Origin of the sequence: Clostridium sp. UBA7339 (assembly GCF_002470865.1) — a bacterium.
Classification (GTDB): Bacteria; Bacillota; Clostridia; order Clostridiales; family Clostridiaceae; genus Clostridium_J; species Clostridium_J sulfidigenes.
The window spans coordinates 1-57,671 of record NZ_DKPI01000003.1 but is presented as its reverse complement, the minus strand read 5'-3'; the positions used below and the strand labels follow the sequence as shown (position 1 = coordinate 57,671).

63 protein-coding genes, 1 pseudogene and 1 riboswitch (1 of these 65 running past the window's edge) are annotated in these 57,671 nt (G+C 29.2%); of the genes and pseudogenes, 11 read left to right on the top strand and 53 right to left on the bottom strand.

All coding sequences use genetic code 11. The annotated features are described in order from the left end of the window. Positions 1-203, top strand: partial view of a hypothetical protein gene (locus B2S02_RS00565; RefSeq protein ID WP_346920129.1) — the 3' portion only. Its footprint begins 103 nt before the window's first position; 203 of the gene's 306 nt are visible here — the last part of the coding sequence; its start codon lies beyond the left edge, outside the window; its stop codon occupies positions 201-203. Positions 204-280: 77 nt separating this feature from the next. Here the strand turns inward: B2S02_RS00565 and B2S02_RS00560 are convergent, their stop codons facing one another. Both B2S02_RS00560 and B2S02_RS00555 read right to left on the bottom strand, forming a co-directional pair. Beyond that, complete coding sequence (locus tag B2S02_RS00560) at positions 281-1,762, bottom strand: nicotinate phosphoribosyltransferase (RefSeq protein ID WP_346920128.1); 1,482 nt, start codon at positions 1,760-1,762, stop codon at positions 281-283. Positions 1,763-1,921: 159 nt separating this feature from the next. Next, positions 1,922-2,377: a hypothetical protein gene (locus B2S02_RS00555; RefSeq protein WP_346920127.1), complete on the bottom strand. Its 456-nt coding sequence runs from the start codon at positions 2,375-2,377 to the stop codon at positions 1,922-1,924. A gap of 354 nt (positions 2,378-2,731) precedes the next feature. On the opposite strand from B2S02_RS00555, the gene B2S02_RS00550 reads away from it, so the two are divergent. Continuing rightward, positions 2,732-3,625, top strand: coding sequence for a D-alanine--D-alanine ligase (locus tag B2S02_RS00550; RefSeq protein WP_346920126.1), 894 nt, complete (start codon positions 2,732-2,734; stop codon positions 3,623-3,625). Positions 3,626-3,684: 59 nt separating this feature from the next. On the opposite strand, the gene B2S02_RS00545 is transcribed toward B2S02_RS00550, so the two are convergent. The 4 genes from B2S02_RS00545 to B2S02_RS00530 all read right to left on the bottom strand — a co-directional run bounded on the left by B2S02_RS00545 (position 3,685) and on the right by B2S02_RS00530 (position 6,794). Beyond that, positions 3,685-4,374, bottom strand: coding sequence for a radical SAM protein (locus B2S02_RS00545; RefSeq protein ID WP_346920125.1), 690 nt, complete (start codon positions 4,372-4,374; stop codon positions 3,685-3,687). 1 nt (position 4,375) lies between these two features. Beyond that, positions 4,376-4,936, bottom strand: a complete 561-nt coding sequence (locus B2S02_RS00540; RefSeq protein WP_346920124.1) for an ECF transporter S component — start codon at positions 4,934-4,936, stop codon at positions 4,376-4,378. Between the two features lie 19 nt (positions 4,937-4,955). Continuing rightward, positions 4,956-5,936: a nucleoside hydrolase gene (locus B2S02_RS00535; protein ID WP_346920123.1), complete on the bottom strand. Its 981-nt coding sequence runs from the start codon at positions 5,934-5,936 to the stop codon at positions 4,956-4,958. 117 nt (positions 5,937-6,053) lie between these two features. Next, positions 6,054-6,098: riboswitch (PreQ1 riboswitch) on the bottom strand. 90 nt (positions 6,099-6,188) lie between these two features. Beyond that, entirely contained in the window at positions 6,189-6,794 is a 606-nt protein-coding gene (locus B2S02_RS00530; protein WP_346920122.1) for a DUF445 domain-containing protein, read from the bottom strand. Between the two features lie 218 nt (positions 6,795-7,012). Between B2S02_RS00530 and B2S02_RS00525 the strand changes: the two genes are divergently transcribed. Then, positions 7,013-8,476: a PLP-dependent aminotransferase family protein gene (locus B2S02_RS00525; RefSeq protein ID WP_346920121.1), complete on the top strand. Its 1,464-nt coding sequence runs from the start codon at positions 7,013-7,015 to the stop codon at positions 8,474-8,476. A 150-nt stretch (positions 8,477-8,626) separates the two neighbouring features. Further along, entirely contained in the window at positions 8,627-9,787 is a 1,161-nt protein-coding gene (gene alr, locus B2S02_RS00520; protein ID WP_346920120.1) for an alanine racemase, read from the top strand. Between the two features lie 93 nt (positions 9,788-9,880). Here alr and B2S02_RS00515 read toward each other — a convergent pair whose 3' ends face one another. After that, positions 9,881-10,474, bottom strand: a complete 594-nt coding sequence (locus tag B2S02_RS00515) for a GNAT family N-acetyltransferase (protein WP_346891746.1) — start codon at positions 10,472-10,474, stop codon at positions 9,881-9,883. Positions 10,475-11,161: 687 nt separating this feature from the next. Between B2S02_RS00515 and B2S02_RS00510 the strand changes: the two genes are divergently transcribed. After that, on the top strand, positions 11,162-12,709 hold the full coding sequence (locus tag B2S02_RS00510) for an ABC-F family ATP-binding cassette domain-containing protein (RefSeq protein WP_346878775.1): 1,548 nt from the start codon (positions 11,162-11,164) through the stop codon (positions 12,707-12,709). A gap of 49 nt (positions 12,710-12,758) precedes the next feature. Here the strand turns inward: B2S02_RS00510 and B2S02_RS00505 are convergent, their stop codons facing one another. The 19 genes from B2S02_RS00505 to B2S02_RS00415 all read right to left on the bottom strand — a co-directional run bounded on the left by B2S02_RS00505 (position 12,759) and on the right by B2S02_RS00415 (position 29,774). After that, on the bottom strand, positions 12,759-13,652 hold the full coding sequence (locus B2S02_RS00505; RefSeq protein ID WP_346848017.1) for an AraC family transcriptional regulator: 894 nt from the start codon (positions 13,650-13,652) through the stop codon (positions 12,759-12,761). Between the two features lie 258 nt (positions 13,653-13,910). Further along, positions 13,911-15,560, bottom strand: a complete 1,650-nt coding sequence (gene hcp / locus B2S02_RS00500) for a hydroxylamine reductase (protein WP_346878773.1) — start codon at positions 15,558-15,560, stop codon at positions 13,911-13,913. Between the two features lie 201 nt (positions 15,561-15,761). Further along, on the bottom strand, positions 15,762-16,451 hold the full coding sequence (locus B2S02_RS00495; protein WP_346848015.1) for a Crp/Fnr family transcriptional regulator: 690 nt from the start codon (positions 16,449-16,451) through the stop codon (positions 15,762-15,764). Positions 16,452-16,595: 144 nt separating this feature from the next. Then, the gene (locus B2S02_RS00490; protein WP_346920119.1) at positions 16,596-17,267 is read right to left on the bottom strand and encodes an NUDIX hydrolase; all 672 of its coding nucleotides are present in this window, start codon (positions 17,265-17,267) and stop codon (positions 16,596-16,598) included. A 15-nt stretch (positions 17,268-17,282) separates the two neighbouring features. Beyond that, positions 17,283-17,414 (bottom strand): hypothetical protein, encoded by a 132-nt coding sequence (locus B2S02_RS00485; protein WP_346848013.1) that lies wholly within the window; start codon positions 17,412-17,414, stop codon positions 17,283-17,285. A 181-nt stretch (positions 17,415-17,595) separates the two neighbouring features. Next, positions 17,596-17,784, bottom strand: a complete 189-nt coding sequence (locus B2S02_RS00480; RefSeq protein ID WP_346848012.1) for a hypothetical protein — start codon at positions 17,782-17,784, stop codon at positions 17,596-17,598. A gap of 24 nt (positions 17,785-17,808) precedes the next feature. Next, the gene (locus B2S02_RS00475; protein ID WP_346878771.1) at positions 17,809-18,108 is read right to left on the bottom strand and encodes a hypothetical protein; all 300 of its coding nucleotides are present in this window, start codon (positions 18,106-18,108) and stop codon (positions 17,809-17,811) included. A 21-nt stretch (positions 18,109-18,129) separates the two neighbouring features. Next, a complete protein-coding gene (locus tag B2S02_RS00470) occupies positions 18,130-18,345 on the bottom strand; it encodes a hypothetical protein (protein WP_346920118.1) in 216 nt (71 codons plus the stop codon). A 231-nt stretch (positions 18,346-18,576) separates the two neighbouring features. Then, positions 18,577-19,029 carry a peptide deformylase gene (gene def, locus B2S02_RS00465; protein ID WP_346848010.1) on the bottom strand — a complete coding sequence of 151 codons (453 nt, stop codon included), beginning with the start codon at positions 19,027-19,029 and terminating at the stop codon, positions 18,577-18,579. Positions 19,030-19,034: 5 nt separating this feature from the next. Continuing rightward, a complete protein-coding gene (locus B2S02_RS00460; protein ID WP_346920117.1) occupies positions 19,035-19,811 on the bottom strand; it encodes a GNAT family N-acetyltransferase in 777 nt (258 codons plus the stop codon). Between the two features lie 41 nt (positions 19,812-19,852). After that, positions 19,853-20,773, bottom strand: a complete 921-nt coding sequence (locus B2S02_RS00455; RefSeq protein ID WP_346878768.1) for an alpha/beta hydrolase — start codon at positions 20,771-20,773, stop codon at positions 19,853-19,855. Between the two features lie 10 nt (positions 20,774-20,783). Continuing rightward, a complete protein-coding gene (locus B2S02_RS00450) occupies positions 20,784-21,455 on the bottom strand; it encodes a DUF6320 domain-containing protein (RefSeq protein ID WP_035129438.1) in 672 nt (223 codons plus the stop codon). Then, entirely contained in the window at positions 21,442-22,728 is a 1,287-nt protein-coding gene (locus B2S02_RS00445) for a hypothetical protein (RefSeq protein ID WP_346878767.1), read from the bottom strand. Before B2S02_RS00445 ends, B2S02_RS00450 begins: the two co-directional genes overlap by 14 nt. 238 nt (positions 22,729-22,966) lie before the next feature. After that, entirely contained in the window at positions 22,967-23,449 is a 483-nt protein-coding gene (locus tag B2S02_RS00440) for a DUF6241 domain-containing protein (protein ID WP_346848006.1), read from the bottom strand. Between the two features lie 122 nt (positions 23,450-23,571). Continuing rightward, entirely contained in the window at positions 23,572-24,228 is a 657-nt protein-coding gene (locus tag B2S02_RS00435) for an SIMPL domain-containing protein (protein ID WP_346920116.1), read from the bottom strand. A gap of 139 nt (positions 24,229-24,367) precedes the next feature. Then, complete coding sequence (locus B2S02_RS00430) at positions 24,368-26,032, bottom strand: ribonuclease J (protein WP_346878766.1); 1,665 nt, start codon at positions 26,030-26,032, stop codon at positions 24,368-24,370. Between the two features lie 475 nt (positions 26,033-26,507). Next, positions 26,508-27,335: a CAP domain-containing protein gene (locus B2S02_RS00425; protein WP_346878765.1), complete on the bottom strand. Its 828-nt coding sequence runs from the start codon at positions 27,333-27,335 to the stop codon at positions 26,508-26,510. A gap of 381 nt (positions 27,336-27,716) precedes the next feature. Beyond that, positions 27,717-28,382, bottom strand: a complete 666-nt coding sequence (locus B2S02_RS00420) for a CpXC domain-containing protein (protein WP_346878764.1) — start codon at positions 28,380-28,382, stop codon at positions 27,717-27,719. A 210-nt stretch (positions 28,383-28,592) separates the two neighbouring features. Next, on the bottom strand, positions 28,593-29,774 hold the full coding sequence (locus tag B2S02_RS00415) for a site-2 protease family protein (RefSeq protein WP_346878763.1): 1,182 nt from the start codon (positions 29,772-29,774) through the stop codon (positions 28,593-28,595). Between the two features lie 249 nt (positions 29,775-30,023). On the opposite strand from B2S02_RS00415, the gene B2S02_RS00410 reads away from it, so the two are divergent. Next, the gene (locus B2S02_RS00410; protein WP_346848000.1) at positions 30,024-30,425 is read left to right on the top strand and encodes a hypothetical protein; all 402 of its coding nucleotides are present in this window, start codon (positions 30,024-30,026) and stop codon (positions 30,423-30,425) included. A gap of 114 nt (positions 30,426-30,539) precedes the next feature. Here B2S02_RS00410 and B2S02_RS00405 read toward each other — a convergent pair whose 3' ends face one another. Continuing rightward, on the bottom strand, positions 30,540-31,256 hold the full coding sequence (locus tag B2S02_RS00405; protein WP_346847999.1) for an EcsC family protein: 717 nt from the start codon (positions 31,254-31,256) through the stop codon (positions 30,540-30,542). A gap of 88 nt (positions 31,257-31,344) precedes the next feature. Continuing rightward, positions 31,345-31,728 (bottom strand): hypothetical protein, encoded by a 384-nt coding sequence (locus B2S02_RS00400; protein ID WP_346847998.1) that lies wholly within the window; start codon positions 31,726-31,728, stop codon positions 31,345-31,347. A gap of 161 nt (positions 31,729-31,889) precedes the next feature. On the opposite strand from B2S02_RS00400, the gene B2S02_RS00395 reads away from it, so the two are divergent. Continuing rightward, positions 31,890-33,287 (top strand): putative DNA modification/repair radical SAM protein, encoded by a 1,398-nt coding sequence (locus tag B2S02_RS00395; RefSeq protein WP_346847997.1) that lies wholly within the window; start codon positions 31,890-31,892, stop codon positions 33,285-33,287. Between the two features lie 30 nt (positions 33,288-33,317). Further along, entirely contained in the window at positions 33,318-34,058 is a 741-nt protein-coding gene (locus B2S02_RS00390) for a TIGR03915 family putative DNA repair protein (RefSeq protein ID WP_346847996.1), read from the top strand. A 66-nt stretch (positions 34,059-34,124) separates the two neighbouring features. On the opposite strand, the gene B2S02_RS00385 is transcribed toward B2S02_RS00390, so the two are convergent. The 14 genes from B2S02_RS00385 to B2S02_RS00320 all read right to left on the bottom strand — a co-directional run bounded on the left by B2S02_RS00385 (position 34,125) and on the right by B2S02_RS00320 (position 45,176). Further along, positions 34,125-34,337 (bottom strand): hypothetical protein, encoded by a 213-nt coding sequence (locus tag B2S02_RS00385; RefSeq protein ID WP_150843745.1) that lies wholly within the window; start codon positions 34,335-34,337, stop codon positions 34,125-34,127. Positions 34,338-34,513: 176 nt separating this feature from the next. After that, on the bottom strand, positions 34,514-35,245 hold the full coding sequence (locus B2S02_RS00380) for a DUF2087 domain-containing protein (RefSeq protein WP_346920276.1): 732 nt from the start codon (positions 35,243-35,245) through the stop codon (positions 34,514-34,516). A gap of 112 nt (positions 35,246-35,357) precedes the next feature. Then, positions 35,358-35,621, bottom strand: a complete 264-nt coding sequence (locus tag B2S02_RS00375) for a DUF2087 domain-containing protein (protein WP_242844065.1) — start codon at positions 35,619-35,621, stop codon at positions 35,358-35,360. 250 nt (positions 35,622-35,871) lie between these two features. Next, positions 35,872-36,405: a putative ABC transporter permease gene (locus B2S02_RS00370; RefSeq protein ID WP_346847995.1), complete on the bottom strand. Its 534-nt coding sequence runs from the start codon at positions 36,403-36,405 to the stop codon at positions 35,872-35,874. Positions 36,406-36,604: 199 nt separating this feature from the next. Then, entirely contained in the window at positions 36,605-38,569 is a 1,965-nt protein-coding gene (locus B2S02_RS00365; protein WP_346920115.1) for a hypothetical protein, read from the bottom strand. Between the two features lie 2 nt (positions 38,570-38,571). Beyond that, positions 38,572-40,650 (bottom strand): efflux RND transporter permease subunit, encoded by a 2,079-nt coding sequence (locus tag B2S02_RS00360; protein ID WP_346847993.1) that lies wholly within the window; start codon positions 40,648-40,650, stop codon positions 38,572-38,574. Positions 40,651-41,109: 459 nt separating this feature from the next. Further along, positions 41,110-41,577: a hypothetical protein gene (locus tag B2S02_RS00355; protein ID WP_346920114.1), complete on the bottom strand. Its 468-nt coding sequence runs from the start codon at positions 41,575-41,577 to the stop codon at positions 41,110-41,112. A gap of 80 nt (positions 41,578-41,657) precedes the next feature. Then, positions 41,658-41,789, bottom strand: a complete 132-nt coding sequence (locus tag B2S02_RS00350) for a GNAT family N-acetyltransferase (protein WP_198028539.1) — start codon at positions 41,787-41,789, stop codon at positions 41,658-41,660. A gap of 277 nt (positions 41,790-42,066) precedes the next feature. Further along, positions 42,067-42,462: a hypothetical protein gene (locus B2S02_RS00345; RefSeq protein ID WP_346847991.1), complete on the bottom strand. Its 396-nt coding sequence runs from the start codon at positions 42,460-42,462 to the stop codon at positions 42,067-42,069. A gap of 321 nt (positions 42,463-42,783) precedes the next feature. Further along, a complete protein-coding gene (locus B2S02_RS00340; RefSeq protein WP_346847990.1) occupies positions 42,784-43,002 on the bottom strand; it encodes a LexA family protein in 219 nt (72 codons plus the stop codon). 104 nt (positions 43,003-43,106) lie between these two features. Further along, entirely contained in the window at positions 43,107-44,015 is a 909-nt protein-coding gene (locus B2S02_RS00335) for a glycoside hydrolase family 25 protein (RefSeq protein WP_346920113.1), read from the bottom strand. A 51-nt stretch (positions 44,016-44,066) separates the two neighbouring features. Next, complete coding sequence (locus B2S02_RS00330; RefSeq protein ID WP_346920112.1) at positions 44,067-44,312, bottom strand: phage holin family protein; 246 nt, start codon at positions 44,310-44,312, stop codon at positions 44,067-44,069. A 15-nt stretch (positions 44,313-44,327) separates the two neighbouring features. Continuing rightward, positions 44,328-44,561 carry a hemolysin XhlA family protein gene (locus B2S02_RS00325; protein ID WP_346920111.1) on the bottom strand — a complete coding sequence of 78 codons (234 nt, stop codon included), beginning with the start codon at positions 44,559-44,561 and terminating at the stop codon, positions 44,328-44,330. A gap of 402 nt (positions 44,562-44,963) precedes the next feature. Further along, positions 44,964-45,176: a hypothetical protein gene (locus B2S02_RS00320; RefSeq protein ID WP_346920110.1), complete on the bottom strand. Its 213-nt coding sequence runs from the start codon at positions 45,174-45,176 to the stop codon at positions 44,964-44,966. 427 nt (positions 45,177-45,603) lie between these two features. Here B2S02_RS00320 and B2S02_RS18275 point away from each other — a divergent pair. Next, a pseudogene (locus B2S02_RS18275) lies at positions 45,604-46,904 on the top strand (IS110 family transposase). 104 nt (positions 46,905-47,008) lie between these two features. Here B2S02_RS18275 and B2S02_RS00300 read toward each other — a convergent pair. The 10 genes from B2S02_RS00300 to B2S02_RS00255 form a co-directional block, all read right to left on the bottom strand. Continuing rightward, entirely contained in the window at positions 47,009-48,091 is a 1,083-nt protein-coding gene (locus tag B2S02_RS00300) for a hypothetical protein (RefSeq protein WP_346920106.1), read from the bottom strand. Position 48,092: 1 nt separating this feature from the next. Continuing rightward, positions 48,093-49,145: a siphovirus ReqiPepy6 Gp37-like family protein gene (locus tag B2S02_RS00295; RefSeq protein ID WP_346920105.1), complete on the bottom strand. Its 1,053-nt coding sequence runs from the start codon at positions 49,143-49,145 to the stop codon at positions 48,093-48,095. A gap of 3 nt (positions 49,146-49,148) precedes the next feature. Beyond that, a complete protein-coding gene (locus tag B2S02_RS00290; protein WP_346920104.1) occupies positions 49,149-50,003 on the bottom strand; it encodes a phage distal tail protein in 855 nt (284 codons plus the stop codon). Continuing rightward, complete coding sequence (locus B2S02_RS00285) at positions 49,996-52,035, bottom strand: hypothetical protein (protein ID WP_346920103.1); 2,040 nt, start codon at positions 52,033-52,035, stop codon at positions 49,996-49,998. The genes B2S02_RS00290 and B2S02_RS00285 overlap by 8 nt, the downstream gene beginning before the upstream one ends. A gap of 42 nt (positions 52,036-52,077) precedes the next feature. Then, complete coding sequence (locus B2S02_RS00280; protein WP_346920102.1) at positions 52,078-52,224, bottom strand: Com family DNA-binding transcriptional regulator; 147 nt, start codon at positions 52,222-52,224, stop codon at positions 52,078-52,080. Between the two features lie 72 nt (positions 52,225-52,296). Next, entirely contained in the window at positions 52,297-52,893 is a 597-nt protein-coding gene (locus tag B2S02_RS00275; RefSeq protein ID WP_346847979.1) for a bacteriophage Gp15 family protein, read from the bottom strand. After that, positions 52,893-53,234 carry a DUF6673 family protein gene (locus B2S02_RS00270; RefSeq protein WP_346847978.1) on the bottom strand — a complete coding sequence of 114 codons (342 nt, stop codon included), beginning with the start codon at positions 53,232-53,234 and terminating at the stop codon, positions 52,893-52,895. The genes B2S02_RS00275 and B2S02_RS00270 overlap by 1 nt, the downstream gene beginning before the upstream one ends. A gap of 15 nt (positions 53,235-53,249) precedes the next feature. After that, positions 53,250-53,744, bottom strand: coding sequence for a hypothetical protein (locus B2S02_RS00265; protein WP_346847977.1), 495 nt, complete (start codon positions 53,742-53,744; stop codon positions 53,250-53,252). After that, positions 53,737-54,177 carry a chloramphenicol resistance protein gene (locus B2S02_RS00260; protein ID WP_346920101.1) on the bottom strand — a complete coding sequence of 147 codons (441 nt, stop codon included), beginning with the start codon at positions 54,175-54,177 and terminating at the stop codon, positions 53,737-53,739. Before B2S02_RS00260 ends, B2S02_RS00265 begins: the two co-directional genes overlap by 8 nt. A 466-nt stretch (positions 54,178-54,643) precedes the next feature. Further along, entirely contained in the window at positions 54,644-55,078 is a 435-nt protein-coding gene (locus B2S02_RS00255; RefSeq protein ID WP_346847975.1) for a sigma factor-like helix-turn-helix DNA-binding protein, read from the bottom strand. Positions 55,079-55,407: 329 nt separating this feature from the next. Between B2S02_RS00255 and B2S02_RS00250 the strand changes: the two genes are divergently transcribed. Together B2S02_RS00250 and B2S02_RS00245 are read left to right on the top strand one after the other, a co-directional pair. After that, positions 55,408-55,851 carry a helix-turn-helix domain-containing protein gene (locus B2S02_RS00250; RefSeq protein ID WP_346847974.1) on the top strand — a complete coding sequence of 148 codons (444 nt, stop codon included), beginning with the start codon at positions 55,408-55,410 and terminating at the stop codon, positions 55,849-55,851. Between the two features lie 52 nt (positions 55,852-55,903). After that, positions 55,904-56,332: an ImmA/IrrE family metallo-endopeptidase gene (locus B2S02_RS00245; protein WP_346878750.1), complete on the top strand. Its 429-nt coding sequence runs from the start codon at positions 55,904-55,906 to the stop codon at positions 56,330-56,332. Between the two features lie 97 nt (positions 56,333-56,429). Here the strand turns inward: B2S02_RS00245 and B2S02_RS00240 are convergent. Then, positions 56,430-57,671: FAD-dependent oxidoreductase (locus tag B2S02_RS00240; RefSeq protein WP_346920100.1), on the bottom strand; the 1,242-nt coding region annotated here is incomplete at its 5' end.

Here is a 57,671-nt window from a genome sequence, read left to right as displayed (position 1 = left end):
AAGATCTAGATCATATAAAAATTAATGATGATTTCTCCAACGAAGAACAGGTTAAGGATCAGCATACAATTCAAACCCAAAACTCTAAAAATATACTAATAGATTCATTAGGTAAAACAGAAAAAGGTCATGAAACCCTAAGTAATCTTAATAATAGAAAAGACTCTGCAAATCTAAATAGCTTACCTTTAATGAATAAATAAATGAAGCCATAAAATGACTATGTGACATTCATATCATATAGTCATTTTTATATTTATATATTAATAATTAACTTTTTTTAAGGATGACTTTCTTCATTGGAATATTTATTAATTAAATCATATTTTAGTGTCCATAGTTCTTCAGATAAATCTACATAGTACTTGTGAGGATTTTTAAGCCTCAAAGACTCCTCCCAGAGGGTTTCAACCTGTCCTTTGCAATACTCTCTAATTTCCTGAATACTAGGACATGAATATACACATTGCCCTTTATCAAAGATTTTCACTTGTAATTCTTTTACATAATAGTCTGTTAAAACAGTTTTCTTCCATGTATGAACAGGGTGAAAAAGAATATATGGCTTACTTTCATCTACAACTTCATTCCTTAAGGTAAGTAAATCACCTACTGCTTTATTAGTTTGCTTATGATAAAACCTATACAATTTTTTAAAACCAGGATTAGTTACCTTTTCTGGATTTTCACTTAATTTTATTTTAGACTCTAATTTGTTTTTATTTTCTATAGCTACTAACTTATATACCCCTCCAAATACAGGATTAGATTTAGAAGTTATTAGATTTTCTCCTACTCCAAAGATATCTATCTCAGCACCCTGTAGTAACAAGTCACTAATAAGGTATTCATCTAAGGAATTAGATGCAGTTATTTTACAATCTTCCATGCCAGCTTCATCTAACATTTTCCTAGCAGCCTTTGAAAGATATGCAATATCACCACTATCTAACCTAATTCCCTTTAATCTATTTCCTTTAGGCTCTAATATTTCCTTAGCAACTCTTATTGCGTTAGGTATACCACTTTTAAGAGTATTGTAGGTATCCACAAGAAGTACACTGGAAGTGGGATAAACTTCTGCATAAGCCTTAAAGGCTTCATATTCACTATGAAAGCTTTGAATCCAACTATGAGCCATGGTTCCTAGAGATGGAATTCCATATAATTCTTCTACCATTGTACATGCAGTGCCAAAACAACCTCCTATATAAGCAGCTCTTGCTCCTAATAACGCTCCATCATAACCTTGAGCTCTTCTAGAACCAAATTCTAAAACATTTCGCCCCTTAGATGCCCTAACAACTCTGCTTGCTTTAGTAGCAATTAAACTTTGATGATTTATAGTTAAAAGTAGCATAGTTTCTATTAATTGACCTTGAGGAATTGGCCCTCTAACAGTTATTATAGGCTCATTTGGAAATACCACCGCGCCCTCTGGAATGGCCCATATATCACATTGAAATTTAAACTCTCTTAAATACGCCAAAAAATCTTCAGAAAATATTCCTCTTTCCCTTAAAAAGCTTATGTCTTCTTCAGTAAAACTTAAAGTATTTATATACTCTATAAATTGTTCTAATCCAGCAATTATTACATATCCCCCATCATCAGGGATTTTTCTAAAAAACATATCAAAATATGCTATTCTATCCTTCATCCCCTTCTTTAGATATCCATTACCCATAGTCAATTGGTAAAAATCCGTTAACATGCTTAAATTTCTCTTTATATTTACGCAATCACATACTATAGTACTCATATGTTAACAAGCTTCCTTTCCTTAGTTTTCCTCTTAACCCTTATTAAATCAAAGACTTATAACTAAAAATAAATATATTATTCTTAGTTATTTCTTAATTCTTGGATTATTATACTAAGGACTATTCTAACAAATTCTTAGTTATATTGTCATAAAGCATTACCCATCTTTTAGTAATGCTTTAATCTTGTCCATACTAAAGTCTTCATCTACTATTTTATAATACTTTCTTTTTTGTCCTTTATAACTTATCATAATCTCTTTTTCATTAATCCAAGCTATATCAATTCTTATTGGACCTGTTGACCCCTCTTCCTTATATGACCCTATAATTGTCATCAAATATTCTATTCCATAATCACTACTTCTATTTTCCTTCATTTTCACATTCTTCATATAATCTATAAATTTCATTGTCTTTTCTTCTTTATATATATTCCATGATTCAGATGAATCAATTCCTCCTTTTAAAGAAAAAAAGGTTACACTAGTACAATTATCCATGTTATACCTATTTATAACAAACTCTTCAAAAGTTCCCTGTTTAGGATAAATGATATATAGTATCTCTATTGCTACTATGACTAATATTCCTATAAATATCTTTCTTTTCATTTCTCCTCCTATATAAAATATTGATATGTTTTAAACAATTATTTTACCTATCCATAGATAAATTTAGATGTAATTCATGTTTGCTATATAAATTGTTCATACATACACCAACACTATCCATTATATTCCTATATTGAGAATAATTATACACCATGCGGTACTTATATTCCATATAATTTATAATATAATGAAACTCATTTATGTACTAGCAATACAAATAAAATGACAATTTTAAAAATTAAGCTACCTTCTTAAACCACCCTTATCTAAAATCCATTACTTAATGGTACTTTCTATTTTTTTTCATTGAAATATTATTATAGTATAAGAATATAAATTTGAGGAGATGTATATATGAAAGTTGGAGTATTAATGGGTGGAATTTCCTTTGAGCGAGAAATATCCCTTTTATCTGGAGAAGAAATAATTAAAAACCTAAATAGAGATAAATATGAAGTAATTCCTATGATTATAAACTCTAAAAACGAAGTTATAGATAAAATTCACGACTTAGATTTTGCTTTTTTAGCCTTTCATGGGGAATTTGGAGAAGATGGTGCTATTCAAAGTATTTTAGAAAGTATGGGAATTCCCTATTCTGGAAGTAATCCTTTGACTAGTGCTCTTTGCATGAATAAAAAGCAATGTAAAAGAATTTTTAAAGCTGAAGGTATTCCTATAGCAAAAGGAATTAATCTATATAAACATGAAGGTGTGGATTTAAAAGAAATAGAAAAGTTACAATATCCTATGATAATTAAACCTAACAGTGGTGGTTCAAGTATTGGAATTTCTTTAGTTTATAGCAGAGATGAGCTTAGAAATGCTATATTAGAAGGATTTAATTATGATGATGAAATAATTATAGAAGAATATATAAATGGCAGTGAGTATACTGTTTCCCTATTGAATGGTGACACATTGCCTATTCTTTCTATAATCCATAAAGGTAATTTCTTTGATTATGAATCCAAGTACAATGATACAGATACCTTAAAGGAGGTAGCTATTCTTCCTGAATCCCTTCAAAATGAAATCAATGAAATATCGAAAAAATGTTATAGAATCTTTGATTGTAAAGCCTATGCAAGAGTAGATATAATAGTGAGTAATAACAAACCCTATGTAATAGAGCTAAATACTTTACCTGGTATGACTAAAAATTCTCTATTTCCTAAAAGCGCAAAAGCTGCCAACATGGAATATTCAACTTTACTAGATAAGATTATTGAATTTTCATTAATATAAGAGATGAGCCAATTGGCTCACCTCTTATATTCTATCTCTTAATGAGTTAATTCTTAAAATTAATCTCCTACTCCAAAATCTGTATTTTCAAATAACACTTCAATTTTACTAACATCCTTAAGGAAATTATATTCCATTTCAAACCAACCTATTAATTCTTCATCTCTCTTAATATCCGTAGTATTTTCTGTAAAGATATTTATTGTTCCATAATCAAAGTGATTTAACACTATATCAATATCTTCTTTAATCATTTCTTTGTTTTGTCCTTTTATACCTACCATTAAGCATACTGAGCTAAAATACTTTCTAACTTCCTTATAATCTTTAAATCTAGCATTTTTATTTAACACTAAATTTCTAAAATTATTATCAAAACTTTCAACTCCAATTTTAAAAATAACTTCAATTCCAAAGAAATCTCTCATTTCTTGTAATCTACTTCTATAGCACCAATGGCTTTCTAAGAACATCTTTTTTATATTCTTTTCTATTACTATTTTTCTAATGCTTTCCAAGGTTTCAATAGGTAATTCAAAGCAACTTCCTGAATTAATCACTTCTAAGGTACCATATGTTCCTTTTACTTCCTTTAACACCTTTTTATTTATATCATTGATTTCTGCAGATTTTGTTGAATTATCCTCTATATAATCACAAAATGTGCACTTCCCCCAAACACATGGAAAAGCCTTTAGTAATACTATTTCTCTTTTATTCTTCCCTGTTATTATATTATATCTATCCATACTATTCATCCCCAACAATATTACTTTTAATATCTAATGGTAACATTTTAATAATTGTAAAAACTAATCCAAAGCTCACAGCTTTATCTAATAAATCTGTAAAAATCTGAGTAGAAAAAACTGCTGTAATAATACTAATTCCAGAGTTTTTAAGTATTGCAACTAAAATACTTGAACCTGAGGAAGTTACCCCTTGAAAAACAAAGGAAGCAATAACTGCTGCTGTTGCTGATCCTAAAACTGTAACTAATAATATTCTTAAAATCAACTTTAAAACTCCAACCTTCTTACCTTTAAATAACATTCCTGTACCTATCCCCACTACTAATTGTACTGGTAAAAAATAAAATGAAATAGGATCAAAAGTTATACCATTAATAATTGATGATAATCCTCCAACCACAGCTCCACTTACTGGTCCAAATAATATTGAAACTAAAATAGTTCCTATTGTATCAATGTAAATTGGAAGTTTTAATGATAATGCTATAAATCCTCCTACTAAGTTTATAGCTACTGCTAAACCCATAAAAATAATTCTCTTATTCTTTTTACTATTCATATTTCTAATCTTCCTCCTCTTAATTTAGTCCATATTTAGAATTATTTAAAATTGATATTATATCTTCTTTATATTTTGGGAAAATTCTTGATAGAAACATTTCCATAAAACCTTTTGAATTTACTTCTGTTAACACTAGACAATTTGGTTTCTCTCTATAAAAATCCCCTTCATCCACCAGTGTCATTCCTATAGCTTTTCCCTCTGTAACTATATCTACAAAATATTCCTTTCCAGAGCATAATTCAGGATTAATAAAATATGCTACTGCTAGTGGATCATTAATTACACATCCTAAGGTTCTTTCTTGGTTCCAATGAAAGTCCACATAAAATTTAGTTATCTTTACAATTAACTCTCCAAGAGGTTCATTAAACTGCCTTATCATTTCAATATAATTGGGAGTTAAAACACATTGTCTAGTAACATCTAATCCCACCATGGTAATCTTCCTTTTTAATTCCTTAAAGACTTTTTCTACACCATGAGGGTCAACCCAGAAATTAAACTCTGCTACTTGAGAACAATTCCCAAAGCTCTTAAAAGCTCCTCCCATAAGAACTAACTCCTTCATCTTTCTTGTAACTTCACAATCTTTTTCTAAAGCTTTTGCTATATTAGTTAAAGGACCCAATGCGATAATTGTGATATCCTCTGATTTTAACTCATCTAGAATAAAATTTACTGCACCTTCTTTATAGGTTACCTCCTCTACCATTGGTAAGAAACTTTCACCAAGTCCATCTCTTCCATGGGTATCCTCTGCAGTAATTAATTTTCTTTCCATAGGTTCGCATTCCCCAAGATACACTGGTATATCTAACCTATTTAGTTCTTTAAGTATCTTTAATGCATTTTCTGCCCCTTTTTTTCCATGGACATTCCCCGATACTATAGTTATCCCTTTAACATCTATCTCCTCTGATTTTAGTGCAAGAATTATAGCCAATGAATCATCAATTCCTGGATCACAATCTATTATTACTTTTCTCTTGTCCATCTTTTCTCTTCCTTTCTTAATGAAACCATAAAAAAATGCCTTGAGCTCCATCCCAAGGCATAAAAAATACAACCTAAAAAAGGTCGCACTAAGGGTATAGCACGACCATATAAGTCTTATTCCCTAGTTTTTTATAGAGGGATGGTTACGAACCTCTCCCACAGAATTCTGTGGATTTTTTATTAAATTCTTAATTTAACATATCATATTTTATACCTTATATCAACTGCTTATCTATAATTATGTATATTCTTATTTAAAGAGCATAACCACTAATCCTTGAACTATACCTATTGCAGCTCCTAAGATAAAGCCCAAAACTTCAATATGTTTTAATTCCTTTTTAGCTACATTTATAATAATTCTTTCAAGTTCTTGTAAATCCAACTCATTTATTTTTTCTTCAACCATTTCTTTAATATCTACTTTATCTTTGATATGACTAACAGCTTCACTTTCCATTTCCTTTAAAGCCTCATCAACTTCTTCCTCTATAATGTTATCTATAGGTCCTTGAACCATGATCCTAAAGGGTGCTGGCACAAAATCCATCTTTCCTGCCACTAAATTTCTTATTTTATTTTTGACTAACTGACTAAATATAACCTTATCTTCTTCTGTGATTGCATTTTTTATTATATCATCAATTGACAATAATTCCTTTGCCACCACTTCCCCAATATTTTGTGCTATTTCATTTTTTCTCTTTGGAATTAATCCTATTATCTCTAAATTTATTAATGGAATTTTAATTGGATTAATTGGTCTAAACATAAGCTTTATGGCTAATATGTTTGTTACCCATCCAATAACCCCTCCTACTACTGCTAATAAAAATACAATAACTAAACTATTCATGATGTCCTCCTAAGTATTTCAAAATTTCTATTAATATTCTACAACAATTATTCTTGTTTTTCTATTGAAACTAACTTATTTTTCTAATAAACTATTTTTAAGTGATTCTTTTGTTTGGTTTTGTAAAGATAACCAATGCAAACTTGAATCTTTTTTACTTTGTATTCTTATGATAACTTTTATAGGAATACAATTAATAAAAATAGGTGGTGTTAAATATGATATTTTCTACTCTAATTATAAATAAGGATGAACCTATTTATATGCAACTAGAAACACATATCATTAATGGAATAAAAAAGGGTGAATTAAAAAAAGATAGTAAACTGCCTTCCACAAGAGAAGCAAGTAAACTTTTAAACATAAGTAGGAATTCTGTCATTGCTGCCTATGAAGAACTGGAAAGCAAAGGAATAATAACTACTAAGAGGGGTGTTGGTACCTTTATTTTAATGGAGACTGAAAACACCTGTGAAGAATATAATATTAATTTTATGAATATGATTAGCAATTATGCTGATACCCTTAGAAATCTTGATATTATTAAAAGTGAACTTCCCTATAAAAACAATATGATTTCCTTTAAATCTATTGCCCCTGAACCTAGTCTCTTTAATATGGATGACTTTAAAAGAGCTCTCTTAGATGCTTGGACTTATGAGGAAGAAAACCTATTAAACTATGGATATGCTAAGGGATATGCCCCTTTAATCCAATATTTTCTTCAGTATATGGAGGAAAAAAGAGTTAATACTGAAGGTAGAGATATATTAATCACTAACGGTTTTACTGAAGCCTTTGATATTATTATAGGTTCTTTAACTAAAAAAGGAGATATAATCCTTTGTGAAGAACCTACCCATAATACAGCATTAAAAATTATGAAATCCCATGAAATTGAAGTTATCCAGGTAAAAATGAATGAAGAAGGTATGGATTTAGAAGATTTACAAATGAAGCTTGAAAAGTATAATCCTAAATTTGGATATATAATCCCTTCTTATAATAATCCTACAGGTATTGTAACCAAAACCAAACGAAGAAAAGAAATTTATAATCTTTTTAGACAGTACTCTGTACCTATAATCGAAGATGGATTTAATGAAGAGCTTCTATACTCTAGCTCTCCCATCGATCCCATAGCATCATTAAGTGGCATGGGTAATAGTATAATCTATATTGGCAGTCTTTCTAAAATACTCTTTCCAGGCCTTAGAATTGGATGGATTTTAGCTAGTAAAGATTTGATTGATATTTTAGAAAGTGTAAAAAGAGGTAGAACCATTCACTGTTCTTTCCTTGATCAAGCTTCCTTTTACTATTACTTAAAAAGTGGAGCCTTTAGTAGGTATGTAAAAAATGTAAGAAAATATTATAGAGATAAGTATAATCTGGTTATGGAAATGATAAATGAATACATCCCTTATGAATATGTTACTGGAGAAGGTGGCCTTCATATATTTATTAAGCTTAAAAATAATATAGATGCAAGACAACTTCTAGATATATGTTATAAGGATAATGTGCTATTTATGCCTGGTGATATCTTTTATATAAATAGTGTAAAAGGCAAGGACTGCTTTAGAATAGGCTTTGGTAGAGTAAGTGATGAAGATATCAAAGTAGGAATAAAAATAATTGGTGATAATATAAAAAAGCTAAGTAAACCACCTTATCAATAAATCCTGTACTAACTGGTTCTTGTGATTTAATGTAATTATACTAAAATAATAGTATAAGGTAAGTTTCACTTGATATAACGAAGTAAATTCTTAATGAATATAACTAAAATAGCTTACTAGAAATAATGAAAGAAATTACGAGGTGTAACAATGGAAAAAATAATGAGACCTGTATGGGCTGAGATAAATTTAGATACAATAGCCACTAACACAAAAAATATAAAAAAATTAGTTGGAGATAAAGAGCTTATTGCTATCGTAAAAGCAGATTGCTATGGACATGGAGCTGTAGATGTTGTTCCTACCCTTTTAGAAAATGGAGCCTCTAGACTCGCTGTAGCAATGCTGACAGAAGCTATAGAGCTTAGAAAAAATAATATTAATGCTCCTATAGTAATTTTAGGATATACTCCTTTATACTTAGGCGAAGAGCTAATAAATTATGATATTGAGCAAACAATATATGATTTAGATTATGCAAAAGAACTATCTAAAATAGCCTTAAGCCTTAATAAAAAAGCTAAAATCCATATTGCCATAGATACTGGTATGGGTAGAATAGGATTTCTCCCTGGTGATGATACCGTTAAAATTATAAATGAAGTTTATAACTTAGAAGGTTTAGAAGTGATTGGAATATATTCTCACTTCTCCACCTCTGATGAAAAGGACAAAACCTATACCAATGAACAACTTTATAAATTTAAAAAGGTTATGGCGGATTTAGAAACTCTTGGAATTGAAATTCCATTAAAACATATTTCTAATAGCGGAGCAATTATAGATATGCCTGAAACTTATTTAAACGGCGTGAGACCAGGCATTATACTTTATGGTTATTACCCTTCTAAAGAAGTTTCTAAGGATAACATTTCAGTAAAACCAGCTCTAACTTTGAAAGCAAAGATAGCTCATGTAAAAGAATTGCATAAGGATATGTATATAAGTTATGGTAAAACCTTTAAAACTAATAAAAAAACTATTGTAGCTACACTACCAATAGGCTATGGAGATGGTTATCCTAGAGCATTAAGTGAAAATGCTAAGGTAATTGTTAATGGCAAATTTGCTAGTATTCTAGGTAGAATTTGTATGGATCAGTGTATGATTGATGTAACAGACATAGAAAATGTAAAAACTGGTGATGAAGTTATTATTTTAGGTGTAGAAGGAGACTTAAAATTTAACGCTGATGATATGGCAGAAGCCTTAGGCACAATAAACTATGAAATTCTTTGCAGAATTAAATCCAGAATTCCTAGAGTATATATTAAGAATAAAGAAATAGTTAAAGTCAGAAATAACATATAAGAAAAAAGTCTTGTCATTTAGAAGTGACAAGACTTTTTTTCATAGGTAATATATATCATGGACATTTAGTCCTAATAATTTACATATATAACATTAAACTATTTTTACCATTCTATATAAATATTGAGAAAAATACTTTTCTTCTTTTTCAAATTTATAATCTAAGTTTTCATAGAACTTTCTTACTTTCTCATCCTTAGCTAGCAGTGAACAACCTTTATATCCTTTTTCTTTAGCTACCTTTTCTGCTAACTTCATTAGTTCTTTTCCTATTCCAAGACCTCTAACTTTTTTAGTAGTTGCTAAGTTTGCTATATATAACTCTCTATCTCCACCCTCTTTTAAGTACATTCCTAAAATAAGGTCCTTTATAAATTTTATTTTTCCTTTAATTCCTTTTATCATATGAAGTAATTCAAAACTAGTTTTTGTATCTAAATCAGATATTTCTTCACTGTTTAAAAGAACTATAGCTCCACAGGTCTTTCCATTTAGTTCTGCTACCTTTATATTTAAATATGAATATCTAGATTCCTGACTTAATACTAGCCATTGAATCCTATTTAAAATCTCCTCTTTAGTGCCCTGGCCCCAAATATGATCTGGTGTTTCCTCAGTATCATATATAAGACCAGCGATAATGGGGGCATCCACCTCCGTTGCATCTCTTAATGTTAAGTTTTTCATAAATATCCCTCTTTCATGAAATTTTTATTTAAATTTCTTAACTATATTATATTATTATTAGAAAAATTAATTAAGGCTTTAGATCCGCAGTATTTAGTACTTTTATGCTATTATTGAATTCTTACTAATTTATACAACTGTCCTATTAGTACTTATTAATGCCTACAATAAGTATTTTTTATCATATCTACTTCTCACTTCATTCTCTTAATTACAAAATCTTTACTAGGATTAATATGAGGATATGTTTAAAAGCAACAGTTATTTTATTACTTGTATTTACTTTTTCAACTACTATGGTATAATATTTATGTATATATGTAATAATAAATATATTGAATATTATTATATTTAAAATAAATTAATGCAAAGAAAGAGGTTGAGTCGAATTGTGTAAAATGGTAGTTCTTGTAAGTGTTTTAGGTTAATAACGGGATAACTGTGCCCTTTTTTACCTAAACATTTGAATAGAATTATCTTTTACAGGATAAGACTCTTTTTTAATACTCTAAATCATATAAAATTTAAATTAGTATCACTACACTATTATTTTGTTATAGCTAATATGAGATCTAATTTTTCACTCTACTATGATTTAGAATATAATTTTCACTGCATTAATTTACATGAAATTTAAGGAAAGAGCAAAGCCTCTTTCCTTTTTTTATTTTACGGAGGTATAAAGACATGAGTATATTAAATATTGAAAATCTAAGCTTTAGTTTTGGAGATAAAACTATTTTTAAAAATATGTCCCTTAGATTACTAAAAGGCGAACACGCTGGTCTTGTTGGAGTTAATGGTGCTGGTAAGACTACCCTGTTTAACATCTTAACTGAAAAATTAATCTGCGATGAAGGTACTTTTACTAAAGCTTCTTCCTGTAAGATTGGATATCTTAAACAAAATTCTGATATAAACGAAAATTTAACCATAAAAGAAATTTTAAGGGAAGCCTATATAAATCTTTATGAATTAGAAGAAAAGATCTTACTCATAAGTAATAAGTTAGCTACCGGAGATGTAGATGACTATGATAAATTAATCAATAAATTAGGCCATCTTCAAGATAGGCTGGATTCTAGTGAGTTTTATAATATTGAAAAGCATATTGAAACTATGTGTAAAGGGCTTGGTATAACTGCCCTTGGTATGGATACTCCCTTTAAAAATTTAAGTGGAGGTCAAAAAACTAAGGTTATGCTAGCAAAACTACTTCTTGAAGCTCCTGATATATTACTTTTAGATGAGCCTACTAATTATCTAGATAAAGAGCATATAGAGTGGTTATCTAAATATCTACATGACTATGAAAATGCTTTTGTGGTCATATCCCATGACACTAGCTTTTTAAACAAAATTACAAATGTAATTTTCAATTTAGAGTTTTCCTCTATAAAAAGGTATATGGGAAATTATGATAACTTCTTAAAACTACAAGATGAGGAAAGAAAAAGATATATAGCTGAATATACTGCTCAACAAAAGGAAATTCAAAAGCTTCAGAACTTTATTGATAAAAATAAAGTTCGAGCTTCTACTGCAAAAATGGCTAAGGGTAGACAAAAGGCTCTTGATAAAATTGAAAAACTAGAAAAACCAAAAATAATTTCTCCTAAACCTAGTTTTTCCTTTAATTTTAAAAGAACCTCTGCTTCCCTTGTGATGAAAAGCTCTAGTCTAACCATTGGCTACAGCTATCCACTTATAAAAAATCTTGATCTTACTTTAAAAAGAGGTGAAAAAATTGCCATTACAGGTTGTAATGGCATAGGTAAATCCACATTTTTAAAGACCATAATGGGAGTAATACCTCCAATAGATGGTGATATAAAGCTTGGAGATTATCTGTACCCAGCTTACTTTGAGCAACAGGTTCATGGTTCAGACCATACTCCTCTTGAGGAAGTTTGGGATTCTTTTCCTAAAAAATCTCAAAGCGAAATAAGAGCAGCCCTTGGTCGTTGTGGTATTAAAAATGAGCATATGAATCAAAAACTAAAAACTTTAAGTGGCGGAGAACAATCAAAGGTTAGACTTTGTAAACTTACCTTAACTCCAACAAATTGGCTTTTACTTGATGAGCCAACTAATCATTTAGATGCTATCTCTAAGGCTGAACTAAAAAAAGCTCTTATTGATTTTAAGGGTACTCTCCTTTTAGTTTGCCATGAAGTTGATTTCTATAAAGATTTAGCAACTCAGGTATGGAATATGGAAGAACTTTTAGTATAATAAATAAGGATCAGCTATAAATTTATAGCTGATCCTTATTTATATATTATTATTCAGTTTTAGACTCTACTCTAATCCAAGATTCACAATAGCCTTTACCACTCTCTTTTTCATAATACATTTCTAAATCATAACCTTCTAATTTATTATAAGTTGATGTAGGTAGCCATTCAGTGTGTGCCCTCTTATTTAAATCTTGAAAAGCAGTACTAATATCATCAATATCATATTCCTCTGAAGTAAAAATCGCCCAAGTGGCTGATGGAATCTCTACTATTTTATAACCTGTGGTATCACTTTTATCACTCTTTAAAGCACATATCATATATGGAAAAGTAGTACCACCAGTTTTCCTATAATCGCATATTGCATTTACTGGACATAACTCTCCTTGATTGTTTAAGTTACCTGTAGATTCAGCTAATTTGTCACATTCCCCATTACTTAATACTTCATCCCAAAAGTTGGGTATCTCTCTTAAATTCTCATCATAATTCGTGTCAAATATTCTTTCAATGCCATAAACTTGAAAAGCTTCTCTTGTTTCAATTCTATACTTCATTTCACTTACTCCTTTAATAGAAATTTGAAAGGATATACGTGGATATGCTTTTAGACTTATTCCCTTATTTCTTGCTGTTGTAGGAGTTATGCCATGCAAATTCTGAAATGCGCGGGCAAAAGCCTCTGGTGATTCATACCCATACTTTAGTGCAATATCGATAACCTTCATAGAGCTGTTTTGCAGTTCAAAAGCAGCCATAGTCATCCTTCTACGTCTAACATACTCTACCATTGAAATCTCAGTAATAAAAGAAAACATTCTTTGAAAGTGATGCACTGAATACCCAATTTCATTAGCTACTTTCTCATAATCAATTCTATTAGTTATATTACTTTCCATATACTCAATGGCTCTATTCATTTTATCTAAAAGTTCCATATCTATCCCTCCTTTAATAAAAGTATATCAAGTTATAAAGCATTAAACCTTGCAGTTCTTGTCCTCTTCTGCAAGATTATTTAACTTTAATTATATATTACACTAGAATATATTTCTATATTATTATTTCACTTATATAGATTAATTTATATACAAAAATAAAGGTATTAACTTAATATATAAAGTCAATACCCTTATTTTCACTGAAATATTTATATGTTAAGGATAAATATATTAGGGGTAAATTAGGGGCATATATTATCCTAGAAACATTTCTAAATCTTCATCCACAGTTCCTATGCCTGCTATTCCAAAATTCTCTACTAATACTTTTGCTACATTTGGTGATAAGAATCCTGGAAGTGTTGGTCCTAGATGAATATTTTTTACTCCTAAATAAAGTAATGCTAGAAGTACTATTACAGCTTTCTGTTCATACCAAGCTATGTTATAAGCTATAGGAAGTTCATTTACATCATTTAGTTCAAATATTTCTTTTAGTTTTAAAGCTATTACAGCTAATGAGTAAGAATCATTACACTGTCCTGCATCTAAAACCCTTGGAATTCCGCCTATATCGCCAAGATTTAATTTATTATAACGATATTTAGCACATCCTGCAGTTAATATTACTGTATCTTTTGGTAATTTTTCTGCAAACTCTGTATAATAATTTCTTGATTTCATTCTTCCATCACAACCAGCCATAACAAAGAACTTCTTAATAGCACCAGATTTAACAGCTTCTACTACCTTATCTGCTAAAGCAAATACTTGTGCATGAGCAAAACCACCTACTATTTTACCCTTTTCAATTTCTTTAGGTGATGGTAATTTTTTAGCATGTTCTATAATTTCACTAAAGTCTTTAGCTTTTCCATCTTTTCTATCTTTAATATATTTAAATCCTGGATATCCAGTAGCACCTGTAGTATAAACTCTATCTGCATAACTTTCCTTTGGTGGTACTATACAATTTGTTGTAAACAGTATTGGCCCATTAAAAGGTTCAAATTCTTCAGTTTGTTTCCACCAAGCATTACCATAGTTACCTACAAAATTAGAATATTTCTTAAAGAATGGATAATAGTGAGCTGGTAACATTTCACCATGAGTATAAACATCTACTCCTGTATCTTTTGTTTGTTCTAAAAGCTCTTCTAAATCCTTTAAATCATGTCCTGATATCAATATAGCAGGATTATTTCTAACTCCTATATTTACTTCAGTAATTTCTGGATTTCCATAAGCACCTGTATTGGCATCATCTAGCATTGCCATAGTATCCACACCAAATTTACCTGTTTCTAAAGTAAGGGCAACTAGTTCATCTGCACTTAATGTATTATCTAATGTAGCTACTAATGCCTTTACCATAAAATCATAAACTTCTTCATTTTCTTTTCCTAAATTTAATGCATGTTCAGCATATGCTGCCATACCTTTTACACCATAAATAATTAATTCTCTAAGAGAACGTACATCTTCATTTTCAGTAGCTAATATTCCAACTTCAATAGCCTTTGATTTTTCTAAAAGCTCTAAATCACCTTGTACTACAAAAGTAGCAGCATCATGTAATTCTCCTAAATTTATTCCTTTATCCAGTAATTCTTTCTTAACTTCTTCTCTAAGTTCTATGGCTTCCTTTATTTTTTCAACAAATGCAGAATCATCAAAATTAGCATTTGTAATAGTCATAAATAGTCCACTTACTATAAAATGATTAGCTTTAGGAAATCTTATACCTTTTTCTAATCCTTTTTGCTGAAAAATAGCAATTCCCTTTAGTGAATAAATCATTAAATCTTGTAAGTTAGCAACCTTCTCTGTCTTTCCACATACACCTCTTATTGTACAGCCTGTACCTTTTGCAGTTTCTTGACATTGATAACAAAACATACTCATTTAAAAACCTCCTTTTAAATTTTGTTTTAATTGGTTTTTTTAATCTATATTAATATAATATGTAATTTCACACTTAATTTCGGTATCTCAGGATACCATTGTTAGATATTTGTAAATTTTATGATTATTTATAGATTTATCAAAAGAGGCTTTCTCAAAATAGATTTTTCTATTTTGAGAAAGCCTCTCTTGAATAACTCGCTATCCTAGACATTCTCTTAAACCTTTTAGATCAATTATTCTAAAGGAGCTTCTGTGAAAATCTATAATTCCTTCTTCCTTCATATTTATTAATTCTCTTGAAAGGGAAGGTCTAGATACAAGTATATATTCAGCTAATTCATTTCTCTTTAAAGGTATATCAAAGGTAAGACTGTTATTAATACTATATTGCTGAATCAAGTATGTGCTAATTTTTTTTCTTATACTTTTTAATGAAAGAATTTCTACCTTTTCATTTAAACTAAGAGCTTTTTTAGCTACTATTTGTAACATATTCTGTATTAAATTTTTATGTCCTTCACAGGCTTTATTGCATACTCCTACAATCTTATCTGGGTGCAAAAATAGGATAGTACAATCAGTATATGCCTCTACAGTTGAAAGCCATCCATCCTTAGAAAAAGCATCTATCTCTCCAAATAAATCTCCTCTTTTTACTCTTGACATCATAACTCTATCCCCATCTAAAGTTTCCTTACTAACACTTACTTCACCCTCCAAAACTACTCCTATCCCAGTTAATTTGTCTTTTTCAATAGTTATTATATCTCTTTTTTTATAGGTTTTTATGCTAGACTTTAAACAGCTTAATACACTTTTAAGTTCTTCTTTTTCAATATCTTTAAATAATTCAATGGTCATTAACTGATTAATCCATTTTTCATCCATAAGACTTCACCATTCCTTACTTATCCTTTATTTCTTCATTTTGTAATATAATATCACATGGCACTATAAATTGCTGTAATAAGTGTTACAAACAAAGATTATTTCCTCATTTGCTTAACAATTTTAAAATATAAGTGTATTAGTTTACCTAAGAATATTTAACTTGTTAATAGCTAAATTAATCATTTTTTCATGGTCAAAAGCTAATAAGTCTGTATTTTCCATTGAAGGTTTTATATATACTTCTCTGCTTCTACCACTTCCTTTTTTAACACTCTTTTCTAATACTAAATATTCTATTTTTATTTTTCTTTCTTCATTATAAAAAATTAGTCTGTAGGTACCTTCTTCCTGACTAGAGTATAATAAGTTTTTTTCAACTCTAAACCAAGCCACCTCTGCTGCATCATCTCCAGCCTTAGGTTTTAATTTATCATAATCTACTAATGCAACATATGAAACACTTATAATCCTATCTCGTGGGTCTCTTCCTACGTCTCCAAAGGTATATAGTTGCTCTAGATAAACATCATCCACATTAGTTTCTTCTTTCAATCCCCTAAGAGCTGCCGCCTCTATATCTTCATCCATATTCACAAACCCTCCAGGAATTGCCCACTTACCTATACAAGGGTGATCTTTTCTCTTCACTAGCAATATTTGTAGTTGATTTTTTTCTTCATGCACCTTTTTCTCAGTAAATATTAAAGTATCCACCGTCACTGCAGGTTTCTTATATTTCTCAGGATTATACCTTTCTAAAAATTTTTCCAAGGTCTCACCTCTAGAATTTACTTTTTCTCCATGAATTGTCATAATTTATTTTTAGGCTCATTGCCTAAAAGTCACCACCTTTAATTGTTCAATTTCTTTTACATAACGATACTCTTTTAGCTCCTTACCAATATTAATTTCTCCTAGTATTTTTGCATCATCAATAGTAGCATAGCGTATATTATACATAAATATTCTCCTAACTATTTAAAATTTCTACTATTTAACTATGAAACTAGTTAAATAGGTAAATAGGTAAATAGTTAAATAGTTGTTCTATTCATGCGGGTTTCAGGAATTTTGCTATATAAAAGCACCTGTACTAAAGATTCATTAATTTTGAAAATAAGCCTTATCTATAATTTTCTTCTTAAAATATGTCAAATATCATTTCCTTGAAATCCACATTTTCTATAATAAGATTTACAATTTCATTATTATTAACTTTAATTTCCTTTTTAAAATCAGAAGTCATCTTTATGGTTTTCCATAACGCCGTTGGCTGAAGTGAGCAGGGATTTTCTAAGTACTTTTCTCTTAAAACAACTTCAAAATTCAAATTAAAAACCTCCCAATGTAATTATCACTTTAAACCCACCTTTAAATCATAAATAAAAGCCTTAGCAAACTCTTGTTGCTCCCGATAGATCTTTTTTGCTTTTGGCAAATAACAAGTACCCTTACCAAGTATATTATCTTCTATATATTTAATCGTTTCTTCTAATGTTTGTCCTCTAACTGATCCTGTTATAAGTGATTTAACAATTAAATATGTTTTTCCACCTTCTATCATGTGTGCATCATGAAGAATTTTTCCTTCTATAGTGATAGCTTCCTCATCCTTTTGTGATTCTCTTGAAGCATTAATAATTTTCTTTATCATACTCTGAGACATATTCTGTGACTATAACCATTGAATTATATTTTTCTCACTATTATATATAAAGCCATGAAAGTATGCACCATATAATAAAATATCCATATCAACTTTATAATCAATGCTCTTCACTAATCTTTCAACATATTTTAGAACTCTTTCAATATGTGATAAGCCATGCATTATATCTTTATTTTTATAATAAGGAGCAACAAACTCTATTAACTTTTCTTTACTTATCATTTCATTCTGTATATTTTGCTCATCCACCATTAAGTACCTCTCTTTACCATAAAACATCTATTTAATTATATATCATAATAAAATATATTGTTATAATATTCTTTATTTTACATAAATTAATTTGCACATTCAACGCATTCAAGGCTATTATAATTTTTATATAACATAATTTAAAAAAGCATCCTATATTATTCTTTAAATAGTATAGGATACTTTTATTTTAAAAGATAATTACCTAATGTATTCTGTTACAAGATCCGTAAAGAGTATTCCATCTAAGTGATCAATCTCATGACAGAAACATTTTGCTAAGTCACCTGTACCGGTAAATGTAACCTCCTCACCATTTTCATCTAAGGCTTGCACTATAACCTTTGCTGGTCTTTTTAGTTTTCCCCAAGTATCTGGTATACTTAAGCAACCCTCTACCACATTTTGTTCCCCTTCTTTGTAGATTATCTTTGGATTAACTAATTTTATCAATCCTTGTCCCATATCCATTACAACTAATCTTTTTAATATTCCTATCTGTGGAGCAGCTAAGCCACCACCATTTTCTGTATTGTACATAGTATCTGCCATATCATTTAAGATTAATCTAATTCTATCATCTACCTTTTCAACCACTTTGCTTTTTTTTCTTAATATCTCATCATTTGAAAGTCTAATTTTTCTTAATGCCATTTATTCTATACCTCTACTTTACTGTAATCTTGATTTTCTTCTAATATTTTAATAAATTTTTTCTCACTTAAGATATCATTTGTAATAAATTCTCCATTATAAAATAAACTATAGGTAGTAAATGGTGTTGGTGAATTTTGAGCTTCTTCTTTAGTTTCATATTTCTTAACCTGCATATTAATATTCATACTTTTAGCAATTTCCTCAACAAGAGGCACATACTTAGCTGTAAAAGGACATTGATTACTATAATAAAGTACAAATCCCATTTCATCTATTTTACCTTCCTTTGCACATGACTTAAATGAAGGTTTACTTTCTCCATCTTTAAAAGGTAAATATAACAGTTCAAAATAAGGCTCTGCTCTATCTGCAATTAAGAACCCCTTATGAATCAGATATTTTTTATCTGCTAAATAGGATCTTTTTTTATCTGAAGATAGGATTACTAATCCCTTTTTTCCTTTGTTTTTACTATATATAATACATTCATTTAATAATTTATTCGAAATCCCTTGACCCTTATATTGACCAGATACCCAAAGACAATTAATGAACATGTACTCTTCTGCAATAATAGGACACCAAGCTTTCTCTGCAGGTATATACTCAATAAAAACTTTACCTCTTACATCACCTTTTTTGAATACCAATCCATCAGCGAACCTAGCCTTCATCCATGCTTTCTTCGATGACACTTGGCATTCACCTTTCTTATCAGCAATAGCACAGCAAATATGTTCCTTTTCAATATTTTCATTGTTTACAGTAATAATATTCAATGATTTATTCCCCTTCCCCAAAATAGTTAAATCTATTATCACTATTTAGTTTTCCAAATTTTATTTATAAAAGTTCCAACTTCCTTCCATGCCGCTTTACTTTCCGGAATTAAATCTCCTGCCATTTGAAACACATGAAACATACCTTCATAAACAGACAATTTAACTTTAACCTTTTCATTTCTTGCCTTCTCTGCCACGGTAAGAGTATCACTTAAAAGTACTTCATGGGTTCCCACTTGCATAAGCATTGGCGGAAATCCTGTAAAATCTCCATATACTGGTGATATATATGGGTTATGAGGATCATTATCTCCTAAATATGCTGAATCATATAGCATATTGTTTGTAGTCTTACCAAAAAGAGGATCAAGCTCATAATTTTCTATATAACTTGTACCACTATGAGTCAAATCATTCCAAGGTGACATAACTACAATTCCTGCCGGAAGGGAAATTTCATTATCCCTTAGGTAAAGACACAGTGCTAATGCTAATCCTCCTCCAGCAGAATCTCCTACTACCATGATTTTCTTTGATTCAAAATTTTTTTCTTCTATAAGCCACTGATAAGCAGCTATTGCATCTTCTAATGCTGCCGGAAATGGATTCTCTGGAGCTACTCTATAATCAATAGTTAAAACTTCTGTATTTTTACCTAGTTCTGAATAATTTACTGCAAATCTTCTATACACATTTTTCATGGGACCAATGTAGCCTCCACCATGAAGTTGCAGAATTACTTTTCCGTTAGATTTTTCTTCTGGCTTTAAGTATTCCATAACAAAATTATCTAACTCTATTTTTTCATATAAATATCCATTAGGACACTTCCAAGGTGGTTCTACAGGATGCTTTCTAAATTTTCCTGTTTGAATTGGTTCCCCCAAGGAAGTATCTGTAATATTATTAATTAATTCTCTAACTAAATTTCCACGAATACTAATCTTTTTCTCTTTCATCTTCTATCTCCTAGGTATTAAATCTGCGAATTAATTCATTTTTTACGCTTCTATCCCCAAAAACTATGGTACCAATTAAAATAAGAATTGAAATTCCACTAGTTAAAATAGCTAAAAACGGTCTATCTATTAATTTTACCCAAAATAGTATCAAAGGAATAAAGCTAAAAATAGTAATAGCAATTTGATACATAAAATAACTTTGCCAATTCATGGGATTAACTATCATAAGAAGCACAATTGCTAAATTAGCAAATAGTATCATTGCAGGGACTGCATAGTTCACAGACCATCCAATGTATCCTGTAACATTATCAATGACTACAACTAGTATTCCAGCTCCTATGGTTTGAACTAATATTTTAGAAGCCAAATTAGCATTATTCATAATGGAATAGGTAACTGTAACTCCAAAATATATAATTCCAACCACCGCAATTAAAGACCATATAACTCCTGAGTAGGTAATATAATTAATAAAACCTAAAACTACAGAAACTACAGTTAATATAAACAAAAAAATTCTTTTTATTTTGTTATATTTACCTATATCAAACTCAACATTAGGATACATTCTTGTGGATTCTTCATTCATTTCATCATACTCTAATACTCTCCTGCATAGAGGGCAAGTATGGGTTTCATCCAATATGTTTACTTGACATCTTCTACACCTTTTCATTTAATACACCATTACTTTCTATTGTTACACCAATTCCTTCTTTAGTTAAAGCTCTAAAGAAAGCTCTTTGCAAATATGTATCTCCTAACACTGAGGAAAAAGTCACTACCACTTTATCTTTATAAGAGCATACTCCACACTTCATTTTTTGTTTTTTAGATACACCTATAATAAAATGAAAGTTCTCTATGTACTCCTCAAATTCTGGGAGAACCTTTATATATCCTAAGTTAGATAGAGTCATAGTATTTCCCCTACTTATTCTTCCGTAAACTAACTGTAATGCAATATACTTAAGGACTAGTGGAGCAAATCTAACTAAAGTTTTTTTCTCGTTGGATACATTATAAGAAATAGTTTCTTCTAGCTTCTCTTTAGTTATATTTTCATCCATCTGCTTATTTACCATAAAAAGAATATCCTCAAAACTATGCTCTTTTCCATCAGATAAAAATTCTATGGCTGTTACAGCAAAGAAGTTCATAGTAGTTGTAGAATCAAAGAAAGATCTAAGATTAATAGGTAAATTAATTGATATAGGGTCTTCATGTTTTTGCTTATTTAAGTATTCCTCATAAATACACCATATCAATAACGCCAATAAGTATCTAGTTATACTTACTCCTTTTTCTTTACATTTTGATTTAAGTCCTGCTAGGTCAACATAACCATGAATAACACTTACTGTATCTAGATATAGTACTTCTCCCTTTAACTGATAAGCCTTTTTAGTACTATAAGGTTTCTTAGCTAACCTCTTATAATTTTTTAAATAACTATCCTCAGTATCAAGTATACATTCACTACTGGGTCTCCTTGTAACTTTTTTAGAGGAATCCTTGATTTTAAGTAGTTCTACATAGTGATAAGTAAGTTCCTTTAAAAAGTTAATAGCACCCATTCCATCTGTAATGGCATGAAAAACCTCTAAGTTAATTCTTTTTTCATAGTAAGATACACGAAATAAAAATTGCTGATTACTATGTGGGTCTATATACTTACATGGGTAAGTAGCTTCTTTTTCTACTATGGGCATTTTTTTATTAGTTTCAAAGTAATACCAAAAAAAACCTCTTCTAAGCCTTACGTTAAATCCATCAAACCATGGAAGTACCTCTTCTAATGCTTGCTGTAAAATTTCTGGTACTACATCTCCCTTCAAAGTGACAGACACTCTAAATACATTACTTAAGTTTTCATTAGCAATGACAGGAAATATTTTTGCTGTATTATCTAATCGTCTCCACTTTGTTTGATGACTTTTTTTATTCATTTATCTTCACTCTTTCTTAACTATTGTTAATATAATAATTCCTAATTACTAATTATTATATCAAATTTAATCTATACTTTCATTAGCTTGCATCTAGCTAATAACTTTTATAAACATTTTATATGAAATTAACATAAAATTTAATCTAAATATATAATTAAAATTCTAATCTGCCTTTGTATTCTAGCCATATTAGTGAAAAAATATTAAACGGTATAGAATAAAAATTCTATACCTTTTAATCAGCTTTTATACCTACAGCTCGTCCTATAGTTCCACCTAACTTTTCCCATACATAATTATGATCCTTATCTGCCTGAGAGAAATCTCCTTTTTCCCATCTATTTAAAATATCTAACAGTTTTTCTCTATCCTCATAATCTATCTTTTCTACAATACTTTTTAAATTTTGAATTTCTTCTTTTTCCATGGATAATTCTCCCCAAATTTTATTATTCTCTGCAATTATCTTAGTATTAGCCATTCTATGCATTATATCATAAACATCTGCTTCTGGATAATAATCTGCTGGCTTCAATTCCTTAGAATCTTCTTTTGATATCTCTTCATTAATTGATTTTATTTCCTGTTGATTTTCTTTAGCTGTTAACTTTCCTGACTTTCTATCCATTAGATAATTTACCCCAAATACAGCAGCTATTATTACAAGAATTACTATAATAAAAATGATAACTGACTTTTTTCTAAAAAAACCCTTCATCCACTTACCCCCTTTTATCTTATATGTAAATAATTGTATCAATAACTCCATATACTTTTCAATGATTTTATAAAAAAAGCCTTATTTCTAAGGCTTAACTACTCTTATAATACCATAATAAATTAACTTTCCATCCTCCAAACTACAGTCACTGTATCTTCTACATCTATATCATCAGGCTGCAAATCAATGTTTGGAGCTCCTCCTGTAGAAATTAGATTCTTATTCATACTATAAATATCCCTATATAATTGAATATCACTCCCACTATAATCTATACTTAGTACCTTTCCTAATCTTACCCCTGTAGCCTCTGCCATTACTTTAGCCTTTGATCTTGCATCCTCTACAGCCCTTTCCAAAAGTAAATTCTTAACTTCTGTATCATCTTTAACCCTATACCTTATAGAAAACTCAGGTGTTGCTTTGCAACCTGCAAGAGCATTAAGGACTCTAGTTAACATCATGGCATTTTGCTCAAATTCAATTCTTAAGTTATTGGTAACTTCATATCCTACAAAAACTCTCCTATAATTTCCATTTGCATCAGAAATATTTTCATACTTAGTGTCCACTCTAAAATTAGTAGTCTTTATATCTTTTTTATCAAAACCTGCACTCCTTAAGCATAACCTCAATTCATCCAAGTCTCTACTAGCAGCATTCATAGCTTCTTCATAGGTAGGTTTTAACGTAGTTAATATCATATTAATTTCTATTGTATCTGGTGGTATTGATGCTTTACCCTTTCCTTTCACACTTATAACTCTTTCTTCCATAATACCCCTCCTAATTTAATAAATTTGTATAGTATAAATTTATTAAATTAGGATTTAAATATTACTAATAGCTATTATAAAATAAATAACATGCCACAGAGAACTATTATCTGTAGCACGTTATTTAAACATTAGTATATTATACTTCCATAATTATTGGGAATATAGTTGGTCGTCTTTTAGTTTCATCATATAAGAATCTCTCTATGGATCTTTTTACATTAGTCTTTAATACATACCATTCTATCTGATTATTTGCTAAAGAATTTTCAATTTCTTCTCTTGCTATATCTCTAATTTTATTGATCATATCTTCTGCTTCCTTGGCATAAACAAAACCTCTAGTTATAATATCTGGTCCTGCTAATATACTATAACTTTCCTTCTCTATAGTTACAACTACAACAACCATACCATCTTGACCTAAATACCTTCTGTCTCTTAGTACTATGTTGCCTACATCACCTACTCCTATACCATCTACAAGTACCCTTCCAGTATGAACCCTACCAGATATTCTTGCTTCATCCTCAGAAAGCTGAAGTATATCTCCAGTATTCATTATAAATATATTCTTATCTTCCATACCTAAACTTTTAGCCAGATCTTTGTGATGTTTTAAATGCCTATATTCTCCATGAACAGGCATAAAATACTTTGGATGAGCTAATGAATGTATTAATTTTAACTCTTCTTGACAAGCATGCCCAGATACATGGATATCTTCTAAAGCTTCATAGATAACATCTGCGCCTTTTTTATAAAGTTCATTGATAACTTTAGATATAAGCTTATCATTCCCAGGTATAGGAGATGCTGATATAATAAAAAGATCATCAGGCTCTAATTGAATCTTTCTATGATTTGAAAATGCTATTCTCGCAAGGCCTGCCATAGGCTCTCCTTGGCTACCTGTAGTTATTATAGTTACTTCTTCATTTCTGTAATTTCTTATGTCATCTACATTTATCATAGTTCCTTCTGGAATATGTAAATAACCTAACTCCATAGCTACAGTAGATATATTTTCCATACTTCTACCACTAAAGGCAATTTTTCTTTTGTACTTAACTGAAGCATCAGCTATTTGTTGCATTCTATGTATATTGGAGGCAAAGGTTGCAACTATCACTCTTCCAGTAGCTGTAGAAAAAATTCTATTTAAGGTCTGTCCTATAGACTTTTCTGATAAACTATGACCTTGTCTTTCTACATTAGTACTATCTGCCATTAAAAGCAATACCCCTTCTTTTCCCAATTCAGATATTCTTTCTAAATCCATAACTAAACCATCTATAGGTGTATAATCAATTTTAAAATCTCCAGTATGGACTATGTTCCCAATAGGAGTGTGTATAGCTAAGGAACAAGAATCAGCTATGCTATGGGTATTTCTTATGAATTCAACTTTAATATCTTCAAATTCTATAGTTTCTCCAGCTTCCACAGTTTTAAGGGTATATTCATTTTCTAAAAAATGTTCCTTTAGTTTATTACCTAATATACCTAATGTTAATCTAGTTCCGTAAACCGGAATATTTAGTTGTTTTAAAATATAAGGTAATGAACCAATGTGATCTTCATGTCCATGAGTAAGAACAAAAGCTTTTACTCTTTCTTTATTATCCATTAAATAAGTTATATCAGGTATGATTAAGTCAACCCCATACATTTCTTCATCTGGAAATGCTATTCCACAATCTATAACTACAATGTCTTTATCATATTCAATGGCAGTAATATTTTTACCGATTTCACCTAATCCACCCAGAGGTATTACTTTAACACATTTTTTTCCTTCCATAAAATCCCTTCCTTTTACATTAATTAATATACATTTATTATGTGTTATAGTATGGATTTAAATACTTTTATTAATTTAATTATTTTTTATAGTAAACAAAGAGACTATCTCAACTTTGAGATAGCCCTTATACTTTTTTATAGATTTAAAATACTATGTTCATTTTTTCTTCTTTAACTCATTCTTATTCTTAACTTTCTTGTCACCCTTCTTATCCTTGCCAGCATTCTTAGCTGTCTTTTTATCTTCCTTACCCCTACCTCTAGACATATCTTCCTCCTAAATTAATAATTTATATAGTAAAATATATTAATCTTCATAGAGAAATATACTGAATTTACTACTACAAGAAATAAAAACTAGTAAAATTAAAGTTAATAAAAATATCCCTCATTGCAGCTTTATTATCTGCAATAAGGGACATTTTTTAATTTTATGGGAAAATGTATATTTGATTTTTAAAATTTATCTGTTATTATTTATAGAACTCTTGAGTTGCATAAACTCTATTACCAGCTTTATATACACCTACACCTATACTTTCAAAATTAGTTGATAGTATATTTTTTCTATGACCTTCTGAATTCATCCAGTTAGTCATAAATTGATTAGCTAATGCAGTTGGGTCAGATACTCCCCCTATATATGCTATATTTTCTCCCCAAGCTCTATATGAAACTCCATCAGCCTTCATTTTAGTTGTTATAAGATTTCCACTTAAGTCTTGGTGACTAAAATAATTTTTATCTCCCATATCTTGAGATTTAATTCTAGCATATTTTTCCATAGTTTTGTTATAAGTTAAAGGTGCTACTCCAGCTTTAGCTCTCTCTTCGTTTACTTTATTAAATATAGCTTGTTCAACTTGAGCCATAAACTTCTCATTAACAACTGGTGCCTCTGGTACTACTGGTGTTTCAGGCACAACAGGTGCTTCAGTAACAGGAGTTTTAGTTGACGTATCCTGTCCTGTTGATGGTTGTGTCGTTGGCTTGGTAGTTGGTTCTGTTGTTGGTTGTTCCACTACTGGTTCCTTTACTTGGTCTTTTGACGGTGCACTTGGTACAGTAGTACAATTATTTTGATTTATTATAATTTTTTTCATAGCTTCAAAGTCAGTTGTAAAGTTTCCACTCATAAATTTAGTATAATCTACATTGCCATATTGATTGTTACTTATAGTTCTATAACTCACAGTTTTCACTTGATTTTTAGTCTTTACAGCAGCTTCAGCTTGTACTCCGCCTACGAATGTACTTCCTACTAATAATAATGTTAATATTGATAATGTTCTCGATTTCATTTCCATTCCTCCTATATTTGGACTTAATAACTTGTCCACTTTTCTAGTAGTTAATGTACTTTTACGTCTAACCACCTTGTCCTATATTTATAACATATAAATTTAAAATTTATAATGGTTGATAATTTCTAATGAATGATACATTATCCTCCAAAGGTAACCATTATCCATAATGGATTTATTAACCAAACCAAAAATAAGAATATTACTGGATTTCAGGATTTTTGTAAAAATATCCATAGATAAAATTACTAAAAATAATTTTATAAGATTTATGAATATCTGAATGTTTTTCATTATAATTTTCCACATTTTTTAAATATCTTTGAAGAATTAATAATAAAAAGGCGGTATTTATACCGCCTTAATTATACTAAATCATTAATTATTATATTCATTAATCCCAATTGCCCACTGTTCATCAATAACTTGAAAACCCTTGTATACCTTTTTCTCTATATTATTTAAGTATTTATCTCTTATAAAATTATATATTTTCATATCTATATTGTACAATGGTGTTTCCCCTTTTTCATCTATAAGTATAAAAATCATACTATCTTTAATAATATCATAATCAAAATATATCTTCTTAGTACAAAAATCCAAATTAGTGTCTACTAAATTAGTAATATAATATAATTTATATATTTCCATAACTCTATCATCTAAATTACAGTCTAAAATTTTAATTTTTTCTATTAAATCATAGTTACTAGTTACAATTCTAAGTTTATAATCATTACCAAATTGAGGCAAGATTTCATCTGATAATGCTTCTAGCTCTTTAGCTAATTCATCGTTATCTCTACTATAATTTGTTATTAAATATATCATCTCTCTTTTATTCATATCATGATACAAACAATCATATTCAAAGGTTGATACCTGTCCACATATAGGACATTTAAATTTAAAAAAGTCATTATCTAATACTTTCTCTTTTATTCCTTCATCTATAGTTACATTAATACTATTCCATAACTTAATGTTGCTTTTTATCAAACAATTTGGACAGGTTACTTCCACATTCCTCTTTAAAGCCATAAGTATCCCCCTCTTTTTATTAATAGCCTTAGAAAAAGTTTCATATCTATATTGTATATTTTATCACATTACGTTGTAAATGTAACTGCATTATTTTCTAAATATTATAACTTTTATCTCCAATTTTATTCTTTTTCTATAAATACAACAGAAAAAGCTACATCTTATATAGACATAGCTTTCAACTCCACTTGAACTGGTAGTCTTGGATTAAATATTCTTCATCTCCTTAATCCAATTTACTAACATTAACTCCATTTCTGCATCCCCTTTAACTGGATACTTCTCAGATAACTTTATGGCCTCCTCATAATAACCTAATGCTTTTTCATTATTATTATTATAGAAAGTTTCATAAGCCATCATTATTCTCTTTTTTCCTATCATAAATTTAGAAGCTTTTATATATTTTTTAAGATTTTTATCATATATGCTATCAATAAACTCCTTATTGCAATCACCTATGAGTTCTAAAAATATTTTTTCGCAATTTATTTCATTTCTATACAATGGGATTATCTTATTAATCCATGGTGTAAAATCTTCAATACACCTTCTTGCCCTTGTAAAATCCATATTATCCAAATACCAATTGTACTCCATAAGTTTAAGTGAAGAATTAAGTGGATTCACTAAGTTACTTCCTTCATTCAACTTAAATTTTTCCAATTCCATATCTTTAATTCGCATTCCTTGTGATTGTAGTCCATTAACCCTAAGTTGTAAATAAAACCCTCTTCTTGCATCTACATCTTTCAACATAGATATAACATTATACCCATCATTAGAAATTCCTCCAACCTTTAATGGAATTATGTTAGTAAGGGCTGCAAATATACCTGCTCCACTAATTAATATTAGTATTGTTGAAATCAAAACAGGAATTCCTTCTATTAAAACAACTAGTAATATACCCACTCCTGCTACTATTAAATTCATTATTCCTCCGCCATAGTTATACATTATGAAGGGATATCTTCCATCCTTTATTTCTGGAGGCATCATAAGACACTGCCCTGCTGTGCCTGGTATACCAAACTTTTTATAACTCATTTTATCTTTGTCTTTAATTATAGTTAAAGATCCTATCCTAAAGGATACAAAAGAATATCCTGTCATAAATCCAAATAAAAGATGTCCTGCTTCATGAATAATAATATGAACTATATACCCTAAGAAAAATATTAGTATAAGTCCATAGTATTTAAGTAATTCCAAAAGAAAATTATCACTTTTGATATAGGTATCCATAAAACTTTTAAAATAACTTGCAGATAAAAACCCTATACCAGCTCCAATAGCTCCACAAACTACTAAAAACATAAGCCCAGATAAAAAGTTGTTTTTCTTTTTATTTCCATTTTTAGTTATTTCTTTTTTTTCATTAATCATTAAAAACCTCCGTTTTATTAACATTTAATATGAATATAAGTTTGTATTCATATTAAATTATATATTATCTTGTCTACATATACTATGATTTATATAGATAATATATAGTACATATGTTTCTTTTAAAGTATATTATGTACTTTTAGTAAATAGCTCTCTTAAAATTTAAAAATATAATTTATAGATAATTTAGGCATAATTCTTTATTATTTTTATATAATATATTAGATGTGTATGTGGAGGTTATTTATGGCTAAAAAAACTAAACTCCTACTACTCCTATGTATATTAATTACTATTGTGCTACTCAACAAATGTTCAACCACTGATGGCAACTACAAAACTAGTAAAGCTAAGGAACACTCTTCAGATAGTTCTATAGAAATGACCTACAAAAGCTTTAAGGGTTATAAATATAAAATTCTTAAGTTAGACATGGATGACCAGTTAACTCTTAATATAAAGGTTGAAAATGAAAGTGGAAACTTGGCTATATTGCTAATTGATGAGGATGATCACACATTATATAAAACTGAAAACATAGATAATTCTTTAATTCAAACTATAGTCATACCTCATGATGGGAAATATAAAATACAAGTTGAAGGAGATCATAGCGGGAGTTTTAAAATAAGTTGGGATGTAGATTAAACTTCACATTCCGACTTTTTTTTCTTTAACTTAAACTATGCTACAACAATATAATATTTAAGAGGTGTTCTCTTAAGATATTTTATTGAAATTAGAATTGTAAATTTTGCTGCTCTAATGAAAATACCTTAATCTATATCCATTCATAGCAGTATCACCTAGCTTTTCTACTAACTTATAATTAGCTACAGCTCCTACTGCTCCTCCTATAACTGGTACAAGCTGAAAAAACTTAGCTAAATCTATATAATCCCTATACTCCTGTTGAAAGATCCTCCAATCAAAGTTTTCTTTATCCAAAGGCAACTTATCTGAATAGGATTTCCAATTATTTAATATGTGAAATACTTCTATTCTTCTTTTATCACTACAGAAAGCAATTTGAAATATGTAAAGAAGATGTAATCTTTCTCTATAATCTTTTGTGTCATAACCGTATATACTAGCAATCTCATATAACAGCTTAATTTTTATACTTAGCAAAATAGGAAAATCAGCTAGCCCTATAAAAAAACCACCAAATCCTGTGCTAGCTCCACTTACTGTTGCTACCTTTCTATATAATTGAATCTTTTCCTTTACTAACATTTCTCTTTCTATTATTGACATATATGTTATAGGTTCCAATGTAGTATATTCAGACCCTAAAATAACTACTTTAACCATATTTTTTATAACTTCTGTAACCATAACATGAAATTTTTCTGGAATAAATCCGTTCATTTTATCTTGTATATTTTTAGAAAGCTTATTTCCAATAGTAGGTTTCCTCATCATTTCTCTTTTCCACTCTATTAGCTCTCCATATATTATATCTTCATACATATCCATCTCATCACCTTATTTCTTAAATATATACTTTATTTTATCACACTTCATATATTTTTAACCAATTGTAAAAGAGCAGATTACTCTGCTCTTATTTACGATTTCTTTGATTAGCACAACAATCTACTATGCTATCTACTAAGTTCTGAGACATACATAAAATTGTACACATTAACTGACGATTTGAGCACATCATGTAATTTAGCATTTGACTATTAATACATCTATAGTATTGAGAGTTTGTATATACATTTTGACAATAAAGAAGTATTAATATTAATATTAGTAGTCTATCTTCCTTTCTTTGACATCTAACTTCCTTCGCATCAACAACTCCACCTACTCCACCGTCAGTGGAATCACAATCACAATCACAATCGCACTCATAATTGCAATCATATTTACAATCATCGTTGCAATTGTCATTGCAATCACATTTATCCTTACAATTATAGTTATCTTTACAATTGTTCATTTAATAACTCCATAATTCTTGCTATATTTTATGTTATGTATGATGCTTCAAATAAGTCACACTATATTACAAAAAATAAATTTTATTTTGTTGACCTCGAACAAATGTTCTGTTATAATTCTTATATGGATTATCTATTTTATTGTAGAAGGTGAGTTTAAATGGAGATTAGTAAAAAGCTTAGGATATTAAGTGGGGCAGCAAAATATGATGTATCATGCTCCTCATCAGGTTCTAATCGTCGAGGAATCAAAGGTGCTTTAGGTTCTTCTGCTCCTAGTGGTATATGTCACTCCTTTACTCCAGATGGAAGATGTATATCTCTTTTAAAAATTTTATTAACTAATTACTGCATATACGATTGTGCCTATTGTATTAATAGGCGGACTAATGATGTAGAAAGAGCTGCCTTTACCGTAGATGAAGTGATAAACTTAACTATGAACTTTTATAGAAGAAACTATATTGAAGGATTATTTTTAAGCTCAGCAGTAATTAAAAATCCTAATTACACTATGGAACTATTAACATCAGTTGTAAAAAGGCTAAGAAATCATTTTAACTTTCGTGGATATATTCATCTTAAAGCTATTCCAGGAGCTGATGAAGATCTAATAAAAGAAGCTGGCCAATATGTAGATAGAATGAGTGTTAATATTGAACTTCCATCTAATAATTCCCTAAAACTTCTAGCCCCTGAAAAAAATAAACAGGATATATTTACCCCTATGAAATCCATAAAAAATAACATAATTATAAGTAATGGAGAGAGAAAGCTGTCTAAAAAAGCTCCTTTATTTGTACCTGGTGGACAAAGCACTCAATTAATCGTAGGTGCAACTAAAGAAGATGATTTAGATATTTTAAATCTTACAGAAAATCTATATAACAACTTCTTACTAAAAAGGGTCTATTATTCAGCCTACATTCCAGTGAATAATGGTAAAAATTTACCCAATTTCAAAACCCCACCTACCCTTAGAGAGCATAGACTTTATCAAGGAGATTGGTTACTACGGGTATATGGTTTTAAAGCTGAAGAACTTCTTAATAAACAAAATCCAAATTTTGATATAAATTTTGATCCTAAAACTAATTGGGCTCTAAATAATCTTCATATCTTTCCTTTAGAAATTAATACAGCTTCCTATGAACTATTAATTCGAATACCTGGTATAGGTATTCGAGGCGCTAAAAAGATAATTAGTGCTCGAAGAATTGGTTTTCTCACCTTTCAGGATTTAAAAAAATTAGGAGTTGTTTTAAAACGAGCTCAATACTTTATAATATGTAAGGGTAAGTATTACGGTTCTGTGGATTTAGATGAAGAAAAAGTAAGATCTGTGCTAAAACCTAAAATTGACTTAAACTATATTGAAAATGAAAGGTATGAACAATTAAGCTTTCTTGGCTTTAACTATAATAACAGTTCTATACCAATTTTAGGTAATGAATATAATAAACTTATATTATCCTCATCCTCCCAAGATGATATAAACTCCTTAGATAAAACTTTACTTCTAGAGGATAGAGGTTCCTATATAACTGGAGAACTATAAATATAATAAAGTTATAGGTGGTGTTACAACATGAAAGAATTTTTATACGATGGTTCCTTTGAGGGACTTTTAACTACAATTTTCTATGCCTATAGTTATAAAGAGGAAGTGAAAATTACCAAGTCTTCCTCATATGTTCCTAGCTTAATTACAACAACAGAAGAAATAACTACTGAAGAAGACAAATTTAATAGAGTATATTCTAGTATAAAAGATAACCTTAGCTACTTAACACTTAAAAATATATACTATTTATATTTAAGTGCTCTCCCCTCTTCTGAGGATTTAATATTTAAATACATTAAACTTTGTTACAAATTTGGAGATAGCATTAATTTAGCTAAAAATAATGACATTATCTTAACTGTAGATAAATATTGCAGAAGAGTCTCTTTAGAAGCTCATAGATTTACTGGATTTGTTAGATTTAAAGAAATAGCTCCCTTTACCTTTTACTCAGTTATAGAGCCTGATCATAATATTCTTCCCCTTATTCAGACTCATTTTATAGAAAGATTTTCTGACCAAAATTTTATAATTCATGATATAAAGAGAGAGCTTGCTTTAATATATAATAAAAAAGACGGTATTATCTCATCTTTTTCTAAAGCTAATGGTGAATATCTAGAAACTTCCTCTCTCAATGATAATTTTGAAAGCCTTTGGAAAGAATTCTACAATGCTATAAATATAAAGGAACGAGAAAATCTTAAATTAACACGTAGAAGTATGCCCACCAGATATTGGAATCACCTACCTGAAGTAAAATAAGGTCATATACAAAGTTTATTCTTTGTATATGACCTTATTTCCATGCAATAGAAACTCTACCTTCCATTACTTTATTTTTTCTAGAAATTTGTACTCTCCTTGAGCATGTACTTGTTCAAGTAAATTATTATATAAGTCTTTTAATTCTTCAGGAGTAGTCATACCTATTTTATCTATTTCATTGGTATGCTCCTTAAAATATAACTTTGTGCTTATATATTTACCATGAATACTGTCTAATACATAAAGTATATTTTTATCATCTAATTCTATTTTCATATTGTCACCCAGTATAGATAAATTTATATAAATTTTCTATACCATTTCCTTTCTATAAATTACTAATTAAAATCTACTTCTATTTAAGTTTATACTGTAATCTAATAATAATGTATATTCTATATAAATACTATTTTTCCTTCAATTTAATTTAAAGTATTCACACTTATAGTATTTTATTCTTTCACCCAATATTTTTTACAATCATTAGATCTGCTTAAAAATCCATATTCAATTAATGCTCTTCTTAAAGTGGCATAGTCTTCATATATCCTAGCCAATATTCTATTTATTTCTTTCTCTGGATAAGTTTTTCCTATAGTAAAATTTCTTGTTATTTGCTCTAAAACTATAATCTTTTTCTTTTCCTTAGATGGATATCTTTTCAAACTACCATCTTCATTAATATAATTTTGTATAACTTGAAGCTTTTCTTCAGTAGTTATATTAAATCTATCATCTAAAGTAGTAGCAGTCTTATGAGCATCACAAATAATTCCCTCTTCTAATTTGTTTATCTTCTTATTAGTACTTTCATTTAATAATTCCATCATTGCTAAATATAGCTTTGCCTGCTTTTCTTTTTCCCTTAACTTATATCGATGGTTTCTTATAGTAGAAGTGGCAACTCCTAATCTACTGGCTATTTCTTTATCTGATATACCTTCTGCAAAAAGCTTTAATACTTCCCTCTGTGCATCTGTAACCCCAGTAAAAATTCCATTCATATTTAGTAGATATTCCAACATGGAATTATGAGCATTCTGAATATGAAGCTCTGCTGCTTTCCATGATTCATAAAATTCTTCATCTATTCTATATACTTTTCCATTTTGGAATGTTTTACTACAAATTAAACATTTAATAATATCTCCTTCTTGAATATATCCCTTTTTAAGCTCTTCCATGGTTGAATTCCAGAATATTTCATTAGATTTTACTTCTAAAACTCCACTGTTTTTAATATCTTTATTTTCTGTATCAACACTCTTTATATTACTTTTTTTTATATCTATTTTATTATTCATGGGTTTCCTCACTATTTCTCCAATATTCTGATCCATCCTTTTTTCTACATAAAAATTTATAATCTATTAAACTTCTACGCAGCAAAAAATAATCTTCAAAAGTATGCCATTTTTTAATAATATCATTAACTTCCTTCTCATTATATAAACAGTCATACTTAAACTTAGTAGCTAAATATTTCAGAATCTCAATTTTTACTTCTTTCTTCTTTGGCCATATTTTTATTCTACCTTCATCATCAATAAATCTATCCATCTTTTCCACTATAATACCTCCCTTAATCAAATATTATTCAATTATTCTATAATATAATAATATGATATATTCAAGTTTTTGTCTATATATTTATAGATATATTATAATTTTGTTTGTACTTATACTTTTGTCTTATAGATTAAACAAACTATTATTAGGACTTATTGAAAAATAAACAGGCAGTTATACTAACTACCTGTTTATATAATACTTTATAAATATAGACCTTATTCTACTACTATGTCTTAATTTAATTTTGGATAATTTTTCCCTTTTCTCTAAACTCTCTAAAAGTAATAATCTCATCAATAAGTAAAATTATTAGTAAAATCGTAGAACAAATTGGCCATATTGGATAAATTATTTCATATGCTTGATTTATCACTACCTGCAAATACTTTACTCCAATAAAGCTTAATAAAGTCCAAGCTATAGAAAACTCTAAACATATAATTCCCTTAAAATTATACTTAAGATCAGTATAGTCCCAGTAATTTTTGTTAAAATGATTTCTCATTATTATTCCCGTTAAATATTCCACAGTAGTTGGAATTATAAAACATAATGGTATTAAATAATAAACATTAATTGTAAAAGTAGATTCTATTACTACTAAAATGCTCATAGCTATGGCATACATAGGTTTAAATGGTCCACTTAGAAAGCCATCCTTTTGAAAGTGACCTCTAATACAATAGCAAAACAAATTCTCAATTATCCACCCTACAAATCCATAGAAAAAGAAATTAAATGTAAAATATAATAAAAAACTTACAATATCCATAAATACTCCTCCTTCGGTAGTATTTTTACCTACATTTATGAAATTATTCTAAGTTTTTCTACATTATTATTAGAATTTTTCTTAATAATCTTTCATTTAAAATACATACTATTAGTTAACACTGATAATATATTTTAAATATAAATATAAGGGAGGTTCTTAAGAACCTCTCTTGTTTTTAATATTACTATACATAAATCTATTTTTTAAATATATCTAATAAACTTTTAAAGAAACCTTTTTCCTCTTTAACTTCTTCTTTTACTACTACCTTCTCTTTATCTCCCTTATTATCTGCCTCTGCTTTAACTTCCTCTGTTCTCATAACAAATTTAACTTTTCCATTCATAGAATTATTCATACCTGAAAAAGCACCATATTCCTTAGAAAGTTTTACAAGCTCGTCCTTAGCTTCAACTACCCCTTGTATATCCTTTATAGCAGTATTACCTTTTTCATTTAACTTATCTAAGCCTTCTTCTTTTAATTTAACAACACCCTTATAAAGTTCTGTGTTTCCTTCTTTTAATTGATTTATACCTTTTAATAATTTCCCTGAATTATCATATAGTTCATTACTTCCATTTAATAATGATGAACCTCCAGCTCTTAACTTATTAGTACCATTTACTAAAGAACCAATTCCTTGAGATAGTGCTGTACTTCCATTATACAACTCTGTTGAAGCTCCATTAAGTTTTGCTGAACTTTCCTTTAAAGTGTTAGTACCTTGTAATAAAAGTTGCCCTTTATTTTTAAACTCATTTGACCCCTTAGATAATCCATTTAATCCTTCTTCAAGGTCACCTGCACCAATAGAAGCACCTTTCATTCCTTGTTGTAGTTTTCCTATGCCATCCTTTTGTCCCTGAGATACAGCTTTAATTCCACCACTTGCCTTTGCAATATTATTTGCTAATTCAGGATTAACCTTTGCAACTGAAGCACTCATTGCATCTAATTGAGCTGCTATTGTATCTAAATTTGCTGTAGAATTATTTAGATTAGTTAAACCTTCATTACCTGCAGCTAATCCTTCTTTTAGCTTTGTTGAACCAGTTAAACATGAATTTATCCCTTTATCTATGGAATTATAGGCTGTAAATAATTTAGAAGCGTTGTCTTTATAAGTTTCTATTCCTTTAGAAAATTGTCCTTGAGCATCTTTTAATTGTGAAAGTCCATTTTGTAGCTTATCAGCTCCAGCTTTTAAAGTAGGAGTATTATTAGATAAGCTGTCTATTCCATTACTTAAATCAGCAACTCCATTTTTTAAAGTTCCTACTCCATCATTAAATTTAGCATAGTTGGAACTTAACTGCCCTTGACCATCTACTAACTTTTTAGAACCTTCTAACAATTCATCCCCACCATTTTGAAGTTGAACAAGGGAATCTTTCAAACTATCTAAACTATCATCATCACTAATATTTTCTAAATCTAGCGCTTCTGTAGTTGCAACCATCATAATAGCTGGCACACTAAAGTTTGTAGTTGTTCCTTCTATTACTAAAGTATCTTTAATATCTAATATACTTCCTAAATTTAAAGACTCTTTTAATCCTGGTGCAGAAACAAAGGTAATTGATGAATTATTTCCATCTTGAATAAGTTTACCATTATCCACCTTTACGTCCTTAAATTTATCATTAGATAACATAATTTCTGAAACTGTGACAAAAGGAACATACAAAGTTCTATTTTCTCCATTGATTTTAACTGTTCGTGATTCATTATTTTTTACTGTTAAAGTTATTTTAAAATTACCTGATTGTCCTAAAGCTTCCTTAGGCTCTACTTTTTTTCCATTAATCTCATAGTTTAGACTAACTGATAAAGGTAATTCTCTCTTACTTTCTCCTTCATAATAAAGATCTTTTCCATCTACCTTCCAAGTTAGTTCCTCTCCACTTATAGTTGGAGTTTCTTCACCCTTAACATTTTTTATATTATCTAAATTACACTTGTCCTTAAATTCTCCTAGATTTTCTTCACCATTTATCCAAGTGGATACTATCTTTTGTTCTGGTTTTCCATTACTATCTAAAATTACATATACTGTTTCATCCTTATTTATTTCTTGTGCCATTGCCACTGTAGAAGTCATCATAGCTGCTACTGTAGCTAACACTATAACTCTCTTAGATAATGCTTTTCTTTTCATTTTTATGCAGCCTCCTCAACATTTTTTATAAAACCTTTACTTGTTTTTATTATTACTTTCTCACTAATTAGCAGAATTCCTGGTAATACAAATAAAATTACAAACATACTTATAATTGCTCCTCTAGCCATTAATGTACATAGAGAACTTACCATTTCCAGTTTAGATATAATACCAACTCCAGCTGTAGCCCCAAAGAATGTCAAAGCGCTAGTAATAATTGATCTAGATGAGCTTTGAACAGCTATTCTCATAGCATCCATTTTGTTTGATGACATTTCAAGTTCTTCTTTAAATCTAGAGGTTAATAATATAGCATAATCCACTGTAGCACCTAATTGTATTGTTCCTATCACTATTGACGCTATGAAAGGAATTACACTACCTGTATAGAAAGGAATACCTAAATTTATAAATATAGCAAGCTCAATAGCAATAACTAAAATTATCGGCAAACTTAATGACATAAATACTAGTGCTATAATTATAAATATAGCTACTATAGATGCAATACTAACATTTTTAAAGTCTATATCTGAAATTTTGATTAAGTCATTAGTCAATGGAGCTTCTCCACTTACTAATCCATCAGAATCATATTTTTTTACTATGTCGTTTATTTTTACAAGTTGTTCCTTTACCTCATCAGTTGCTGCCTTATATTCTGAGTTTACTACAAAAAGCTCATAGCCTCCTGATCTTATCTTTTCTAATAAATCTTTTGGTATAAAGCTCTCTGGTACCCTTGGTCCTAATATTTTCTCTAGAGCAATTACTGAGGATACCCCATCTACCTGTTCTAGTTCATCAGCCATGGCTTTAACTTTATAGTTATCAAGGCTATCTTTAATTAAAATCATGTTTGTAGATGTCATTCCGTAGTCATTCTTCAACTTATTGGTTCCCACGATAGATGGTAAATCCTTTGGAAGGGACTCATCTAAATTGTAATATACTTTAGCATTAACCTTACCTATAAATGCAGGAATAAATACTAATATTCCTATTAGTACACAGGCTTTATGGTGTTTTACCACAAATTCAGAAGTCTTCTCAAAGGTTGGTAGTAAAGTTTTATGTCTGTATTTATGAATAACCCTATCAAATGTAAGAATTAAAGCAGGTAAAACAGTTACTGTACATATAACTCCAAGTAATACTCCTTTAGCCATAACTAGCCCTATATCTTTACCAAGAGCTAAGTCCATTGTACAAAGAGCTAAAAATCCAGCTATTGTAGTTAATGAACTTCCTGCTACAGAAGTCATTGTATTTGCTATAGCATTTGCCATAGCTATTACTTTGTCCTTTTGAACTTCTCTTTCTTCATCATATCTGTGAAGTAAAAAAATTGAATAATCCATAGTTACTCCAAGTTGCAATATTGCTGACAGAGCCTTAGTTATATAGGATATCTCTCCAAAAATAATATTACTTCCCATATTATAAATTACTGCAATTCCTATACTCCCTAAGAATATAACTGGTATTACCACTGAATCCATAGTCAGTGCTAGAACTATTAAAGATAATACTACTGCTATTAATACATAAAATGGAGTTTCCTTATCTGATAAGTCCTTAGTATCTTTAACTATTCCAGCCATCCCACTTAGAAAGCTTTGTTCTCCAGCAACCTTTCTTATATCTTCTACAGCACTTTGTGTAATAATATTAGCACTACCTTCCTCTAGCATTATTACCATCATAGTTGAATCCTTAGCATAAAACACATCTTGTATGCTACTAGGAAGTATATCCTTAGGAATTGGTGAATCCAAAACATCATTTATCCATAATACCTTTTGTACTCCTTGAATTTTTTCCACCTTTTCCTTTATTTTTGCTACATCCTTATCTTCCATACCTTCTACTATCAGCATACTAAGTGATCCACAATCAAAATCTCTTTTTAGAATCTCTTCTGCTCTTACAGTTTCTAAATCATCTGGTAAATAGCTTAGTATATCGTAATTAATTTTAGTCTTAATAAACCCCAATACAGATGGAATAAGTAATAAAAATGCTAAAACTAAAATTATAACTCTACTCTCAGCTATCTTCTTAGATATCTTTGCCATAGTTCATGTCCATCTCCCTTTCATTAATATCTCTCAATTTTATACCGACCAGTCAGTTTCATCAATTGTCACTTACCTTAGTTTTCTTCAACTTCCCACTATTTAAAACGTTTTCATGGCACATTATCTTAATTTATCTTAATTTATCTTCACTTTTCATAGCATCATCTCTTTTTAAAGTAATATTTTTACAACAATGAATTTCTAATCCTATTTTCCTTCAATAAAAATTAACTTTATTCTTTATCTCCATTGAGAATCGTCATTCTGATCCCAATGAAATTTTCTGAAAATTGAACCTATATTTCATATATATAAATATCTTCATTAAAAGGAAAAAGTACATTAACAAATTATTTACTTATTAACAATTAGTAACAACATATGCTTACTATTAATATCTATTTTCTTTATAAAAATAAAAATAGCAAGAATTAATTTCTTGCTATTTTGCATACACTACATTGCCAAATCTATGAGAGAAGATTTAATTATTGGCATACCTTTTTCATTTTCCCCTTTTAATACCCCATAAATCCTAACTACATCTCCGTCTGATATTTTTAAACTTTTAAAATTAAGTTTTCCTAATTCCCATGTAACTACATAAGACTTGGCCTCTTCTCCTTCATTTTGTGTGATTATGAAATTAGTTTTGTCTATATTCTCCCCTAAAGAATCTATTGAAGATACAACTCCTACTGCAAATACTTTTTCTCCTTCTAATTCTCCACTTTCTACTTGTGAACTTTGAACTTGTATTGCAGTATCTCTTATATCTATGTTTACATTATTATCTTCTACTGGTTCCTCAATTTGAGTTCCATTGCTTTCATCTTTGTTAGAGTTTTTAATAGACTTATTGCATCCTACCATGGAAGTAACGACAACACCTAAACACATTATAATCAACAATACTTTTTTCATTTTTTCATCTCCTATATTTTCTCTATAAGCTATATATATCAATGTCAACGTGAAAATAATACATTATTTTTAAAGATAAATTATGTATATGTATCATAAGGTTCATATTTTACAACTTTGGAATTAGATAAATATTCATATAAATCCTCATGGTCATCTATTGTAAACTTACGCAGTAAAAGCCTATCAGTATATAAATATTGTTGCTCCATTTTGTAACCCTCCATTTAAAATTATTATTACAATATTATGGTACCTAACTCCCACCGCTTGGTCAACATTTTTTTCTAAATTTTCTATTATTTCCATAAACAATTTTATACTCAATTTAAATGAAATAAAAATAAGGCTAGTAAGACTTTCTTCAGTCTACTGCCCTTAATTTCACTTTTGGTAAATTATATAAATATATTTTATAATTAAAACATTTTTAATTTAGCTAATTTAAAAATTTATCTTGAAAATATGATAGTAGCACTTTTAGAATCACTAACCAATTCCTAATGCTACGTTTACCATTTTATTTGTCCTTGTAGATGCTGCTATTATCTTTTCATAGAGTTCATTGTCATTATATCCTTGATTTAAATATTTATTTTCATAATACTCAAAAGGTAGATTAGTATTATTAATACTTAATTTTTCTGCCAACATTCTATCTGCCATTAGCTTTCTAGCTTGTGCTCTATACTTATTTCTTAAAAAGTGAGCTTGCTTTGCTTGTTCTTTTATTGATAATGATTTATCTATTTCATTAATAATGTTTTTATCACGTTTATTATACCATATTCTTACTTCTAAATTGTTTAATTTCCCTATTAATTCCGTGTATCTATTAAAATTATTTGCTGTTCTTACCGCTTTAACCTTTCTTATATATTTCATTCTTTACCATTATATCATATTTGTTAAAATCTTTCAAATTGCACCTTTATATACCCCCTTTACTCACATCACCTATAATCTGAATTCCTTCAAACCTGCATTAATAAAACAACTATTTAAATAGTTAAATAGTTTCCTATATAAATTATAAAGTCAGTTAACATTCATTTAGTCATTTCTTTGTACTACTTATAAACATCTAATGTAGTTTCTTTTAAAAACCACATATAAACTTAACATCTATATTTCATATTTAAAAGACTAGGTCTCAGTATAATTAACCTAATCTTTACTCGTATAAAATACAATCCTATTAAAAGTCTATATGTTGTATTCTTTTACTACTCTTATACTCCTTGGAGATTCTCTTTTTCTTGTTATATATCCCTTTTCTTCAAGCTTATTTAAATGTGCATGAACTGTAGATGTAGATGTTATACCTACAATATCACATAACTCTCTAACTGTTGGTGAAATACTCTCCCTTTGTACATATTCATTTATGGCATTAAGAACTATCCTTTGCTTTTTAGTCAACATTTTATAACCCCCTATAAATACATTTTATCAAACATTTGTTCCCTTTTCAATTATGTGTTTATAATAAGACTAATAAATATTTTACTCCCTACTAGCCTTAAATATTATTTACCTAACTTCTTACAATAATCTATAGCCTTATCTAATGTTTCCTCTTTATTCTTACCCTGGATAAGTACATTTGTATAACCACTCTTATTCTTAGCCTCTCCTACTGCAATAACTGTTTTATATTGTCCATAATGTGCATATGGTCTTAAACAGTTTATTGTTGGACAGTTAATCCTATCAGCTATTACCTCAGCTATTGCCTGGTCTGTTGCATTTGAATATTGTATAATATAATCCATTTTATTTTCCTCTTTACTATCTGTATTAAGTTTTGGTTTTTCTGGTTTATCTATGTTATCTTTAGAATTAATTAGTCCAGGATAATCAACATAGCAATAGTTCATATCTACATTACCACTAATGCCATTTACTCTTCCATCACTAGCATATTGCCACATATCATGTTTACCTTTATAGGTACAAGTTGTATTATATTGAGCCACCCACTTAACCCATTTATTAAACCTGTTATCTGTTAGCTTATTATTAAACCAGTATGTATTTGCATAAATACCTGCCCAATAACCAGCTTTTTCTATAGTATTACAAAATACCTCTGCAATATCTGCTATAAATTTATTAGAGCATTTCCCTGTAGTCCCTGCATCTTCTAAATCATAATAAACTGGATAATCTAATTTATAACCTTTTAATAATCTTAATACATGATCTGCCTCAGACTTAGCTTGAGCTATTGATGCTGCATAAGAATAAATATAAACTCCAAATGGTATTCCAAGTCTTGTACATTCCTTAGCATTTCTATGGAATTGCTTGTCATCCTGGCTTATTATGTTATCACCATATCCTACACTAAAGATTGTATAATCTATCTGACTTTTAACCTTATCCCAATCAATAGTCCCTTGGTGATGTGATACGTCTATACCTCTTAATTTCATAATCAATTCCTCCTTAAATATAAAAGAGTGAGATTGCTCCCACTCTGTAAACTACTTATTAATTTGTTTTATAAGTTGATTTGTATAAACACTAACACCTACTACTAGAACACCTTGAATTATAGCATTTATACCAAAGCCCATAAGTGCTATAGCTAGACCTATACCTATAGGTAATAGTATTAATGGTATATATTTATCTTTTATTCTCTCAATTCCTTTTAAAATCATACCTATAATATAAAGTACTGGTATTAAAATTAAAGCATTTTCTGTAATGTAATTAATAAACTCCATAATTATCTCTCCTTCCTATTTAAATAAATTAGTTTGAATTGCATAAAAAAAGAACCCTAGCAAACTTGTAGCCATGAGTCCTATTAACCAATTTATACTCTTTGTCTGTGCTTCAAGCTTTTCACAGAGATTATCCATCTTAACATCTGTAGCAGCTCTTCCTCTTTCAAGTTCATCAATACGTTCACTATGATTATTAATTCTTTTCTCATGTATTTCTAACTTATGCTTTATTAATTCATCATTCATATTTCACCTTTCTAATTTTAAATTTATTCTTATAATTATTTATATTATCTATATACAAACTCTATACCTATAATTGATTTACACACTCCCTCCATTATTACTGATATATTCATACTTACACTTCCAATTTAAGTTCAAAAAATTTTCTCCAAATTAAACTATAAAAAATCTTTTGTTTAATGTTCTTAATAGCTATGTTATGCCAATTCTTATGCATGCTGATGTAATCTCTATATAATTTTACGCTTCACTTATATATCTATCCTTTAACTATACTTATATACTTTATTATAAGTAAAAGAGACCAGAATTAAATCTAATCTCTTTTCTATTAAATCAATTCACAATATCCTTCTATTACGAATCTAATGAAAATAAAAAGCCTTATGGCTCTATTTCTTACTATTTATTATCCCATAAATTAAGTATAGTACTCAAATAAGGTTCTGGAACTTCTCGTCTTAAATCTTCTATTCCTTCTTCTGTGTTAGGATATGCTCTTCTCCATTGTTCTCCAAAAGGGTATTCTACGCCATCTTGAATTACTACTTTTTGCCTAACTATCGAAACCCCCTTAGTACTTAACATATCTAATATTAATATTTCTTCTATCATAATTACTTAACCTCCTTGTATAATGTAGTCATAACCTTTGATAGAAAACTAAACTCATTTCTAACGAACATTAAAACTCACATCATAAATTTTATTTGTATTTTATAAGATACCTCACCTAATGCCTAACGGCACCAAATGCATATCTTTAATTTTTAGTTTTTTATCACAATCCCGATTAGGGATCTAACCAAATTAAATTATATTTAGTATAATACTCCTGAATAGAGGATAGATGTAAACCTCCTGGGAAGCACGTAGTGCTCATACCCGTAAATTAGCGTATCATTCCATCAGGTAGAATTCTATGTTTAGCTAGTTGGGTTTCCTTATGGGAATTACCCGTGTCACAAACAAGGTTATAGACTAACTGATAGATTGGATGCTCTATTCTATCTCTAAATTAAATTTAAAGGAGATATTCACTATGTCTAAATTTTTTAATAATCCTACGATTGGAATTGATGTTTCAGCAGATTTTTCGTATGTTGCAATACTAGCACCTAACGGTGAAATCCATAAGAAATCTTTTAAAATAGAACACACTCTTAGTGGCTTCAACCACCTTTTAACAGAAATAAAAAAAGTGGAAGAAGAGTTTAACATGAAAACTGGCATTTTCATGGAGGCCACTGGCGTGTACCACTTATCTCTTTTCCACTTTCTTAATAAAAACTTCGATAACACATTTGTTATCAATCCACTCATTACTAAGTGTAACAAAAATATGGATATAAGAAAAGTGAAAAATGATAAAAAAGATGCCTTATCTATTGCTAAAATAGGTAATTCCAAAATATTAAGCTTTCACAAGGCGTTAGTCTAGATGTTTTTCTATTAAGATCTCTCGTTAGAGAGTATTATAAATTAACTGATACCTGTTCTATATTTAAGAAAAAGCTATCTGCTGATTTAAGAGTAATTTTTCCAGGCTATAGCACTGTGTTTTCAAATGTAACATCACTTAGCTCAATTGCTATACTAAGTAACTATCCTTCTCCTAAATCAGTGCTAGATGCACCGAAGGATGATATCTTTTCTATACTTATTAATAAGTCTAGAAAAGGATTAGCATGGGCTGAAAAAGTTTATTCTAAATTATATATCGTAGCTAGTGATGCTGCATTTATTGGCTTACCCTTATCGGGTATATCTTTTAAAATAGCTAGCAATTTATCAATAATAAATACTCTAGAAACAGAAACTAACAACTTGATAAATGAAATTAAAAGTTTAATTAAATCTACCGATTTTCCAAAACAAGTTAGAGCTAATATTGAACTTTTAAAATCAATTCCAGGTATAGGCGAATTAACTGCTATAACTTTAGTCGCTGAAATAGGTGATATCAATGGTTTTATTAAACCTAAGCACCTTATTGCTTTCTTTGGAATAGATAGCTCTGTTAATGAATAAGGAAAGTTTAAAGGTAATCAAAATAAAATCTCTAAACGAGGAACTCGAATTGGTAGACGAGCATTATATGCTGTTGCTCTTGCATCTATTAGAAAAACTCGTAACGGAGTTCCTATCAATAAAGTTTTACTAGATTACTATGAAACTAATCTTAATGGTAAAAAAGCAAAAGTTGCCTTAGTTGCTATAATGCATAAGTTACTAAACTACATCTTTGCTGTCTTAAGAAATCAAGAACCTTTTAACTTAAGAGATCCTAAAATTCATAAACAAATGTTTTTAGAAAATAAAGCGACAGCTAACGCTGCTTAACTATTCCATTTTCTGTGATCGTTCGTGTTTTAAAACAGTCTTTTTGTTATGCAAATTTTTATAGAAATAATTTTTTGTTTTTTACTTGACTATAATTAGCTGGTCTAAACTTGATAAAATAGTATACCCGATAAACCAAATGATTGATTGAGCCAACCGAGCTGTACTGCTCCAGTACTATTTAACCCTATTCCGCTTCTCTCTAGATAATAAGAACCTCCCGAAGTTGTATGTCCTTTTAGATACAAGGTATCCGCAGTTGTATTCACGACACCATAATATGACAATACATTACCGAAAGCTATTTTACTTAAATCTCTTACATATGGAAGCCCCTTTAACAGTATTAGTTGTGAACTCCAAGCAGTATTATAAGAGGATACGGTTATAGTATAAAATGCTATAACCAAATTACCGATTCTCACCCAAGTACTACCTGTAGTATTTGCACCTATACTATTACTACCTGAACCTGATGTGTACAAAACAGGTGTCCATGTACCATATTTATAGTCCGCTTTTTCCGCCAATTCAGAAGTATGTGTATCAATCTGTTTCTGTAAATTTCCAGCTGCATCAGTACTTAACTGATCTTTAACATGTTGAAACCATACTTCAAAGGAGTTATCATATTGAGCAAATAAATCTGTAGTATCTATATTTTGCATTGGATTATATACATAACCGCAATATTCTTGTATAGCTCTTAGATCTGTTATATTTGCTTGTACTATTTGGGTTGTACCCTTTTTAACTAATACATCTGCAAGCCCTAACTCCCATATATCATCATCCCTTTGTAGGCTAGGTGCTGAATATGAAGTAGTTCCATATGCACCCTTTTTTATCTCTATAGATATTTTTCTATTTATCCTATCTAATCTTGTTACAATTCTATCTATTCTATTTAAATCTGAACTTGCTGGCTCAAGAATTATTTCTCCATCAAAATTATCATAGGCATAATAACCATTTATAAAACAGCTACCTGCCTTTACTTTCAATTTCATCAAGTCATTAACCATTACTTGAAAATTATTTGATGGATTGGCATATACCCCATTACTTAAAAATTCACTATGATATTTTGCAAAATATTCTTCATCCACAGCCCTATCATAAATAGGAAGCCCACTTTCGTCTATATCTACAATTTCGCTAGGAAATATTCCACTTATAATTGACATTTTATTTCACCTCTCTATTTAATTTTTGCATTATTGTTTTTTCTTCTTTACCAAATACTATAGAAATATCATGCTTATTATTTTCATATACTTCAGTTATTTCAGTAATTCGCTGATTAACTACTATACCTAATTCATTATCTATATAACTAAATAAATCACCTAAATCATAATCTACTTTATATTTAAGATTAGATATAGAATTAACTGTCGTATTAACATTTTCAACATTTCCATATTCATATAGTTTTTCAATTCCCTTTTGATATAATACTTTTTTATACTCCTCTATGGTTAATTCATCTTGTTTATCTCTGACTTCGAAGAAAATTTCTCTTCGCTCATTACCATTTGTTAAATCTACAGCAATAATTACTTTAATATCTCCCCCTCCTTCGCCAACTACATAAGCAAAGTTTTTATATTCTTTATGATTACACTCATAGGTAGACGTAGAAATATTCTCATATTCATCACTAAATACAACAATTGAATTTGAACTTTGATTTTCCGTTCTATCTATTCCTTGCCACACCTCAAAATACATTTTATCCTCTTCATAATTGTATTTAACTCTTATAGATAAATCCTGAGTAGCTACAATATCATATATTTTTTTGCATAGATTTTCATATTCAACTTGTAATGCAATACTTGCACCTAGTCCATTCGCATTACCTAATTGAAGTTTATTTATAGGTTTATTAGCAATTGCAAAGTTGTTTACAAGATTTCTAACAATATTTTCAGCTGTTCCATTCAGATTTTGTATTTTATCTATAACTCTATAACTAAGTAAAGCCTCTATAAATCTACCTTTAATAGTACATTGACTATCTTCCTTTATATAAGAATAAGTTTCTATAATTCCAACTTCTCTGAAGCTAGAACTATAAATATATCCTCCCTTTCTTAATAACTGAAAATATTTTGAATCTATATATAACTCATACTCCCCAACATTGTAATATCTTCTAGTCCATATAAGAGATGTGAACTCATCTATAAATCCTATTGGTTCAAATTTGTTATTTAGTATAATTAGTTCTACCATGTCCTACACCCCAAAGAATTCAGCTGTCCACTTTGGATAAACATTAAGATTTGTATATCCTTTATCAGCACTATATTTTAATATATTTTCTCCTACCTGCATGTCAATAAAAGAGCTAGAACGATCCATTTTTTGAGAAATATTTTTCCCATTTAGTTCTATCATCTTATTCCCTTTATTCGTATTAATTGTGAGAATATCACCAGGCATCAAGTCCACTACTATCCTTAAAAATTTTCCTGTAGTTAAGTTTTCTATCTTTGGGTTCCTCACCTCACCCTTTGCTATAAATGAGATAATTAACCCTGTCTCTTTATCTCCATTATTAATTATTGTAGCCTCTTGTCTCAATACTTTAGCCGACATAATCATACCACTTGCCGGAATAGTGAAAGGTACAGTAATACTATTAATTTTACCAGCCATATTCTTACTAAACTCTCTCTCATCTTTAAAAAATGGATTAGGACATATCAGATTAATAATAAATTTAAGTGGATCATATAAATTCTCTCTACTATCTTTAAATCCTGCTACCTCATAATTAATTACCCTCTTAACTCCAGAGTAGTTTACATATAACTTTCCAGTTAAATAAGGATTAAAAAATCTAATTAGGTTTTGTCTTCTTGTTTCTGTATCCTCTGTTGATGGATATTCTGCTGTAATAGTTATAAGTCTTGATTCTACTCTTTTACTTTTAACAGTCCCACCATCAAATTGTGCATTATTTACAATATCTACACTATATTCTGAGCTAGAGATTCCTTCTATATTTATTAATTTGTATAATTTATCCTTGCCAATCTCTAAAATCTTGCCATTACATTCTAATTTAATATCTATATACTTATCCAAATGCAAGCTCCTTTCTTTGTATTTTTATTGCTCTTGCAACTTCAGATGGTGATTTTACTGGTTGGTATATATTAATAATCTCATTTACACCGTTATCATTATTATTTACTATGGAATATGGAGTTTCCATAGCAGCTCTATAACTAGAGTTCATTGCCATATTGCCAGAAACCTTAGTAGTTTCAAAATCAATTGTAGCTCTCATTTTTCTTGTTAGATCCTCTAGATTACCATCTACTTCTTTTTCAAGATTTGGAGTTTCTACATCAATACCTACACCAATACCTTTAATAAGGTTTTTACCTATCATATCTCTAAATAGAGTTGATGGTGAATGGATTCCAAAAAAGTCTTTAAATCCATTTGCTATACTACTGGCTACATTTTTTACTGTATCCATCACTGCACTAACCCCTGCTAGGAGACCATTTTTTAAACCCTCCAAACAGTTTATACCTATCTGTTTCCAATCAGCTTGAGCAAAAGCTCCTATAATTGCAGCTATTATAGTAGGTATACTACCTACTAGAGTAGGTATTGCTACAATAAGTCCTTGTACTAGAGCCATTATTATTTGAATTGCCGCACTTATAATTGCTGGCAAATTATTTATGACTCCTAATACTATTCCATTTATTATCTTTGGAATTTCCATAATTAATTGTGGTAATGCTCCAATTATTCCTTGTATTAGAGCCATTATTATTTTAATAGCTGCATCTATAACTTGTGGAAGATTTGTTATGATGGTATTTACTATATTTAATAATGCTTGTACGGCCATTGGAATTAACTCTGGTAACATTGCTGCTATTCCATTAATAAGTGCTAAAACAATTTGAAATCCACTTTCCATAATTAATGGCAAATTTTCCGTTATCAATGTCATAATACTTATAATAGATTCTTGTGCTAAAGTTATTAACTGTGGAATAGCTTCTACTAATCCTAATAACAATTCAGATATTAAAGTAATTCCTAGCTCAAATATACTAGGTAATATGGTAATAATACCCTCAGCTAGCTGCATTATTATCTGTATTGATGATTCTGCTATTAACGGCATATTTTCTTGGAATCCAGCTATTAATGATTCTATAATCAAAACTGCAATATTCATAAATTCAGGAGCCTTGTCAGCTATGCCTGTAATTGCTTGAGTAAATACATCTCCAACACTACCTGCAAGTCCTTCAAATCCACCTTCTTGGAATGCTGAAGATAGCTGTCCAATCATCCCTGTTGCTGAAGCTGTTATTTCTTTTAATGGGCCATCTATGCTATCACCCATATCTTTTCCAAGACTCATAAGTGAGCTTTTAAATATAGTAACTTCACGGCCTAATCCATCTTCCATAGTTGCTGCTGATGCATTTAAGTCTTCTATTTCTTTCCCTGCATTTTGACTAAAATCAGCTATTTTAGATACTCCTTGTGCAAACTGTTCTCCAGCCTTTATTCCATAAGATCCAACTTTTCCAATAGCTTTAATAGTACCACTAAAAGCCGTTGATGCTACCTTTCCAACTTTAGATGATATATTTATAAGCGCACTTGCTCCTTCTTTACCGACCCCAGTAGCAATCTTTAGAAAAGCTCCTTTTCCTGATATTCCTACTTCAGAGCCTATTCTTTCAAAAGCCTTTTTAGCACTATCTATAGTTGAAGATGCCATTTTAAACCATTTTGTTTCTTTCATTACATCTGTTACTAATATTGTACAAAGCTTAATATCAGTTTTTAGTGTATTAAAAGTTCTTCTTACTTTTTCTGAAAGCCCTCCTACTTTTTCTTCAAAAGTTTTCGCTATAGACTCAAAGAAATTTATCTTAGAAAACCCTTTGTTTAACCCTTGTCCAATTTTACCCATAGCAACGGAGTTAGCCTTAATTATTTCTTTTCCTGCTCCAGTAACTAATTTAGAAATGATTTTTGTACTTTTCTCTTTAGCTTCTTCACCTTGTGATTCTAAATTTTCTAATATACTTTTTAATGTTAAATTTATCTCTTCATTTATACTTGTATTTGACATAATATCACCTGCCTTTTATAAAGCAGGCTATGGCTCACTACTCTATGGTGTGGCTCTAAGCTCTGGCTTTTTTATTTCTATATTTATTAACCTCTTACATCTACTACATTTTATTTCTCCTTTGATGTAATCAGCTTTAATTAATAATTTATTACAAAATGGACATTTTACTTTTACTATGCAAATCACCTACCTTTACTAATAAAAAGTGCCTAGTTTTATAAGCACTTTTTATTAGTTTTTATAGTTAGAATACTAAAATCAAAGTATTCCCCTTAAGTCTCCATTTTCCATAAGAGCATTTTCAATTTCTGTTACCTTTTGTTTTTTAGATTTACTCATTGGAATAGCATAAATTCTCTTCATATTACTATAAAAATCCTTTTGTTCTTTGCTCATATTGGTATTTATAGTCATAGATCTATATCCCATAATCTTAACTATTTCATTGTCTTCCTTTAAAGCTCTAAACATGGCTTTAAATTTCCACCAATGTAAATCTTCTATATCCTGAAGGTCTATGTCATATTGGGTTAGAAAAGCGGAGTAAATATAGTCATCGTCATATTCAAAACTATATGCTCTTGTACTCTTACCCATAGATACTCCACTACTTCCTTCATTAATATCTTTTCCACCTCTATAAAACCAAAGAATTTGTTTAATTGCTTCTTCTAAATTATCTGGTATTACTGGATAATATAGAAGAAGAGCATTATATATCTTTTCTTTATCATCAAGCTCATCATCCTGAATCATTATCTCAAACAAAATGGATGTACGAAAATCATAATTAATCTTATATTCTCTATTATCTATTTCAACTTTTCGAGGTAAAACATCAATTAAAATATTCATTATTTTTTAGAACGTCTTTGAATTCTATTAGAAGAATACTTATTAGCAATGAGTTCAATTTCTTTATTTTTCTCATTTATGCCTGTTATTAGAGCCTCAAAAGCCTTTAAACATTCAAGTAAGTTAACTTTATCTCCAAATACTCTTTCATGAGTACCTTGTCCAAAAAGTTCATCAAAAACTTTAAAGATGGCTTTGCACTGAGTTCTTATCCCTTCTCCAATTGACATACCCTTTGTTTCTTCTTCTATATTCATTACTTTTTTTATTGCTTTATCATATTTTTCTGCAACATCGGCATCAAATATATCTAATTCTAGCTCAATTCCATTAATATTCATTAAATATTCCTCCTACTAAATTGCAGTAAATGTTTTTGTTGCAGTATTGAATGTACCTTCTATAAAATCTCCTACTGCATTTAAGTTTCCTGATACCACAATAGTTTCTCCGCCTGCTCCAGCTAATCCAGCAACTTCACAACTTACTATAAATTTTCTAGCCTTATAAGTATTCTCACTTCCTTCTATTGGTTGAAATAGTTCAACTTTAACATAGTCAAATTGTGCATCTGCACCTGTAAGATGATTTCTTCCAACATTGTATAATGCCATTACTGCCCCTTCACTTTTAATTAAATCTGATGTGAATGGGAATTGTGTTTGGTATGACTTAATTGTAGTTGACGATGATTTATCGTTAATATAAACTTTAGTATCAAGTTGAGCTGCTGGATTTTCATCTAATGTATTAAATCCAGCTCCCATTAATTCATATTTTTCTACACCTGTTGATCCACCTATATTTATATAATCTGCTATTTGATGTCTTTGTATTGATTCTCTACTCATTATTTTTTCCTCCTTCTTGGTAATATACCAATCTACATTCTATTTTATATTGTGCTTTATCTAGATTTTTTTCGAAAACATAACCATTTGTTAATGCTTCTATTTTTTGTGCCACTCTCCCACTATCTAGTACTGGTAGATTATTAAGCTCTGATTGAAGTTCTAGCCACTTAGCAAAGTTTTCATAGAATTTACTATTAGCTATATTTTGTACTACATCTTGTCCGCATACTTCCCTACTGACAAACATGAAACAGTATTGTCTAAGACTAGTTCCATCAATATACTTTTTTAAAATTTGTTCTCTAGGAAGTTCTTCTATCATATAGGATACTGTATTTTCACCTAAGTAATTAATATTAATACCATCATTAATATTTGCTAGATAAGGACAGGTTCCTATATATTCTTTGATACTTTCTACTATATTCATTTCTACCTCCTCTACTGATTTATATATTTTTAATATCTATTAGCTATTTATTAAAATCATTGTCACAGTTTAAGACTTTGGTTACTAGTTTTTAAAATTGAAATGGTTTATCTAGATCCTATTTAGCTAATAAAATTTAAATATATATTTTTATTTACTTTAAATTAGAGGCTATTCTTTCTTTTTGAATTATCCTAATGTATTTCAAAGAATTTATAAATCTTAATATGAAAGTCACCGCATTGTTATCACCCCTTTCCTTTAGCTCCATTTCTTATTTGTTAATAAAACTTTTTAACCATAACTCATAGTGATAAATTAGTAATCTAAACTTTATTATTCTTATTTTAAAATTTAAAACTAATTTATTATCTTAAGACTCAACTTTTAATAACTTATCACCACTGCGATGATATTATTCTAGCACCGCTTTAACCCGATTATATAAAGAGAGTTTAAAAGGAATTTATAAAGAATTTATAAAGAATATATTTGCAAGAGATTTAATAGCTTTTGACTTTATTGCTGATACATATTCTTCTGTAATATAAAGCTTTGCCGAAATATTTCTATTACTTTCCTTCTGAAAATATCTCATTTCAATAATACTTCTTTCTCTATCTGTAAGAATTTCTAGAGCATTTTCAATCTTTTTTATTTCAGCTTCTTTAACTTTTATAGCATAATTTAATCTGTTAATTTGAGCCTCTTTTCTTATTATCATGTTTTCCACTGTTGAAGTAATTTTATTAGTTTTTCCTGTCTTCTCCACGTAATTTACACCAATTCCGTCATCATATTCATTTTCTAGTAACTCTATATCTAGTTTTATATTTTTAATTTCTGCTTTCGTTTGATTAAAGTTATAAAGCATAGTTTCAATTTTTTTATTCATATTCATACCGATCCCCCTTGAATTTAATTCAATTTTTATTATTTGTTCTTGAAATATTATATTGATTTAAATTCAATATAATATTTCATTTGTTAAAGACATATTTCAGCCTGCACTCTAATTATAACGTGATTTACTATTATTGATTTATTTATCTAAATATACTTCATTTCTTATACAACCCCCATATTTGAATTTAATTCAATATTTATATTTTGATTTTATTGAATTAAATTCAAATTGTCAAGTCGTATTGAATTTTTTTGATTTTATTTCAACTTATATTGATTTTACTTCAAATATGGTTATAATATAATTATAGGAGGTGTAAATATATGAATACACTGGGTATTAGGTTAAAAGAACTTCGAAAAAAACATGGATTAACACAAAAATCATTAGCAGATATTCTTTTAATAGATAATAGCTCAATTTCTAAATATGAGAATGATAAAGCAATACCAGAAAATGAATTGCTTCAAAGAATTGCCGATTTTTTTTCCGTATCTGTAGACTACTTACTTGGTAGAAGTGATATATCATCACCTAAAAAATCAACTTTTGATGATTTAGAATTAAATCCCAAAGATAAAAAAGATATTGAGAAAATTTTTAACAGTACCTTGGAGTCTTTAGAAAATCAAGAAGGACTTATGCTTTCCGGTAATCCTATTAATGATGAAGACTGGGAATTATTAAAATCTGCTATTCAAAATGGAATTGAGTATGCTAAGAAAATGAATAAGATAAAATATACCCCTAAAAAATATAAAAAATAATTTTAAACTTTATTTCGTAAAATTTAATGATATTTTGGGGGGGAATATAATCTTGGAAATTTCAAATTTAGTAAATAACTTAGTAAAAAAATATAAAACTAATGATCCTCGAGAATTATGTGATGCTCTTGGAATAAATGTTATGTACGAAGATTTAGGGTCTATTCATGGATTTTATCAATATGCTCCAAAAAATAAAATAATTCACTTAAATATTAGATTAAGTGAAATGGATATGTTATTTACTTGTGCTCATGAACTTGGCCACGCTATATTGCATAGTAATTTAAATATACTTTTTCTAGAAAGTAAAACTACTCAAGTTAAAGGTAAATATGAAATGCAAGCTGATCAATTTGCAGCTGAGCTATTGATTGATAAATCAATAATACTTAATTATGAAGGTTTATCTATAAACACTATTGCTAAATGCGAAAATATAGATATAAAATTTTTAAAACATAAATTTTTATATAAATGAATTATTAAAAGTTCATCAATAAAACCATCAGGATATATTTAATCTCATATCTTGATGGTTTCTGTTAAATAGATTTATATAATAAATATCATATATTTTATACTAATTTTTGATTGAAAATATTATCTAACTCCAACTTCCTTACCTTTTTTTGAATTTCTTCTGACTCTAAAATATAAAGTTCATTATCCTTCATTCTCTTAAAGTACTCGGCTCCTGCAAAAGTATATCTATTTCTTCTACCTTCTGTAGTTTGAACCTTTTCATTAGCATAAGCTATAATGTCTCCAGTAGCTAAATTTCTTGGAAGGGTTAAAAGTGGCATTCCAAGCTCATTTCTAACAGCATTATGTCCTGCTAATGAACCAGTTGTTATGGCTTCTGTATGTCCTACAAAAAGCCCACTTTTTTCTCCAGCGCAGAATAAATTATCAAGTCCTACAACTTTCATCTGATTACTTCTTGGTGCAACTGATAAATATCTAATGGAGTTTCCTTTACCACCTGCATATGGATCTACAAATTTTGCCTCTTCAAGACCTTCAATTTTTCTAAGTTTATCTAAGGGATAATAAGAAGTCATTAACTTAGCATGACCAGTATCTAAAAGTACTATATTTTCCGCAAATTCCTTTAGTGCATATTGTTGACAAACCTTTTGCTTTAACTTATCCGTATTTATATCTTCTGGTGGAACCTTTAATACTACTACTCCTGTTTCATCTAACTGTTTTACTATTTTCTCTGATAAGCTATCCTTCTCCAACTTGCATGATCCACTGAAAGCACCAAATACATCTTCCTGTCTTTCACCTTTTATATCTTCTATACCTGCTCTATAACTAATACTTACTCTTGGTCCAAAGGCTGGGCATCTTAAAATACACATAGAACAACCATTTCCATAGCGTAAGCAATTTCCCATAGGTCCTGTAGAACCAGTAGTTTCTACAAAGGCATCTGCTTCTATATATTCACCATTACTAAGATAAATTCCCTTTATATTAATCCCTTCCATATTTACATCTACTACACGGCTTACAAATCTAACTTTTATTCCCATTTTTTCAATGTGTCTTCTTACCGCTGGCTCTATTCTATTTACATTGTAAAGCCATGCATGTTCATGTCCTGGAAAATCTATATTTTTGTGGAGTGTATTAGCATCAGTTATGTTGATTAAATCTCCAGCTCCTAGAGCTATAAGCTCCTCTGCTGCAGTATACCTTCCATTATTCCTCATAATTCCGCCAACATTTCCAAGTCCTAGTAATAAATCTGTTTTTTCAAATATTTCAACTTCAGCTCCGGCTTTACGTGCAGAAATTGCAGCTGCACA

Bases quoted from the DNA above. Each gene is read 5' to 3' on its own strand.
- B2S02_RS00560 (WP_346920128.1), bottom strand. From the start codon at position 1,762: ATGAGTACTATAGTATGTGATTGCGTAAATATAAAGAGAAATTTAAGC.
- B2S02_RS00555 (WP_346920127.1), bottom strand. From the start codon at position 2,377: ATGAAAAGAAAGATATTTATAGGAATATTAGTCATAGTAGCAATAGAG.
- B2S02_RS00550 (WP_346920126.1), top strand. From the start codon at position 2,732: ATGAAAGTTGGAGTATTAATGGGTGGAATTTCCTTTGAGCGAGAAATA.
- B2S02_RS00545 (WP_346920125.1), bottom strand. From the start codon at position 4,374: ATGGATAGATATAATATAATAACAGGGAAGAATAAAAGAGAAATAGTA.
- B2S02_RS00540 (WP_346920124.1), bottom strand. From the start codon at position 4,936: ATGAATAGTAAAAAGAATAAGAGAATTATTTTTATGGGTTTAGCAGTA.
- B2S02_RS00535 (WP_346920123.1), bottom strand. From the start codon at position 5,936: ATGGACAAGAGAAAAGTAATAATAGATTGTGATCCAGGAATTGATGAT.
- B2S02_RS00530 (WP_346920122.1), bottom strand. From the start codon at position 6,794: ATGAATAGTTTAGTTATTGTATTTTTATTAGCAGTAGTAGGAGGGGTT.
- B2S02_RS00525 (WP_346920121.1), top strand. From the start codon at position 7,013: ATGATATTTTCTACTCTAATTATAAATAAGGATGAACCTATTTATATG.
- alr (WP_346920120.1), top strand. From the start codon at position 8,627: ATGGAAAAAATAATGAGACCTGTATGGGCTGAGATAAATTTAGATACA.
- B2S02_RS00515 (WP_346891746.1), bottom strand. From the start codon at position 10,474: ATGAAAAACTTAACATTAAGAGATGCAACGGAGGTGGATGCCCCCATT.
- B2S02_RS00510 (WP_346878775.1), top strand. From the start codon at position 11,162: ATGAGTATATTAAATATTGAAAATCTAAGCTTTAGTTTTGGAGATAAA.
- B2S02_RS00505 (WP_346848017.1), bottom strand. From the start codon at position 13,652: ATGGAACTTTTAGATAAAATGAATAGAGCCATTGAGTATATGGAAAGT.
- hcp (WP_346878773.1), bottom strand. From the start codon at position 15,560: ATGAGTATGTTTTGTTATCAATGTCAAGAAACTGCAAAAGGTACAGGC.
- B2S02_RS00495 (WP_346848015.1), bottom strand. From the start codon at position 16,451: ATGGATGAAAAATGGATTAATCAGTTAATGACCATTGAATTATTTAAA.
- B2S02_RS00490 (WP_346920119.1), bottom strand. From the start codon at position 17,267: ATGACAATTCATGGAGAAAAAGTAAATTCTAGAGGTGAGACCTTGGAA.
- B2S02_RS00485 (WP_346848013.1), bottom strand. From the start codon at position 17,414: ATGTATAATATACGCTATGCTACTATTGATGATGCAAAAATACTAGGA.
- B2S02_RS00475 (WP_346878771.1), bottom strand. From the start codon at position 18,108: ATGATAAAGAAAATTATTAATGCTTCAAGAGAATCACAAAAGGATGAG.
- B2S02_RS00470 (WP_346920118.1), bottom strand. From the start codon at position 18,345: ATGATAAGTAAAGAAAAGTTAATAGAGTTTGTTGCTCCTTATTATAAA.
- def (WP_346848010.1), bottom strand. From the start codon at position 19,029: ATGGCATTAAGAAAAATTAGACTTTCAAATGATGAGATATTAAGAAAA.
- B2S02_RS00455 (WP_346878768.1), bottom strand. From the start codon at position 20,773: ATGAAAGAGAAAAAGATTAGTATTCGTGGAAATTTAGTTAGAGAATTA.
- B2S02_RS00450 (WP_035129438.1), bottom strand. From the start codon at position 21,455: ATGAAAAGGTGTAGAAGATGTCAAGTAAACATATTGGATGAAACCCAT.
- B2S02_RS00445 (WP_346878767.1), bottom strand. From the start codon at position 22,728: ATGAATAAAAAAAGTCATCAAACAAAGTGGAGACGATTAGATAATACA.
- B2S02_RS00440 (WP_346848006.1), bottom strand. From the start codon at position 23,449: ATGAAGGGTTTTTTTAGAAAAAAGTCAGTTATCATTTTTATTATAGTA.
- B2S02_RS00435 (WP_346920116.1), bottom strand. From the start codon at position 24,228: ATGGAAGAAAGAGTTATAAGTGTGAAAGGAAAGGGTAAAGCATCAATA.
- B2S02_RS00430 (WP_346878766.1), bottom strand. From the start codon at position 26,032: ATGGAAGGAAAAAAATGTGTTAAAGTAATACCTCTGGGTGGATTAGGT.
- B2S02_RS00425 (WP_346878765.1), bottom strand. From the start codon at position 27,335: ATGAAATCGAGAACATTATCAATATTAACATTATTATTAGTAGGAAGT.
- B2S02_RS00420 (WP_346878764.1), bottom strand. From the start codon at position 28,382: ATGGCTTTAAAGAGGAATGTGGAAGTAACCTGTCCAAATTGTTTGATA.
- B2S02_RS00415 (WP_346878763.1), bottom strand. From the start codon at position 29,774: ATGATTAATGAAAAAAAAGAAATAACTAAAAATGGAAATAAAAAGAAA.
- B2S02_RS00410 (WP_346848000.1), top strand. From the start codon at position 30,024: ATGGCTAAAAAAACTAAACTCCTACTACTCCTATGTATATTAATTACT.
- B2S02_RS00405 (WP_346847999.1), bottom strand. From the start codon at position 31,256: ATGGATATGTATGAAGATATAATATATGGAGAGCTAATAGAGTGGAAA.
- B2S02_RS00400 (WP_346847998.1), bottom strand. From the start codon at position 31,728: ATGAACAATTGTAAAGATAACTATAATTGTAAGGATAAATGTGATTGC.
- B2S02_RS00395 (WP_346847997.1), top strand. From the start codon at position 31,890: ATGGAGATTAGTAAAAAGCTTAGGATATTAAGTGGGGCAGCAAAATAT.
- B2S02_RS00390 (WP_346847996.1), top strand. From the start codon at position 33,318: ATGAAAGAATTTTTATACGATGGTTCCTTTGAGGGACTTTTAACTACA.
- B2S02_RS00385 (WP_150843745.1), bottom strand. From the start codon at position 34,337: ATGAAAATAGAATTAGATGATAAAAATATACTTTATGTATTAGACAGT.
- B2S02_RS00380 (WP_346920276.1), bottom strand. From the start codon at position 35,245: ATGGAAGAGCTTAAAAAGGGATATATTCAAGAAGGAGATATTATTAAA.
- B2S02_RS00375 (WP_242844065.1), bottom strand. From the start codon at position 35,621: ATGGATAGATTTATTGATGATGAAGGTAGAATAAAAATATGGCCAAAG.
- B2S02_RS00370 (WP_346847995.1), bottom strand. From the start codon at position 36,405: ATGGATATTGTAAGTTTTTTATTATATTTTACATTTAATTTCTTTTTC.
- B2S02_RS00365 (WP_346920115.1), bottom strand. From the start codon at position 38,569: ATGAAAAGAAAAGCATTATCTAAGAGAGTTATAGTGTTAGCTACAGTA.
- B2S02_RS00360 (WP_346847993.1), bottom strand. From the start codon at position 40,650: ATGGCAAAGATATCTAAGAAGATAGCTGAGAGTAGAGTTATAATTTTA.
- B2S02_RS00355 (WP_346920114.1), bottom strand. From the start codon at position 41,577: ATGAAAAAAGTATTGTTGATTATAATGTGTTTAGGTGTTGTCGTTACT.
- B2S02_RS00350 (WP_198028539.1), bottom strand. From the start codon at position 41,789: ATGGAGCAACAATATTTATATACTGATAGGCTTTTACTGCGTAAGTTT.
- B2S02_RS00345 (WP_346847991.1), bottom strand. From the start codon at position 42,462: ATGAAATATATAAGAAAGGTTAAAGCGGTAAGAACAGCAAATAATTTT.
- B2S02_RS00340 (WP_346847990.1), bottom strand. From the start codon at position 43,002: ATGTTGACTAAAAAGCAAAGGATAGTTCTTAATGCCATAAATGAATAT.
- B2S02_RS00335 (WP_346920113.1), bottom strand. From the start codon at position 44,015: ATGAAATTAAGAGGTATAGACGTATCACATCACCAAGGGACTATTGAT.
- B2S02_RS00330 (WP_346920112.1), bottom strand. From the start codon at position 44,312: ATGGAGTTTATTAATTACATTACAGAAAATGCTTTAATTTTAATACCA.
- B2S02_RS00325 (WP_346920111.1), bottom strand. From the start codon at position 44,561: ATGAATGATGAATTAATAAAGCATAAGTTAGAAATACATGAGAAAAGA.
- B2S02_RS00320 (WP_346920110.1), bottom strand. From the start codon at position 45,176: ATGATAGAAGAAATATTAATATTAGATATGTTAAGTACTAAGGGGGTT.
- B2S02_RS00300 (WP_346920106.1), bottom strand. From the start codon at position 48,091: ATGTCAATTATAAGTGGAATATTTCCTAGCGAAATTGTAGATATAGAC.
- B2S02_RS00295 (WP_346920105.1), bottom strand. From the start codon at position 49,145: ATGGTAGAACTAATTATACTAAATAACAAATTTGAACCAATAGGATTT.
- B2S02_RS00285 (WP_346920103.1), bottom strand. From the start codon at position 52,035: ATGTCAAATACAAGTATAAATGAAGAGATAAATTTAACATTAAAAAGT.
- B2S02_RS00275 (WP_346847979.1), bottom strand. From the start codon at position 52,893: ATGAATATTTTAATTGATGTTTTACCTCGAAAAGTTGAAATAGATAAT.
- B2S02_RS00270 (WP_346847978.1), bottom strand. From the start codon at position 53,234: ATGAATATTAATGGAATTGAGCTAGAATTAGATATATTTGATGCCGAT.
- B2S02_RS00265 (WP_346847977.1), bottom strand. From the start codon at position 53,744: ATGAGTAGAGAATCAATACAAAGACATCAAATAGCAGATTATATAAAT.
- B2S02_RS00260 (WP_346920101.1), bottom strand. From the start codon at position 54,177: ATGAATATAGTAGAAAGTATCAAAGAATATATAGGAACCTGTCCTTAT.
- B2S02_RS00255 (WP_346847975.1), bottom strand. From the start codon at position 55,078: ATGAATATGAATAAAAAAATTGAAACTATGCTTTATAACTTTAATCAA.
- B2S02_RS00250 (WP_346847974.1), top strand. From the start codon at position 55,408: ATGAATACACTGGGTATTAGGTTAAAAGAACTTCGAAAAAAACATGGA.